This is a genomic window from Lentzea sp. NPDC020367 (assembly GCF_044387305.1).
Classification (GTDB): Bacteria; Actinomycetota; Actinomycetes; order Mycobacteriales; family Pseudonocardiaceae; genus Lentzea.
The window spans coordinates 170,317-225,927 of the sequence record NZ_JBIRVV010000013.1 but is presented as its reverse complement, the minus strand read 5'-3'; the positions used below and the strand labels follow the sequence as shown (position 1 = coordinate 225,927).

Below are 55,611 nucleotides of genomic sequence, written 5' to 3'. Positions count from 1 at the left end.
GTCGAGCGCGCCGGGCAGCCGCGGCGGCGGCTCCTTGACGTGCTTGTCGAACACCGCGTACGCCGTCGGCCCGGTGAAGAGTTGCTCGCCCGTCAGCATCTCGTGCAGTACGCACCCCAGCGCGTACAGGTCGCTGCGCGGCTCGGCGATCCCGCGCTGAATCTGCTCCGGCGCCATGTACGAGGGCGTGCCGAGGATCTGGCCGGCCCGGCTGAACGGCGCGACGTCGCTCTCCCGCAGCAGCGCGAGCCCGAAGTCCAGCACCTTCACCGCGCCGTCCGGGCACAGCATCAGGTTGGTGGGCTTGAGGTCGCGGTGGCAGATGCCGCGTTCGTGCGCGGCGGCGAGGACCGCGGCGGTCTGCGCGGCGATGTTCGCGGCCCACGCCTGGGGCAGCGGGCCGAACTCGCCGACCAGGTCGGCGACCGTGACGCCGTCGACGAACTGCATGACCTGGAACAGGCGCTGCTCGTACGTCCCGAAGTCGTACAGGACGGGCACTCCGGGGTGCTCCAGCTTGGCGACGATCCTCGCTTCGCGCGCGAACCGTTGCGCCACCTCGTCATCGCTGCCGGGCAGGCGCAGCAGCTTGACCGCGACCCGGCGATCCAGGCGCAGGTCCCGCCCCTTGTGCACGGCACCCATGCCACCCCGCCCCAGCGGCAGGTCGTCGATCTCGTAGCGGTCGGCGATCAGCACCCGGGAAGCCTAACTGCCGTCGCCTGTTCGCTGACCCCGCGCTTCCTCGTACGCGAGGCGACCGTAACAGCGTTTCAGGACGTTCCGAACGGGTGAATCTGCCGGAATCACGCCGGACCGACCTGTCCGCTCAGGAGTCCATTGTAGCCCAAACGGACCAGCGCGGCGGCCTCTTCCAGACCTGCTTCCAGTGCCTTGAGCTGCGCGAACGCCTGTCCGTACCGCCGTTGTCCGGCCAGCGGGAGCGACGGGACCTGGGTGCGGCGCACGTCGAGGCGGGTCGAGCCGGTCGGCGTCCTGGCGAACGCGGCACGCAGCACGCCCTCTAGGAAGTCGGGGTCGACCTTGCGCGGATCGATCTCGTACGTCGCGCCGGTCGGGGACGTGACGACGTGCTTGCCGGGGGCCGCGCGGACCAGCTCGCCGATCGTCGTCATCGGGGGAGAGGGCTGCTCCTGCAGTTCGGGCAACGAGGTCAGCACGAACGTCGGTTGCGCGGCGAGATAGGCGGACGCGTCGGTGTCGTTGCGGCGCGATGGACTGAGGTCGACGTCGTCGTCCAGCAGGTCGATGACCCGTGTGTTCGGGTCGAGCGGACCGGGCGCCTCCAGCAGTGCGATGTGTTCTGGCGCGCGGCCGATCGGGTTGCGCAGCAGCCACAGATCGCGTCCCGGCTGCACGGTCATCACGGCGCGCAGGGCGCCGGCGCGCAGCAGGTTGCCGCGAATCCGCTTGCCGGGCCTGCGGGACGCCGCCGCCGACGGCAGCAGCACCGCGACCAGCCCTCCGGGTTTCGTCAGCGACAGGCAGTGCTGCAACCACGCCAGCTCGGGTTCGCCGCGCGGTGGCAGCCCGTAGGTCCAGCGGGCGTCGCCCACCAGTTCCTCGTGGCCCCACGCCCGGTCGTGCCACGGCGGATCGCACACCACCGCGTCGGCCTTCTCCTGGACGCCGTTGTGCCGCAACGAGTCGCCGGTGTAGATCTGCGCGTGCGGCATTCGGCGGCGCGCGATCACCGCCGAGACGGGATCGAGCTCCTGCCCGATCTTGTTCCGGGCCCTGGAAGCCTTCAGCAAACTGCCCGTGCCGCACGCCGGATCGATCACCGTGTCACCGTCGGTCGTGGCCAGCACGACCTCGATGACCTCGGACGGAGTGGGATTCAGCAGCCGCGAGTGGGCTTCGAGGTAGCGCTCGTGCAGGAACTCGAACGTCTGCGCGTCGGCCTCGACCGCGGCCAGCGCCTCGCCGAGCTTCAGGTCGTCGGCGGTCCGCAGTTGGGTCCACAGCCGCTCGGCCGGTGAGACACGGAACGGTTTCCCGTTGCGCCGAAGCCATGACTCCACGTCGCGCAACAGGTACAACGGACTTGAGGCCGTCCCGCCGACCGGTGACGGGAAGTCCTCGAACCGCCGCCGCCAGTTCGACACCGCCGCCCGCCCCACATCAGCGAGGCGCGCGATGTCACCGGCGTTGACCGTCTCATCCATGTTCACAACCGTATTGCTTGTGAACTCACTTCACAACTGGTGTACTGGAGGCATGACACACGAGCTGCGCATCGCCGTGGCGACCGATCCTGGGCTCGTTCGCGAGCACAACGAGGACTCGGTCTACGTCCGCGCGGACCTGCAGGCCGTGGCGGACGGCATGGGCGGCCACGAGCACGGCGAAGTGGCCAGCGCGCTCGCGGTGAACGTCCTGGCGAGCTGGCAGGGCGACCTGGGCCCCGCGGTCTCCGAGATCGCGCGCAGACTCGACGCCGAGACGCCCCAGGGCGCCGGCACCACCCTCACCGCCATCCGCTGGGAGGGCCTCGCCTTCCAGTTGGCGCACATCGGCGACTCCCGCGCGTACCTGCTCCGGGAAGGCGAGCTCCGCCAGATCTCCCACGACCACACCATGGTGCAGGCCTTGGTGGACGCCGGTCGCATGACGCCAGAGGAGGCGCTCGTCCATCCGCGCCGCGCCTACGTGTTGCGCGCCTTGCAGTCCGGCAACTCGCACGACCCGGATCTGACGTGGCACCAGGCCAAGGTCGAGGACCGCTACCTGTTGTGCAGCGACGGCCTGACGGACTACACGGACATCGACGACGTCCACGAGATCCTACTGTCCACTGAGGACGGAACGGACGCGGCCTGGCAGCTGATCGCACTGGCGAACGGCAACGGCGGCCCGGACAACATCACCTGCGTGATCGTCGACGTGATCCGCAAGAAGTGGTGGCAGCGCTAGCGAATCCCGCTACCGTCGCGCTGTGACGAGTGGTGGGGACCTGGGGATCGCGGCCGCGCGTCGCCTGGCCGAGTTGGGCTGCTGTGACATCGAGCGGGGACTGACCGACGCGGAGTTCGCCCGCATCGAGGCCGAACACGGATTCGAGTTCGCTGACGACCATCGCGCGTTCCTCGCGGCGGGGTTGCCGGTGAACACGCCTTACATGTCGGAAGCGGGGGTCTTCCACACCTGGGATCAAGCGTGGCCCGAGTGGCGGGGCGACCCGGACGATCTCCACCGGCGACTCGACAGCCCGGTCAGGGGTGTCCTGCAGGAGGTCGAGGACGACGAGCACTGGAACCCGGCCTGGGGCGAGGAGCCGGAGACGACTGACGAAGCGATGGCGGTGGCGCGACTCATGATGGAGGACGTGCCCAGGCTGATCCCGGTCTACCGGCACAGGTTCCTGCCCGCGGGGCGAGGCACGTCCGGGCATCCGGTTCTGTCCGTGCACGGAACGGACATCATCTGCTACGGCAGTGACCTGATCGACTACGTCAGCCGGGAGTTCGGGCCGGGCAGGCCTGTGTTTCCGGACGACTGGGCTCTTCGGCCCACCGTGCCGTTCTGGAGCGACTACCGGAACAACCGTTGGTAGTCCCGCGCGTGGAAACGGCCCCCGGCACATCGCGCCGAGGGCCGCAGCTCTAAAAGGGTGTTACAGGTTGGCCGGCATGCCCGACTCGTCGGCCGCCGCCGTCGAGGAACCGCTCAGCAGGTCCTTGACGATCTTGTTGGCTTCCTTCACGGCCGGCGTGATCATCTTGATCTTCACCTTGCCGTTGGTGAGCTTGCCGCCGACGTCGAACGTCTTGTCCTCGCCCGGCAGCGGAAGCGCCTGGCAGCCCGTGAACTGCTTGCGCGGGGTGGCGCCGGTCTGGAAGTAGAAGACGATCGGGTCGTCGACGCAGTCCGTGTTGTACGGGAACAGGCCGTGCGAGCCCTCGTTGTCGACGCTGATCAGCTTGGCGTTCGGCAGCGCCTTCGCCGTGGCGAGACCACCCTCGTACGCGGTGGCGGCGTCCAGTTCGGACTGTGCGACCAGCAGACGCGGGAAGGTCTTCTTGTCCGGCTTCGGCATCGAGTTCTTGGTCTGCCAGTAGGCGCACAGCGGCGTGCTCATGAACGGCGCGATGAACGGCGCGTTCACGGTCAGGTCGGCCAGCCAGTAGTTCCAGTAGTGCAGGTTCTGGTTCCACTGACCGTCCTGGCAGCGGATCGCCTCGAACGTCGCGTCCCAGGTCTCGACCTCGGCGGCGGCGGTCGTGGCCTTCGCCGCGACGCGCTCCTTCTTGGCGATCGCGTTGAGCGCGTTGCTCTTGCCCTTGGCGATGAACGCCTTGTTCTCGGCCGAAAGGCCAGGCGTCGCCAGCATCTTCGCGACGAGCTGCTCGACCTTCGCCGAGTCGGTCGCGGCCGGAGCCGGGTCACCGATCACCGCGGCCACGGCCGAAGCGGCGGTCGGGTACTGGGTGGTGTCGTACATGGACGGGATCACGAACCACGCGACGAACAGCTGACCCAGGAACTCGCGGGTGCCGCCGGCCTTCTCCCAGTTGCGGCGGATCTCCATCGGGTCGGTGCCCTGGCCGTACGTGGCGTTGTTGCGCGCCATGTAGGGCAGCAGCGCCTCCTGGAACTGGCGGTCGCGGGTGCGCGGCTGCAGGTCCCAGGTGTTCTCCAGCGTCGACTGCGAGGCGTCGACGGCCGAGTCGAGCAGGAAGCGGTGCGCCTTGCTCGGGAACGTGGCGGCGTACCAGGTGCCGAGCCACGTGCCGTAGGAGTAGCCGATGTAGCTCATCTTCTTCTCGCCGAGCACGACGCGGATGAAGTCCATGTCGTAGGTGGTCTGCTCGGTGGTGATGAACTGGGTCAGCGGGTTCTCGAGGCAGCCGTCGACCTTGGCCTTGTTCAGCACGTTGACGTCAGTGCTGTTCGGGACGGTGTAGCTGCAGGTGAGCGGGGTGGAGAGGCCGACGCCGCGCGGGTCGAAGCCGATGAAGTCGTACTGGCCGGCGAGGACCGGGGTGCGCAGGGCCATCGCCGCGCCCCACGGCAGGCCGGAGCCGCCGGGGCCACCGGGGTTGACCAGCGCGATGCCCTGACGGCTGGTGCCCTTGTACGCGGTCTCGGTCTTGGAGACGCGGATGCCGATCGTGTTGCCGTCGGCCGGGTTGTGCCAGTCGCGCGGGACCTGGATGGTCGCGCAGGCGAGGCCCTTGACGGTCTTGAACTTCTCGACGGTCTCCGGAGCGACGCCGGGGAAGGTGCACTCCTCCCAGGTGACCTTCTGGGTGGCGAGCGCGCCCGCGAGCTTCTGCGTGTCCGGGTCCTGCTTGGCAGCCGCGCCGGCCGCCGGCGTGAGCACCATGCTCGTCGCGATCAGTGCCCCTGTCAGCGCGGCGATGCCGCCTCTGAAGTACTTCCTCACTGGTGGATCCCTTCCTGCCCCCGCACGGCCGGGTGAGGCCGCGCTTGCAACAGAGGAGAAAGGAAAAACGCTCGTTTAACACTCCTGGGTGATGGCAGAAAGTCGCCATGTCTGGAAACCGTCACCAATCGTGTTCACAGAGTGATGAAGATCAGTGTCTCAATTACGTTGAGTGACTAAAGCCAACCGCGCCGTGACGCCTGCACGCCGAGTTGGAACCGGGTCTGCGCACCCAGCAACTGCTGCAGCCGGCTCACCCGGCGGTGCACCGTGCGCTCGCTGATCCCGAGCTCGCGCGCGATCGACTCGTCCGTCAGACCCGCGCTGAGCAGTGCCATCAGCCTCCGGGTCGCGGTGGTCGGTTCCTCCCGGGTGACCTCGTGGCCGCCAGGCGTGATCGACACCGCCATCCGCCAGAACGCCTCGAACAACTCGATGAGCGCGCTCAGTAGCACGGACGGGTGAATGAGCAGTGCCACCACGTTCCCGCCGGTGACCGTCGGCACCGCGATCAACGCACGGTCCGAGTCGGCGATCACGAGCTTGAGCGGCACCCCGGGAAACGTCCGCGCCTGCTCGCCCACGGCGATGCTCTCCTGCACCGACGCGAACCCTCGCTCGGTCTGCAACAGCGCCGACTCGTACACGACCCGATAGCCGACGCCGCGGGCCAGCGCCGGAGGCTGTGCGGGACTCGCCTCCGGCTGCGGGCTCAGGTACGAACCGGGGTCGAGCGCCCGGATCTCCGACTTCGCCTGGCTCTGCATCTCCTCGAACGCGCTGATCACCTCGGCCGCGTCCTGGAGCACCTCGACGAAGTCGACCTCTTTCGCGCCACGCGCGGCGTAGGCGGCGGCCAGGAACTCAGCGGTCTCCCTGGCCCTGACGGCCGCGGCCTCGTGCCCGGACGCGATCGCGGCCAGTGCCGAGCGCGGCGGCCGCACGCCGTCGTTCCTGACCAGCCCGAGCCGTTCGAGTTCCGCGCGCGCCGCAGCGGACTCCGCGCTGTCGTCTCCGCGCAGCATCGCCAGGTAGAGCTTCTCGGCCTCCGGCGACAGCCCCTCGTGCACACGACTCCCCTCGGTGGTTCTGAACCGAAGGTACCTGCTCAGACGGGAGGAACACGGCTTAGGCGAACCGGCGCATCGCACCGAGGAACAGGGCGTCGAACGCCCGGTCGGACAACACCCTGCGCGCGAACAGGATCGGCCGCGCCCCGAACCCCGCCGCGTACCTGGTGCGCGGCCTGCGGGCCTGGGCGGCCTTCACGATGACGTCCGCGATGACCTTCGGCTCGCTGCCGCGATCCATCTGCGAGAAGAACCCGGACAACTGCTTGACCTGGCCCGCGTAGGCACCGCCGCCGGACGTCTTCTGCAGGTTCTCGACCGCGATCCCGCCCCACTCGGTCTTGATCCCGCCGGGCTGGATGACCACGACGTCGATCCCGAACGGCTTCAGCTCGAGCCGCAGCGAGTCGCTCAGTCCCTCCACCGCGAACTTCGTCGAGTGGTACCAGGCCCCGAGCGGCTCGTAGATCCGCCCGCCGATCGACGAGACGTTGACGATCCGCCCGCGCCCGGCCTCCCGCATGTGCGGCGACACCAGTTGGACCAGCCGCGCCAGCCCGAACACGTTGACCTCGAACTGGTACCGCGCCTCGTCCAGCGGCACGTCCTCGACCGCGCCGTACGACCCGTAGCCGGCGTTGTTCACGAGCACGTCGATCCGCCCGGACTCGGCGATGATCTTCTTGATCCCGTCGATCATCGACTCGTCGCTGGTGACGTCCATCTCCAGCACCCGGATGCCCTGTGCGGCGAGCCCCTCCATCCGCTGCACCCGACGGGCCGCCGCGTACACCGTGTAGCCGGCTTTGTGCAGCTCGACCGCAGTGGACTCGCCGATCCCCGACGAGGCACCCGTGACCAGTGCGACCTTCATGGCGTTCTCCTGACTGACCGGTTGGCTGGACTAACTAACTGTTTGGTTGCTAGAGCCAGGCAACCACGTCCGGGGCGAGCTGTCAACTAACTGGTTAGTTGCTACTACTAACCGGTTAGTTAAGATGGAGGTGTGGTGAGGGACAAGGAAGCGACCAAGGCCAAGTTGCTCGACGCGGCGCTCGAGGAGTTCTCCCAGTACGGGATCGCCGGGGCGCGAGTCGACCGCATCGCGGCGACGGCCGGCTGCAACAAGGCGATGATCTACGCCTACTTCGGCAGCAAGGAGGGCCTGTTCGACGAGCTGCTGAAGATCCAGGTCGACCGCATGATCCAGGAGGTCCCGATCACGCCGGAGGACCTGCCCGGCTACGCGGGCCGGCTGTTCGAGGCGTACCTGGAGCGGCCGCAGTTGCTCAGGCTCGTGGCCTACCACCGCTTGGAGAACGGCTTCAGCGAAGTTCCGAAGGCTGAAGCGGAGGCCTACAAGCACAAGATCGAGGCCGTCGCACAGGCTCAGATGGAGGGCAGGATCTCGGCGGCGTTCAACGCCACGAACCTGCTCGACCTGGTCGTGCACATGTCGATCCTCGCGTTCAGCACCCCGAACGCGACCCGTGAACTCGTCGAACGCTCCGTGCGGCGGCTGATCGCCGAGTAGGGTCGAGGTCAGGAACGCGGGAAACCACTACTGGGGGTGGGGAACGTGCGCAAGATTCTGATCGCGGGTTCGGTGATCGTCGCGACGGCCGTGACCGGCGGTGCCGCGCAGGCACAAGAAGCACCGGACGGCAACGACGTCCTGATCGCACCGCAGGGCAACGACGTTCTCATCGCGCCGGACGGCAACGACGTCCTGATGCTGCCGGACGGCAACGACACGCTCTGATGCTCACGCCGGGAGACCGGGCGCCGCTGTTCGCGATCAAGAACGCCGACGGCGGCTACTGGTTCAGCGAGGAGGCGGGGAAGCCGGTCGTCGTGTCCTTTGTGGACGAACTGGACGAGCACCTGCGAGAGCACAGGAACCTCGTCTGGGTCGTGCGGAAGCCGTGCGATCCGCCCGAAGGCGTCACGGTCGTCCTCGACGACGGCCAGATCGCGGCGAAGTACGGCATCGGCAACGCCTCGGCGCTGCTCGACGCCAACCTCAGGGTCGAGGCGATCGTCCGGCGGGGCGAGCCGATCCCGGCCGTGCCCGACACCGACCTCGCCGCGCCGGTCCTGAGGGTTCCGCGCGTGCTGGAACCGGAGTTCTGCGACGAACTGACCCGGCACTACGACCGGACAGGCGGCACCGACAGCGGCTTCATGCGCACGGACCAGGGGCGCACGGAGATCGTGCACGACCACGGCCACAAGCGCCGCCAGGACCTCAAGCTCGAAGACCCGTTCCGCGCGGCACTGAAAGCGCGCGTCGAACGAAGGCTGCTCCCGGAGATCCAGCGGGCGTTCCAGTTCACGGCCACACGCGTCGAACGCTGGATCATCGCCTGCTACGAAGCCGAGACCGGCGGCCACTTCCAGGCCCACCGCGACAACACCACGCAGGCCACCGCCCACCGCAGGTTCGCCGTAACGATCAACCTCGGCGACGACTTCGAGGGCGGCGAACTCAGGTTCCCGGAGTACGGCAGCAGGACCTACCGGGCGCACAAGGGCGAAGCACTGGTGTTCTCGTGCTCACTGCTGCACGAGGTCACCCGAGTGACCCGAGGCCGCCGGTACTGCACGTTGCCGTTCCTGCACTGATCAGGGCCGGCGCAGCAGGTAGGTGTCCATGATCCAGCCCTTGCGCTCGCGGGCCTCCGAGCGAACCCGGCGGATCTCCGCGGCCACGTCCCCGACCCGCCCCGACACCAGGATCTCGTCCGGCATCCCGAGGTAGGCGCCCCAGTAGATCCACGTGTCCGGGTCCACGCCCTCGAAGGAGTACGACGCGTCCAGCATCACGGCCACGTCGTCCACATCGGACGGCCACCCGGCGGCGAGGCGGCGGCCGGTCGTGATCTGCACCGGCTTGCCGACCTGGTTCAGCGACACGCGGTGCCCGGCCGTCAGCGCCGCCACCGACGTCACGCCGGGGATGACCTCCACCGCGAACGACTCGCCGCGGGCCAGCAGGTCGTCGAGGATCGCCAGCGTCGAGTCGTAGAGGGACGGGTCGCCCCACACCAGGAACGCCCCGACCTCGTCCTCGCTCAGGTCTGCGAGCAGCCCCAGGACGACGTCCGCGCGGTCCCGGCGCCAGGCGTCGATCGTCGCCTTGTAGTCGGCGGGGTTGCGGTCGCGTTCCGGATCCCGGCCCTCGACCCAGCGGTACGGCCGCGTCACGTGCGCCTCCAGGATCGACGCGCGCAGGTCGACGAGCTCCTGCTTCACGGACCCCTTGTCCAGCACGAAGTACACGTCGACCGTCTGCAACGCCTTGACGGCCTGCACCGTCAGGTGGTCGGGGTTGCCCGCGCCGATACCGATGACCAGGATCTTTCGCACCGCCACACCCTAGACGGGGCGTTCGTCGACGAGCCGGACGGTCTTCCCGCTGCGGGGGTTGACCTCCAGCGTCGCGACCCACTCGACGGCCAGCGGCGCCACGGTTCCGCGGCCGGCCTGCAGTTCGAACCGCGGGCTGATCACGTGCACCTCGTCCCGGACGGCCTCGAAGTCCTGCGGCTCTCCGGCGATCCGCAGCACCAGCTGGTCCCGCGCGTCCACGCGGCGGATCACGACCTGCACACCGTTGTGCACGACGCCAGCGCGGTCTACAGCGGCCCGCAGGTGGTCGAGGTGCAGCGTCACCGGGCCGACCCGCGCGCCCTCGTCGGCGCGGCCGAGCAGCCGGAAGATGCCGTCCTCCACGTCGACCCACTCGGCCAGGTCGCCGACCGGGTAGCGGATCATCGGCTGCAGCCGCCGGGTGAGGTCGGTCTGCAGCAACCGGCCGGCCTGGCCTGGCGACGTGATCAGCTTGCCCGTCTCGACGTCGACGATCTCCAGCACGGAGCTGTCCACGAAGGAGCGGAACACCCGCGGGTCGTCCGAGCCGAGCACCGCCGTGCCGATGATCCCGCCGTCCACGCTGCCGTAGACGAACGACCGGAACTCGGCCCCGGGAAAGGCGGAGGACAGCAACGCGCGCTGGTCGTCGTACAGGGCCTCGCCGCTGAACAGGATGAGTCGCACCAAAGGGAGTGAGCCGACCGAAGCCACGACGTGCGACGCCAGCCGGCACAACGTCGTCGGGAAGCCCGCGACGACGGTGGCGTCGAAGTCCTGCATGGTGGTCAGCGTGAACTCGACCGGCGCGCTGCCGGTGATCGGCAGCTGGACGAGGTCGATCGGCGATCGTTGCAGGGCGTTCAGCGCGAAGATGAAGCTGGAGTACAGCTCACCGGCCGCGAAGAGGTTCGCGATCCGGTCGCCGTGCCGCAGTCCCGCCGCGGGCAGCGTTTCCGCGTACGCGCGGCACATCGCGTCCCACTCCTCGTTGGTGTAGAAGGAGACGCGAGGTGCCTTGGTGGTGCCGCCGGTCTTGAAGATCAGGCCGTCGGTGTGCGCGCGGGTCAGCACCTGGTTGTGGCGGATGGTGTTCGCGGCCCAGAACGCGGCCTGGTCGATCACCGGCAGCTCGGACAGCGGCGTCGAGGAGTCGTAGCCGTCGTACATCTCCTTGTAGAAAGGGGAGTGCGTGCGGGCGTAGCAGATCAGGTCGAGCACGGACATCGTTCACACACTCCTGCTGCTGCGCTGGTCGACGACCGCGATCAACTTGCCGCTGCTCTTCGTCCGCAGGAAGTCCGCCAGCGGAACGTTCTCCACCCGCACGGTCAGCAACGAGTCCTGTTCCACGGCCTCGGCGACTTCGGAATAGCGCGACAGCAACGTGATGTGGGTGGCCGCGGGCTCGGGCGCGCGATCGCGTTCCATTCGCACGACGAGCTCCTCGCCTTGAGCGTCCTCGTTCAGCTCGATCTGCAACGCGCCGGCGTAGCTGTACTCGTCCTCCAGGATCGTGAGGAACCGCCGGTAGTTCAACGTCTGCGCGGCGGCCCGGAACACGTCACCGGTGCGCCCCAGCAGTTCGAACCGCGGCGTCTGGCGGCCGCACTCGCAGTCGCCTGGGACCCAGCGGCCGAGGTCGCCGATCTCGTAGCGCTCCAGCCGCTGGCCCCGCCGCGTGTGCGTGGTGAAGACCAGCCGGCCGGGCTCGCCGAACGAGACGGACCGGTCCGCCTCGGGATCGAGGATCTCCAGTGTGTGCAGGCCGGTGAACAGGTGGTGCACCTTGCCGGACGACGCCTGGCACTGGTAGCCGACCGGGCCCGCGTCGACGGTGGCGTAGGCCGCCGAGCGGATCACCTCGACGCCGAACTCGTCGCGCAGCCGGGCGATGGCCTGCGCGCCGAAGTGCTCGCCCGCGTAGAAGATCTTGCGGATCCCGCCGTACTGCTTCAGCTGGTCGCCGTGCTCGGCGAAGAGCCGCTGCACGAACGAAGGCGCGGTCAGCAGCGTGTCGACGCGGTTGTCCACAATGGCCTGGGCGATCGCGTCGAGTTGGCCCCACTCGCCGCCCATCGGGAACTGCACGGCGTTCATCCGCTCCAGCGCGGAGAAGAAGCTGACGAAGCTCGCGTACATGTGCCCGTTGAAGAACAGGTTCATGATCCGGTCGCGGCGCGGGTCGAGGCCGGTGGCGAGCAGCGCCTCGGCGCCGACCCACATCTGCTCGTCCCAGTCCGCCCAGGTGTACGCGGACAGCTTGGGCGCGCCGGAGCTGCCGCCGCTGCGGAAGTACACGTCCGCCGGACGGTCCTGCAGCGTCTCGAAGTCCGACTTCGGCGTCACCGGCACCGAAGGCACCGGGAGCTGCCGCGACTCGGCCAGGTCGTCCAGCGAGGCGTCCGCGGCGAACCTGTCGTCGAGCTGCACCGACACCCGGTTGCTGTAGCGCTGCAACGCGTAGACGCCGTCGTGGGGCTCGCCGCTGTAGCCGCCGAGCATCGACCCCGGTGTGGTGATCCGCTGCACGCCGACCGACACGAACGACCGGGCCAGCGCGGCGGTGTCGGGACGGTCCGCCGCGAGACCGACGGTCTGCAGGTAGCGGCGCATCGGCCGGAGCACGGAGGTGATCTGCTTGCGAGGCAGGGGCTTCACCCACACCGTCCGGTACAGCGGCGAGGTGCGCAGCGCGGAACGGACGTCCGCCAGCACGCGCCAGTGCTCGCCGGTGTGCACCTTGGTGAGCTTGAGGTGCTCTTCGAGCTGGGTGACGACAACGGTGTTCGTGATCTCCGCCCACTCGGCCTGCGACGGTTCACGGGTCGGCGGGCCGGTCAGCTCCAGCACGGACGCGAACCGCTCGGCGAACGCGAAGACCTCCGCCGGGTCCTCGGTGTCGAGGTAGATCACCTGCGGGCTGGAGCACGCCTGCTGCTCCAGCTGGCACACGTCCGCCGCCAGCGCGTGCAGGGTGTCCACATCGGACCACGAGTCGCCGGTCAGGTAGGCGAACGACAGCTTCGGGCCCCAGTCGATCACCCGCGTGCCGGGCCGGACCAGCTCGGTGACGCCGGTGATCGCCTCCTCGCCACCCCAGACCGCGACGGCGTCGGCGGCGCCGAGCACGCGCGACATCCAGTCGGTGCGCGAAGAGGAGAAGTGCAGCACGACGAGCCGCGCGGCGATCTGGCCGGTCTGGTCGTGCGCTGCCAGCGAGGCGAGCACCTCGGCGGTGAAGCCCGAGTCGTCCGACGCGACCTTGATGACGTTGAGGTTGCCGGAGAGCAGGCCCTCGACGGCGCTCAGCACGCCCGCGGCCGGTGCGTTGCCCGCCGTCACGTGGGCGAGCAGGCCGAGCGGAACCCAGGCCTCGTAGACGGGCGTGCGGAAGTCGAAGCGGACCATCCGCGCCGGGTCGAGGTTGCCGAGCTCGCGCTTGAGCTTGCGTTCCAGCGAGACACGGCTGAGCGCGTTCCGCAACGCGTCCAGCGTCTCGTCGATCTCCACCTCGTCGAGGCCCCACGAGACCAGCGACGCGCGGTGCTGTTCGAGGTCCAGCTTCTCGGCGGCGGCGAGCACGACGAGCGGGTTCAGGCGCGGCCCGGTGATGACCTGCTGGGTGAGGTCGTCCAACGTGTCGAGCCGCTGCGCGACGGCGTCGTCGTCGATCCACTCACCCTGCCAGAGATGCCGGTTCATGCCTTGCCCTTCAAGAGTTCTGCTGCGGCGATCGCGCAGGATCGGTTGCGGGAGACGCCGGCGCGGCCGAGGATCTCGAACCACGGGGTCTCGTTGCCGCAACCGCACTCCTCAGGTGCGTGCAGTGCGGCCAGGTCACCCATCAGCACGCTCTGCGCGGGCGCCGAGGTGATGTACGGGGACACGAACTGGATGTAGCCGGACTCGCCGTACGGCAACGGTTCCAGCGTCCGGACGTTCCGAACGATCGCACGTGACCACGTCGGCACGTGCAGGTTGTGGTGCGAACATTCGACGTACGGGACCGAGTGCTCGACGGAGCCGTAGCTGTCGCGGATCCGCTCGTCTGGGATTCCGAGCATCTCGGTGACCTTCGAACGCAGTTCGGACTTGGAGATCTGCTTGTCCGCGTTGCCCTTCCAGCCACCGCCGAACCACACCATCGAGCGTTCATCGAGCCGCAGCGGTTCCAGGCCCATCGCGCGCATGCGGTCGATGGTGAAGCTCAGGAACGCCGGGAACCCGAAGATCCGCACGGGTTTGCCGCTATCCGCGAACCGTTGCAGGGCGCGGATGCTGCCGAACGCGTCGAACTCGTGCCCGGTGCCGGTGTGCGCGAGGCCGTAGTCGACGGACTCCACGGGCGCGAAGTCGGTCATGAACTGGCCGGTGAACGAGCTGCCCAGCTTCACGTTCGGCGTCGGCTGGTTGAGGTTGATCAGGTAGTGCACCGGGTCGGCGTCGATGAACCCGTTGTGGTCGTAGATCCGCGCGACCATCCGCTGGCCCGCCCGGAGAGTCCACGCGTCCCAGAACATCTGCGACTTCTGCCCGGTGGTGCCGGACGAGGTGGCGTGCACGACGACCTGGTCGCGCGGCACCGACAGCACCTCGTGCATCTTGAAGAAGTTGGCGTGCACGAAAGGTTGTTCGGTGATGTCGCGCAGCGGCTTGCCGTTCCACAGGCTGCGGAAGAACTCGTTGCGCTGGGCGTGCCAGCGGTTCGACTCGTTCATGGCTTCCAGGAACAGGTCCGGGTCGCTGTGGTCGTACGGCGCCGCGATGTCGCACAGCGCCTGGACGGCGCCCAGCGAGGGATCCGGCACCGTTGCCGGTCCGAGGTGCGGGTTCATGCTCGAAAGACTCCGTTGGTGTTGAGGAACTTCTGCGTCCACAGCTCGATGTACTGCTCGGTGAAGGGCCGGAACGCCTCGTCGATCGCGAGGCCGCGGAAGTCCGGCGGTTGCGGCGTGTGCACCATGACCACGTAGTCGTGGTAGACCTCGCCGTCCTTGCGCATCGCCGGGTACAGCGCCACCGGCAGGAAACCGAAGGCCAGCAACGCGCTCAGCTCGTCGAACTCGTGCAACGGCACCAGCGTCTCGACGTGCGGCGCGCCCAGGCCGGCCAGCGTGTCGATCACGCCACCGAGGTGCGGGAGCAGTGCCTGGGGACTGGGGGTGGCGCCGAAGATCGTGCAGTACCCGTCGTGCCGGTTGAGGTGCCCGTAGATCTGGTACTCGCCGCGCTCGTCGGCCAGCAGCACGTTCGGCTTGTGCAACGGGTAGAACCGCCGCGCCGGGTCGTTGATCGTGAGCTCGAAGTGCCGCTGCACGAACTGCGGCGCCTCGACGACCTCCAGCCGCGACACCTCACCGGCGCCGAAAGCGGTGTCCTCGACGAACTCCGGCAGCGACGGCATCGTCGCGCGGGTGGCCATGACGAGCTTCCGCAGGCTTGCCGGCACCTTGTGCACCTCGGCCCGCTGCTCCAGCACCCCGTCGCGATGCCTGGCCAGCAACGTCATCGTCTCGCGCTTGGCGTGCTTGAACAGGTTCGGGACGAGCCCGAGTGGGTGGAACCCGTTGCGCAGACACACTCTCTGCGGTGCGAGGTGGACCGTCCGTGCGGTGCCGTACACCGAGTCAACCTCGCCGCTCGCGAGCATGCGGTCGGTGATCTGCCCGACGGCGTGGTTCGCGATGCCGCCGCCCTGCGCCTTCGGGTCCACGACCAGCCCGGCGATCTTGCCGAGACGGTCCGCGCTCTCGACGTGCCCGGTGATCGAGGCGACGACCTGGCCGTCGCGGCGCCACACCAGCCACGTGGTGTGCGGGGCCTCGATCTCGGCCGCCATGACGTCGGGGTCGGTGCCCATCGCGATGGGGTAGTTCGCGCCGTGAGCCCGCCGGTAGAGCCTGAGCAGATCGTCGACGTCGTCGAGTCGAGCCGGCTCGAACTCGGGTGCCACTCCTGTGCCTCCTCAAATAACCGAAAATCAGGCTACTGGCTGGTACAGCCGCCATTCAGGTGACGGAAGCGCGGGAGCTGCGGAATTGATTCCTGAGGGCGAGCGGGATCACATCAAGTATCAAATCGCCCTTAATTGTCGGTGGTTCATCCGGGTTAATATGCGCTGGTAGACGCTGTGACGGAGATCGCGTACCGGATTTTCGCCTTTCGGAAACATGTCAACACGAGACGCTCTCGTGGCGCTATTCCGGCGCCAAACGCAAAGTAGTCGCCGTTTCAACGAAACGGCGACTACCCGGAAAATCAGCAACTAGTGGGCGAGCACGTGCAGGATCCTCACCGGCTTCTTCGGCAGGCCGTCCAGCAGGCCGTCCGGCTGCGGCACGATCCCGGCCTTCACGATCCGGTCGAGCGTGTCCATGCCATAGGTGACGTGGCCCATCACCGTGTAGTTCGGCGCGATGTTGGCGAACGAGTGCACGATGAAGAACTCGCTGCCGTTCGTGCCCGGCCCCTGGTTGCCGTACGCGATCGTGCCGCGCGGGTAGGTCTCCTTGCCCGTCACCTCGTCGGCGAACCGGTAGCCGGGCCCGCCCTCCTCGGCGCGGTAGATGTCGCCGCATTGCAGCACGCCCAGGCGTGTGGTGTCGGTCAGCCGCCAGCACTGCGACATCGTGTAGAACCAGCTCCGTGCCAGGTGGGCGAAGTTCTCCACGCCGCACGGGGCGTTGGCGCGGTCGAGGTCCGCGACGACCACGCCGTAGTTCGTCAAGATGGTGACCTTCACCGTGCCGCGGGCGGGCACGACGGCGCTGGGCGGCTGGACCGGGCGTGCGGCCGGGTTGTCCGGCGTCGGGATGAACTCGCAGCGCGCCGTGGGCGTGGCCGGCGCGGCGGACGCGACCGGGGCGAGGACGACCATCATCAGGACAGCGAGCAGTAGCCTCATGAGTGCCGACCGTAGCCGCCAGAACGTCAGACGGGAACGGCTTCACGCTGCTCAACCGGGGCCTGGCGCCGGCGAGGCCTGCGTTCCAGCCACCACTGCGAGAGCAGCAGCGAGATGGTCCACCCGGCCCACGTCGAGATCCCGGCGATCGTGTGCGGCAGCTCCGACTCCGGCACCCGGTCGGCGAACACGAGGAACGCGGCCACGCCCCAGATCCGGTTCGTGATGATCGAGACGGTCAGGGCGAAGCTGCGGATCATCCACTTGCGGTGGTCGCGGAACCGGCGCTGCCGGGCCGCGCGCCACGCCAGCCACGTGAACGTCAGCCACATCACCGCCAGCAGCACGTTGCTGACCTGAGCCACCGGGCCGAACGGCGTCATGTAGCCGACGACCAGGCCGGACAGTCCGGCGGGCAGTACGCCGGCGAACACGTACACACGGCCGATGCGGCGGTGCCAGATGGGGAAGCGGCCGCGGAACCACGGCCAGATCTGCACCACGCACGTGAGGATGGCGATCGACGCGCAGACGACGTGCATGACGAGCAAGGGGTAATGCGGTCCCCAGTCCGACTGCACGCGTGCCTGCAACCGATCACCGGTCAGATACGGCGGCAGCGAGAACGCCACGAAGGCCACCACCACGAACGCCAACGGTCCCACCCAGGGCTTGCGCAACCACGTCATGGCGCCACCATGGCGATCTTCGCTGACCGATCGCGCACCGCTCGCTGACGTGCCCTTCTGACACCGCGCTGACATCTGACGGGGTGTAGCTGTCAGATCGCTGTGAGCGCTGCTCAGCAGTGTCAGCGCCATGAAGTCGACAGCCCTGATCGCCGCGGCCGCGTTCACGCTCCTCATGGCGCCGGACGCGCAGGCGGCGTCCTGCAGCGGGCGCGGATGCAACGACAAGGACCCGGTGTCCGCCGGTTGCGCAAGCGGTTCCACGACCGCTGACACCGCGCCCATGTACACGGGCGGCACCGCGGAGCTGCGCTGGTCACCTGGTTGCCAGACGAACTGGGTGCGGATCTCGAACTACTCGGGCGGCGACTCGGCTCTGCGCATCACCGTGTGGTCCGGCAGCGACCACGTCGGCTTCGTCGCGGCGGGAACGCCGGGAAACCACTGGGGAAACATGGTCCACGCGCCCGGCTGCGCCCGTGGCGAGGTGCTCTACGTCGACTCGAACGGCGTGCACCGCACCGCCCGTCTCGCGTCGAGCGCTTGCTGAGGGGGCGCGCCGTGACCGGCTACATCACCGACTGACCTTCCCGTGTCCAGCGAAGATCGAGGGAGAAGCATGTTCATCAGGATCGCCGGCACCGTGGGAACCGCGGCGCTCGTCATGGGTGCGTTGCTCGGGATCGCGTCGCCGGCGAACGCCGAGACGAACCCGAACTGCGGCCAGGTCACGCAGATCGGCAGCACCGCGTACATCAAGTCGGGCGGCACGACCGTCGCGTCGGTGAAGCAGTTCAAGGGCTGCAACAAGAACTGGGCCTACACCTACGTGTGGGAGGGCTTCCGCAACTCGCACAGCGGCAACTGGTGGGCCTGCTCGGGCATCTCCACCAGCTCCGGCCTCGCGGACTTCAAGTGCGGCGGGAACCACCAGAAGGAGGTCTGGTCCTCCGGTGCCAACACGCTGACCCAGTGCACCAAGGGCTACGGCGAGCTCAGCTGGTCCGGCGGTGAGGGTGCCGCCGCGACGGATCAGCGCTGCTGATCAGTCGCAGGACCGGTCTTAGGCCGATCTTAACTGCCGTGGCACATCGTGATTCAAGGTCCGTCGAATGTTCGAATGAACGAGGGGAAGTCATGAACGTCAAGAGGATCATCTCGGGGGTCGCAGGCCTCGCGATCGGGATGGGCGTGCTGGTGCTCGGTGGCCCGCAGGCCAGCGCCGCCACCAACTTCGAGCTGCCGTTCCCGTGTGGACAGACGTGGTCCGGACAGACCAGGACCAACCACAGCCCGCAGCTGGCGCTCGACCTGAACCGCAGCGCGGACGAGGGTGACGCGGTCGTGGCGTCCGCGTCCGGCACGGTCAGCAAGGTCCGCAACGAGGGCAGCACGAGCTACGGCCGCTGGATCGAGATCGACCACGGCAGTGGCTGGACCACGCGCTACGCCCACCTCTCCGCGCAGCGGGTGTCGGTCGGCCAGAACGTCTCGCAGGGCCAGACCATCGGCAACGTCGGCAACACCGGCGGCTCGACCGGCGCGCACCTGCACTTCGAGCAGCTGCTGAACGGCACGCCGCAGAAGATCAAGCTGTCCGGGACGACGGTTCTGTACTACGGCACCAAGAACTACAAGTCGAACAACAAGTGCGGCGGCGGTGGCACCACCAACCCGTACACCCCCGAAGAGGCCTGCGGCGACGGCTACAAGGTCATCGACGGCGCGAACGTGACCGGTGCCCGCGTGTCGCTGCTCTACAACGCGGCCAACGGTTACAACTGCGTGGTCACGATCAAGACCACCAAGATCGGCGCCGCGTCGGACGTCGGCGCGTTCCTCGAGGTCCAGGGCGATGCCCGGACGACCGACCGCGACGACTACGGCTACTACGCCGGCCCGGTCAAGAAGAAGGCTCCCGGCAAGTGCGTCAAGTGGGGCGGCATGGTCGGTTCTTCCACCTACACCAGTGGTTTCGAGCACTGCGGCTGATCTCTCCGGGTCCTTGATCAGATGGGTTCACCGTGTTCTTCAACAGCGGGTACGGCGGCACCAGCCAGGCCATCGGGGCCGGTGCCAAGGCGAACCTCAAGGCAGGGTTGAAGAACGAGAACGCCTCGCAGGAGGCGCAGGGCTGGAAGCTCGCGAACTGGCTGAAGCAGCACACGAACGCCGCGGGCAGCGGTGTGACCGGTGGTCACTACGACCACGTATCGATGCAGAACCCTTGCGGCGACTGATCAGCTGATCAGGCTGTCCAACAGGTTGTCCCGACGCAGACCGGGTGTGCCGAGCAGTTCGGCCGCCCGGTCCGCGTGCGTTTCCAGGCCTGCCTTGGCGAGCACGAGACGGGCGACGCCCTCGCCGTAACGGTCCCCGCGAGCGCTCGTGATCTCCAGGCAGCGTTCAGCGTCCTTTGTGGCCGGTTCAGGTCTCCCCGCGGCCAGGAGCACTTCCGCACGGCACAGCAGCGCCTGCCACTCGTCGTTGTGCTCGCCCGTCACCCGGCACAGTTCGATGCACTCGCTCAGCGCGGCCTCGGCCTCGGCCAGCCGCCCGAGCTTGAACAGCGCCTGCCCCTGCGACGCCAGCGCGTAGGCGGTGCCGGCCTCGTCCGCGTGCTCACGGGCGTGCCCGAGGCTCTGCACGGCGGCGTCGAGCGCCTGGTCGTACCGCCCGGCCACCTGGTGCACCTGGGCCAGCGCGGACAACGGAACCCGTTGCGCGCCAGCCGGTCCGTGCTCCTCGGTGAGCTTGATCGCCTGTGCCAAGGTCTCTGCGGCCTGCTCCAGCTCGCCCAGTTCGCGCTGGATCGTGCCGATGCCGGCGAGCGCGCGGCCCTGCCCGAACGGGTCGTCGGCGCGCGCCTCCAGCACCTCCTCCAGCTGCGCGCGGGCGGTCTCGAACGAGCCGATCCTGCGGTTCGCGGCCGACCGCACCAGAAGCGCCGTCTGCAACGCGGCCGAGCTTCCGACGGTGCGGGCGGCCTGGTCCGCGATCTGGCCCAGTTCGACCAGTTCCGCGACTCTGTCCTGTTTGAACAGATGCGGGTAGAGCATGTGCGCGATCGCCAGGGAGTGGTCGGCCAGCGCCGGTTCCGCCACCACCGAACGCGCTGCCGCTAGCAGGTTCTCGGCCTCGTCGGTCAGCCACCGCAACGGCTCGTCGAGGTCGCCGGCAGCGGAGTACCCCAGCGCGCCGTAAGCGTGCGGTCGCAGCTTCTTCAAGGCAGCGGCGAGGGTTTCGCGGTAATGCGTGAGCGCACGGGCGAGAGCGTCGTGCCTCTCGTCGTTCACCTGCTCGGCGCCGAACAACCGCAGCAGGTCGTGCACCCGGTACCGCTCCGGCCCGCAGGGCTCCACGAGTTTGGCGTCCACCAACGGATCCAGCGCGCGGTCCACGTCGTCCTGCCCGAGCAGCGCCTGGACCACCGACTCGCTGACGGAAGGCACGTTCAGGCAGCACAGCAGAGTGAACGCCCTGGTCGAGCCGGCGTTCAGGCCCTCGAAGCCCAGCTGGAAGCTCGACCGGACACCCAGGTCGTCGAAGTGCAGCTCGTCCAGCCGATGACGCTGGTCCGCGAGCCGTTTCGCCAGCGTCGCGGTCGTCCAGTCCGGACGTGACCGCAGCCGCGCGGCCGCGATCGTGAGGGCGAGCGGCAGGTAGTCGCAGGCCTTCGCGACCTGCTCCGCCGCCGGGCTGTCGTCTCCCAGCAACCGCAGCGCGTCGTCCCGCGGCAACGGGTCGAGCCGCACGTGCCGGGCGCTCAGCGTGGCCAGCATCCGGCGGCTGGTGATCAGCACGGCGGAACCCGGTTCGCCGGGCAGCAGCGGGCCCACTTGAGCCGCGTCCACCGCGTTGTCCAGCAGCACCAGCACTTTGCGCCGGGCCAGCGTCGACCGGTACAGCGCGGCCGCCTCGGACGGGTCCGTCGGCACGGCCAGCGGCGGGATGCCCAAAGCGCGCAGGAACCGCCTGATCACCTCGGCGGGGGAGAGCGGCGAACGACCCGGTGTGGCGCCGTGCAGATCGACGTACAACTGTCCGTCCGGGAAACGTTCGGCCATCGCGTGCGCGGCGGCGGTGGCGAGCGCGCTCTTTCCCTGACCGCCCGGTCCGTGCACGGCGATCACGGTGTCCAAGGCCTCGGTGATCAGTTCGATCTCCGCCCGGCGCCCCACGAACGGGTCGGGTTTGGCGGGCAGTTCGCGCGGCACGGCCGGGATGTCGCCCTGCAGGATCGCGGCGTGCAGGTCCTTGAGCTCCTGGCCGGGATCGAGCCCGAGCTCCTCGGCCAGGAGCCGGCGGCCCTCGTCGTACGTCCTGAGCGCGTCCGCCTGCCGTCCGCTGCGGTGCAGGGCCACCATGAGCGCTCCGCGCAGCCGTTCCCTGGTCGGGTGCTCGGCGACGTACCCGGTCAGCTCTCCGATGATCTCGTGGTGCCGGCCGTCCCTGATCGCGCGGTCGGCGCGGCGCTCGACCACCCCGAGCCGCTCTTCCTCCAGCTGGTTCGCGAGCTGGGTGTTCGTGGTCAGCTCGGCCAGCGCCGGTCCGCGCCAGTGCGCCAGCGCCTCGTCGGGGTCCTGGGCGTCGCGGAAGAGCTGCAGGTCGAGCGACCGGTCGGGCACGTCGAGCCGATAGCCCTGCCGCGACCACTCCAGCGACACGCCGGGAAGGTCCTTCAGGGCTCTCCTGAGCTGCGAGACGTGCACCTGCACGGCCTTGCGCGCGCTGGCGGGCGGATCGCCGTCCCAGAGGACCGACATGAGGTGGTCGACGCTGACAGTCTGACCGGTGTGCAGGAGCAGCAGCACCAGGACCTGTCTCGGCTGGCCAGCGGGAATGCGGACGTCCCGCCGCCCGTGTGTGACCAGCAGCGGTCCCAGCACCCCGAACCGAACGCCGTCCACGGCTCTCACGATAGTCCGTTGATCGCCGCTCTCACCTCGTGCAGAACGAGCAACGGTCAACGACGAAGGTCGCTTACCGACCAACGGGTCGGAAATATCGGTGGTACGAGGTGCGTGAATCACGGCCAAGCAGCGAAAAGTCGTGCGAAAATCGATCGGGGACCACCCGCGGGCACGGATCGTCGACACCCGAGATCAACGCGGAAAGCAGAACCGTGATTTGCGGTAGCGTCGTATTAGTGGGTCACCTCATTGGAGTAACGACGGTGCCGCGATCATCCCAAGTCGGGCATCATCACGTGGCTCGACCAAAGTCGTAGAACGAGGGGTCTCGTGTGACCATCTTCCGTACCGGCCACACCGGGGCGTGGTGGATGTACCTGGTGGCAGGTCACCTGCTGCTGGGTGTCTACTACCTGATTCCGGTCAGTCCCGCGGGGACAACGGGGCAAACGGTACGGGTGGTGCTCTACTGCACGATCAGCGCGTCGGCCGCGATCGCGACATTCGCCGGTGTCAAGCGCAACCGCCCCCAATGGCGGCGGCCATGGGTGTTCCTCGCACTCAGCCAGGTCGTTTACGCGATCGCCGACCTCACGTTCTACGCATCGCACTACATCTTCGAGTACACGGTTTACCCGTCGTACGCGGACATCTTCTACCTGGGCCATTACCCGTTGATGGTGGCGGGTGTGATCCTGCTGATCCGCCGCCGCACCCCGGGACTCGACCTGCCCAGCCTGCTCGACGCCGCCGTCCTCGCGGTCGTCGCGGGCATGGCGTCCTGGCTCTACGTGATCGGCCCGCAGGCCCGTCTCACCTCACCGGTCCTGGTGAAGATCGCCTCGCTCGGCTACCCGATGATGGACCTGGCGCTGTTCGTGGTGGCGCTGCGACTGATCTTCGGGGCAGGACCTCGGCCGCGCGCGTTCGTCCTGCTGACGGCCAACCTGCTGGGCATCCTGACCGCGGACACGATCTACGTGCTGCAGCGCCTCGACGGCAGCTACCACGCGGGCAACTTCCTCGACGCCATCTGGTTGTCGGCGAACCTGTGCATGGGCGCGGCGGCGTTGCACCCGACGATGGCGCGGCTCGTCGACCGGGCGCACGTCAAGGACGTCGGCCTGAGCCGCGGCCGGATCATCGCGCTGTGCTCGGCCGCCCTCGCCGCGCCGGTGCTGATGCTGGTGCACGACGTCGGCCAGTCGTCGCAGGACGTCCTGGTGATCGCCGCGGGCAGCGCGCTGCTGTCGCTGCTCATCATCGCGAGGCTCGCGGGGCTCGTCGCGGACCAGCGCAAACTCGCGATCACCGACAGCCTCACCGGCCTGCACACGCGCAGGTTCTTCGAAGCCCAGCTGCCGTTGGAGATCTCCCGCGCCCGGCGCAACGACGGGTCCGTCGCGGTGTTCATCATCGACGTCGACCGCTTCAAGTCCATCAACGACAACTACGGCCATCCCGCCGGCGACGACGTGCTGATGGAGGTCGCGGCCCGGCTGCGCGCGGCTTCCCGATCCGGTGAAGTCCTCGCTCGTTACGGTGGCGAGGAATTCGCGCTGCTCGTCCCGGAAGCAGGCCCCGGCCGGTTGTCCGTGATCGCGAACCGGTTGCGCGAACGCGTCGCGGAAAAGCCGATCCCGGTCAACTCGGGCAACGACGACATCCCGTTGTCCGTCACGGTGTCGGTCGGCTCGGCGAGCTTTCCGACGCACGGCGACGGTCCCGACGACATCGTCGTGATCGCGGACCGCGCTTTGTACGCGGCGAAAGCGGCGGGTCGCAACAGGATCGCGGTCGGGCCAGAGCCGTTGCCCGCGGTCGACCCGGACACCGACGGCGCGATGGCGGAGTTCCTCTGCCAGGTCGCGGACCGGGTGGACGGCTGGCTGCACCGCTACGACCACAGTCGTTCGGTGTCGCGCTGGGCCGGTGTGGCGGCGGGGGAGTTCGGACTGGACGCGCCGACCACGAGGGTCGCGCAGCTCGCCGGTCGCCTGCACGACATCGGCAAGGTCATCATTCCCGAGGTCGTGCTGACCAAGCCCGGCGCACTGTCCGAAGAGGAATGGCGGCTGCTGCGCCAGCACCCCGACTTCGGCTACCGGCTCGCCCGGATGGTGCCGGGGTTCGCGGGCGTGGCGCACGTGATCAGGCAACAGCACGAACGCTACGACGGCGCCGGCTATCCGGACGGGCTGCGCGGCGCGGACATCCGTGCGGAAGCAAGGATCCTGTCCGTCTGCGTGGCGTGGGCCGCGATGCGGTCGAATCGTCCACATCAGACCGCGCTGGACGAGAACCGGGCACGGCGGGAACTCTGGGCCGGTCGGGGCGAACAGTTCGATCCGGACGTAGTGGACATGTTCCTCGATCTGCACACCCAGGGCAGCATCGGAATGTTGCGTCCGTCCGGATTGTCCGTTCAGGAGGCGGGTTTTCCGGCGGAGTTCAGGCCTTGATCATCTGACCCTGGCATGCTCTGCGCCATGAGCACGGAGTTCGCCATCCCCGCCGAGGTCCCGAGCCCGGAACGGCCGGCACCGCCCGGCGGGCCGGTGGGCAGGTGGCTGCTCGCGGACCGCGTCGCGCCGTCCGGCCCGGAGAGCCACGAGTCGCACGCCAAGCCGCACCCGTGGTGGAAGGTCATGACGCTCACCGGCGTCGACTACTTCTCCACCCTGTCGTACCTGCCCGGCATCGCCGCTCTGGCCGCCGGCGCGTTGTCCCCGCTGGCGACGCTGCTCATCGTGGCGCTGACGCTGCTCGGCATGCTGCCGATGTACCGGCGGGTGGCGCGGGAGAGCCCGAACGGCCAGGGCTCCGTGGCGATGCTGGAGGACCTGCTGCCGTTCTGGCGCGGCAAGATCTTCGTGCTGGTGCTGCTGGGGTTCGTGGCGACGTCGTGGATCATCACGATCACGCTGTCCGCGGCCGATGCCTCGGTGCACGCGCTGGAGAACCCGTACGTGCCGGAGTCGCTGCACGGTGCCGAGCTCTGGCTGACGATCGTGCTGCTGCTGATCCTCGGCGGCGTGTTCCTGATGGGCTTCAGCGAGGCCGTGGGCGTCGCGATCCCGTTGGTCGCGGTGTTCCTCGTCCTGAACGCCGTTCTGGCCGTGGTGGGGCTCGTGGACGTCTTCGCGACGCCGGACGCCCTTGATCGCTGGATCTCGGCGCTGGGCTCGCACGGTGACGGGTTCTTCGGCGTCGTCGGGCCGGCGGTTCTGGCGTTCCCGTTGCTGGTGCTCGGTCTGTCCGGCTTCGAGACCGGCGTGAGCATGATGCCGCTGGTCGCCGCCTCCGGGAAGACGCCGGAGGAGCGCCTGGAGAGCCGGGTGCGCAACACCCGCAAGCTGCTGACGACCGCCGCGTTGATCATGTCGGTGTACCTGGTCGCGACGTCGTTCATCACCACCGTGCTGGTGCCGCAGGAGAAGTTCGCACCCGGTGGGCCCGCGAACGGCCGTGCGCTGGCGTATCTCGCGCACGAACTGCTCGGCGAGGCGTTCGGCACGGTCTACGACATCAGCAGCATCCTGATCCTGTGGTTCGCCGGTGCCTCGGCGATGGCCGGCCTGATCAACATCGTGCCGCGCTACCTGCCCTCCTACGGCATGGCGCCGGAATGGGGACGCGCCGTTCGTCCCGTCGTGATCGTCTACACGGTCATCTGCATCATCATCACGATCATCTTCAACGCCGACGTGAACGCGCAGGCCGGTGCCTACGCCACCGGGATCCTGGCGATGATGGTCTCCGGCTCGTTCGCGGTGACGGTGTCCGCGTGGCGCAAGGGGCAGCGGGGCGCGGGGATCGGCTTCACCGTGCTGACGCTGGTGCTGCTGTACGCGTTGGTGGAGAACGTGATCGAGAAGCCGGACGGCATCACGATCTCGTTCGGCTTCATCCTCGGCATCGTGGTGATCTCGCTGGTGTCGCGGATCTCCCGCACGACCGAACTGCGCGTCGACAAGATCAAGTTCGACGAGAACGCGCGGAAGTTCATCACCGACACCATCGAGAACGACGGCCGCATCACGTTGATCGCGAACCGCCGCCAGGCCGGTGACAAGGCCGAGTACGACGAGAAAGAGGCCGAGCAGCGCGGGATCAACCCGGTGCCGGGCACGGCGGACGTGATGTTCCTGGAGATCGACATCGTCGACCCGTCGGCGTTCAGCAACGTGCTGTGCGTGACCGGCGTCGAGGTGGACGGCCATCGCGTCCTGCGTGCCTCCGCTCCCGCCGCGCCGAACGCGATCGCGGCGATCCTGCTGGCGTTGCGCGACTCGACCGGCGTGATCCCGCACGCGCACTTCGAGTGGTCGGAGGGGAACCCGCTGGGGCACCTCTTCCGCTACCTGATCCTCGGCCGCGGCGATACTCCTCCGGTGGTACGGGAAATCATCCGCTCGGCTGAATCGGATCCGACTCGACGGCCACGCGTGCACGTCGGTTAGCTGGAACACTCCCTCTGTACGTCCGACTACAGGGGGAAGGACGCCATGTTCCGCAAGTTGTTGGTATCACTCGTTGTTCTGGGAACGGCGGTGGCGGGGATTGCTCCCGCCGCCGCCGATTCCGCTTTCCGGCCAGTGCGATCATGCGCTGACCTGGTCCGTTCGTTCGACGTTCCGGACGCTCGCACCCAGGTCACGTCGGCCGCTGTTGTCTCCGGTGCCACGGAGTTCTGCGACGTCCGCGGCACGATCTCACCGAACATCGGCTTCCAGCTGAAGCTGCCGACCCGTGGTTACCAGGGCCGCTACCTCCAGTACGGCTGTGGCGGATTCTGTGGAATCACCCGCGATCCGGCCTTTCCCGCCGGCTGCGGTCCCGCTTTCGGTGACGCCGCGGTGGCGGCCACGGACGACGGTCATCAGGTCTCGCTGGAGAACCCGTTCGACGCGACCTGGGCCGCCAGCGACCAGAAGGCCCGCGACGACTACTTCTTCCGCGCGCCCCACGCGTTGTCGAAGGTGTCCAAGCACATCATTTCGGTGTTCTACGGCAAGGCGCCGGTGAAGTCGTACTTCAACGGGTGCTCCAACGGCGGGCGCGAGGGCCTGCTGCTGGCCCAGCGCTACCCGCGCGACTTCGACGGCATCATCGCGGCCGCGCCCGCCGGGTACTACGGCGCGCTGATCGGCTACCAGGCGTGGATCGCGCGCAACGCCATCCCGAACGACAAGATCTTCGTGCTGCACAACGCGGTCATGGCGGCCTGCGACGGACTGGACGGCCTGGTGGACGGCCAGATCGACGACCCGCGCCTGTGCGAGTTCGATCCGGGAACGCTCGCGGGCCAGCTGACCGACGACGAGATCGCCCGCGTCCGCCGTCTCTACGCCGGACCGGCCGACCAGGGCGTGCGGCTCTACCCCGGCGGCCAGCCGTACGGCTCGGAGATCTCGTGGACGTTCTGGCTCAACCCGTCGCCCGGCCTGGGCAGGGGAGTCGCCGCGGAACTGGCGGACAACGGCCTGAAGCACCTCCTCTACCCGATCGGCAAGCCGCACTCGTCACTCGAGTCCTTCGAGTTCACCACGCGCGAGTTCCGGCGCCTGGTGCCCGAGACCGTGAAGGCGAACGCCCTGTCGCTGGACCTGCGCGCGTTCCAGCGCGCCGGCGGCAAGTTGCTCATCTGGCACGGCGCGGGGGACCAGGGCATCCCGTTCGAGAGCACGCTCGACTACTGGCAGCGGCTGACCGGCGGCAGGAACCCGTCCTGGGCAAGGCTCTTCGTCGTGCCGTCGATGTGGCACTGCGACGGCGGCGACACCCTCACCACCTTCGACCCGTTCCGCGCGCTCGTGTCGTGGGTCGAGGGCGGCCAGGCGCCGTCCCGGATCATCGCCGAAGGCCGTGACCAGGAGGGCAACGTCGTGCGCACCCGTCCGGTGTTCCCGTATCCGTTGCGCGCCAAGTACGACGGATCGGGCTCGGTGGACGACGCGGCGAACTTCGTCGCCGCGCCAGGGTTCAGGTTCGAGGACCGCATCCGCTGGGCCGGTGAGGACCTCTACCGGTCCGGGCCCGTCGCGCCCTAGCGGAACTTCTGGATGGCAGCGGTGATGGCACGGTCCATGCTGCTGCCATCCATGATCTCGTGGCCGGCGTCGTTCAGGATGACCAGTTCGGCGTCGGGCCACCTCTTCGCCACCTCCCACGCGGTGTGCAGCGGTCCGCCGAAGTCGTTGCGGCCGTGGATGAGCACACCGGGGATGCCCTTGAGCCTGTCCAGGTTGTCGAGGATGTGGTTCGGCTCGATGAACGCCTCGTTGCCCCAGTAGTGGCTCACGGTCCGTGCGAGCCGGTAGCGCGTAACGGGGTCGGCGTACCTCGTGCCCTCGAAGTCGTTGTCGCCGCCCGTGATCGTGGACAGGTCCCACTTGCTCCAGTCCCAGGCAGCCTTCTCCCTGACCGCCGGGTCGGGTGAGTTGAGGAGCCTGTTGTAGGCCAGGGCCAGGTTGCCGTCGCGGTCCTCTTCCGGGACGCCGTCGCGGAAGGCGTCGAAGTAGTCGGGGAAGAACATGCCGAGGCCGCGGGTGATCCACGCGTGCTCCTCGGGGCGGGAGGTCGTCACCGCCGGGATGATGATCTCGCTGACCCTGGTGGGGTGCTGGATGGCGTAGGCGAGGATCAGGGTGGAACCCCAGGAACCGCCGGCCAGCAACCACTTCTCGATGCCGAGGTGCTCACGGAGCTTCTCGGCGTCGTCGATCAGGTGCTGGGTGGTGTTGTGCTCCATGCTGGTCGCGGGGTCCGCGACGGACGGGGTGCTCCGGCCGCAGCCGCGCTGGTCCCAGAGGATCAGGTTCCAGTGGTCCGGGTCGAAGTCCTCGCGCCAGCGGGGATGTGAGCCGGATCCTGGGCCGCCGTGGAACACGCACGCCGGTTTGCCGTCCGGATTGCCGCTGGCCTCCCAGTGCACGAGCTGGCCGTCGCCGACGTCGAGCATGCCCTGGGCGTAGGGCTCCACCTGTGGGTACATGGCGGCGAGGCTAGTGAGGAGACGCCGACACGCCCACTGCGTTTCGCAGCGGACGTGTGATTGGCGTACCGGTCCTGGTGCGGTGTCAGGACTTCTGCTTGGCGCTGATCTGGTCCAGCACCTCGGACTGCGACACGATGATCTTGCCCGCCAGCGCCTTCGAGCCGATGTGCTCGCCCTTGGCCTGCGCGTTCTTCGCCATGTCCACGCCACTGCGGAGGTGGCGGGAGAGGGTGGCGAGGAAGAGGTCGTCGTACTGCTTGCCGGTGGCGGACTTCAGCGCCTCGACGTCCTTGACGGTCATCATGCCCGCCATCTTGTGCGTGGCGTTGGCGTCGTCGCCGGGCACCTGGATGTTCCAGCTGCGCAGGTAGGTGGCCATCTGCTCGATCTCGCCCGACTCGGCGTTGGCGATCTTGTCGGCCACGTTGATGACGAACTCGTCCTTGGACTTCGTCATGGCGACCTTGGCGATCTCGATCGTCTGTCGGTGGTGCGGGATCATCTGCAACGAGAACGTCGCGTCCGCCTCGTTGGCCGCCGGTTCGCCGGAGTTGCCGCCGCCGACCGATGAACAGCCCGTCAGCGCAAGCAGCCCTAGCACGATGATGAGCAGACGCGCTCGCATGAAGCCTCCCGTCTCGCGGTTCCCTGACGAGGGATACGGGTGGCCGAAGTGTCCGGTTCAGCGAAAGTTTCGGAACCTAAGTGGTTCGGTGCAGTTCGAGTGCGGCCAGCACGCCCTGGACCACGTCGGGATGGCCCAGCGGAAGCGGTGCCCGCGAGTCGCCGGCATGGGCGATGACGTGGGCGAACGGCGCGTTCACCGCTACCTCGGGGTCGACCAGAAGGACCGAGCGGACGAGGTCCGGATGGGCGGTGACCAGTTCGATGACGTCGGCCGCGATCGGTCCGCTGGCGACCACGTCGAGCACGGTCCTGGTGTCGTCCCTGTGCCTGGTCAGCACGGTGTCCACTGTGGACTTCCAGGTCGGTGCCGCGGGAACCCGCAGCCACACCACCCGCAGGTAGTCGGTCAGCGGTCGCCAGGTCGCGGGAATCTCGTTGTGGACCGCTTCGCCGGCTGGATCGATCACGAGGACCGTGGGGGCACCCGCGGGTCCGTCGGCGACAACGCCGGGGCCGGCCGCCCTGCTGGGCTCGTCGAATTCGCGCATGTCGTGGGGTTACCCAGTGGGCGGGAGTTCGTACCAGTGGACCGACTGGTCTGATCCAGTGACCCGAATGGTGGAGCGGTAGGACCACTCGCTTGCGTGGACTTGTTGGTGTGCGCCATTTTTCGTTCGCGTCCGGTGGTTGCTTGACCACTTTCTGAACACCGGTTTATGGTCTAGACCACAGACCGAAACTGGATCGGCGAGCGCATCTGAGGCGCTCCCGGTTCCCGCCCCCTGCCTACGGGTCCATCCCGTCTGGGAACGATCCAAGGAGTTCGGACGAATGAAAATCATGCGTAAAGCGGTGCTGCTCATGGCCGCTGTCCCTGCCATCGTCCTCATCACGCCGGTCGGTTCGGCGAGCGCACACGGTTACGTGTCGTCGCCGGCCAGCCGTTCGGCGCAGTGCGCCAGGGGCGACGTCTCCGTCGACCTGTGCGGTCAGGCGAAGTACGAGCCGCAGAGCGCCGAGGGCCCCAAGGGCCTGAAGAACTGCAGCGGCGCGAACGGCGCCTTCGCACCGCTCGACAACGACGGGCTGCCCTGGAAGGTCACCAACACCGGCCAGACCCTGTCTCTGACCTGGACCTTCACCGCCCGGCACGCCACGCGCGACTACGAGTACTTCATCGGCGGCACGCGCGTCGGTTACGTCGCCGGCAACAACCAGCAGCCGAACAACCCGACCACGCACACGATCAACCTCGGCGGGTTCTCCGGTCGCCAGAAGCTGTACGCCATCTGGAACATCGGCGACACGGTGAACGCGTTCTACTCGTGCATCGACCTCAACATCAACGGTGGCGGCACGACCCCGCCGCCCACCACCACGACCACCACGCCTCCTCCCACCACCACGACCAGCAGCACCACGACGCCCCCGCCCGCCGGTGGCACGTGGGCGCCGAACACGTCGTACGCGACCGGGCAGACCGTCACCTACGGCGGCTCGACCTACCGCTGCCGTCAGGCGCACACCTCGCTGACCGGCTGGGAACCGCCGAACGTGGCGGCGCTGTGGGAGAAGATCTGATCCGATGAAGCGCCTGGTGATCGCGGTCGCGGTCCTGGCGCTGGCGGGGTGCGGCGGAGAGGCGATCGTGCCGGAGGGCCAAGGGGCTCACGGGCACGGCGCGTCTTCCGCCGCACCACCCGTTCCGGGTGCCAGCGCGAGGTTCAACGACGCGGACGTGATGTTCGTGCAGATGATGGTGGACCACCTGCAGCTCGGCATCAGCCTTTCGCAGGTGGGCCTGGCGAAGGCGACCAAACCGGAGGCGAAGGACCTCGCGAGCGCGATCGACGTGACCCAGCGCGAGGAACTCACGATGCTCAAGTCGTGGCTGAAGCTCTGGGACAAGCCGGAAGGCGACGGTGCCAACCTGCACGCCGCCCACGGTGGTCAGCCGCTGCTCGACGACAAGGTCATCAACGAGACCAAGGACAAGAGCGGAGCGGAGTTCGACCTCAACTTCCTCAACCTGATGGCCGGGCATCAAGGTGCCGCGGTGGAGATGGCCCTCACCGAGAAGAAGGACGGCATGAACCCGGAGACCACGGCCTACGCGGAACGGGTGATGACCACTCGGCAGGGCCAGGTCGCGCAGATGCTGAAGGTCCTCGGCGGGTAGCAGGACTCAACGGCCGCGCGTCAGCTCGCTGAGCGCGGCCTCGACCTGTTCCTTCGCCGCCTTGTGCATCCACCCGAACCCGAGTTCCCGCTGCGCTGTCAGCAGCAACTCCTCGGCCAGCGCCGGATCGCCCCGGCGCTGGGCGATCTTGGCGAGCCCGGCGTTCGCGAGCGCCCGCGTGGCGGACAGGCCCGCCTGCGTCGCCATCGCCAGCGCCTGGTGGTAGTCGCGTTCGGCCTGGGCCTCGTCGATGTCGAGCAACCGGTCGGCCCGGCGTCCCCGCAGCTCGGCGAGTTCCTCCTGCGCGCCCAGTTCGGCGACGGCGCGCAGTGCCTGGTCCGTCAGCGCGAGAGCCTCGGCAGGGTCCTCGGTCAACGTGGCCAGCACGTCCAGGACCTGGGCCGAGCCCCAGCGTTCGCCCAGTTCCTGGAACAGCCGCAACGCCTCGCGGGACTGCCGGATCGCCAGCGGGCGGTCGCCGCGCACGGTCCAGCCGGTGTAGGAGTTGCTGAAGCCGATCAGGCCCTTGATCCAGGGGTCTTCGCTGCTCTCGATCTCGTCCTGCAACGCGGTGCGCGGCGCGGACGGGTCGGGCGGGCCGGCGAGCATCGCCCACGCGATGAGCACGAACGGCTGCCTGATCGGGCCGCGCAACTCGACGAACTTCTCCTGCACGCGTTCCGGATCGGCCAGTGCCAGCAGGATCGCGTATTCCTCTGTGGACTGTTCGGGCACCCGCGCCAGCAACTTCTTGGCCGCGCCTCGGACCTCGGTGCGACTGCCCTTCACGTACCAGTACCAGGCCAGGTCGGTGACGAGCCGCAACGCCTGCTCCGGCGCGAACGAGGTGGTCCATTCCAGGGCCTGCATCAGGTTCGCGTGCTCGGCCGTGAGCCGGGTGAACCACCGCACCTGATCCCGTTGGCGCAGCTCGGGATCCGCGCGGCGGGCCAGTTCCTGGAAGTACGCGGCGTGCTCGGCGTCGACGCGCCTGTGCTGCGAGCAGAACTCGCGGATGGTCTCCAGCATCCGGTACCGGCCGTCGGTCGCCTCCACCAACGACTTGTCCACCAACGCGTCCAGCACCTCGATGTCGTGCCGGCAGACCTCCTCGACTGCCTCGAGGGTCGCCCCGCCGCTGAACGTGGCCAGGCACGCGGCCAGGTCGCGTTCGTGCTGCGACAGCAGGTCCCAGGACCACTCGACGACCGCGCGCAGGGTCTGGTGGCGGGGTGCGGCGGCGCGGTTTCCCTTGGTGAGCAGGCGGAAGCGGTCGTTCAGACGGTCGGAGATCTCCTCGGTGGTCAGCGTGCGGGTGCGTGCCGCCGCCAGTTCGATCGCCAGCGGCAGGCCGTCCAGTTCCCGGCAGATGTCGATGGTGTGCTGATCGCGCACGAACGCGGGGTTGACCAGGCGGGCGCGGTCGGCGAACAGCGCCACGCTCTGCTCGGGGTCCAGCGGCGGCACCGGGCACAGCGTCTCGCCGGTGATGCCGAGCGCCTCCCTGCTGGTGGCGAGGATGCGCAACGACGGGCACGTGCTGAGCAGGTGCCCGGCCAGCTGGGCGGCCTGCACGATCACGTGCTCGCAGTTGTCCAGGATCAGCAACGTGTCGCGTTCGCGCAGGGCCAGCGTCAGGCGCTCTTCGGGCTCCAGCACGGTCTCCTTGAGTCCCAACGCCTGCAGGGCCGCCGCCGCGACGTCCTTGACCGGCGCCAGGTCCACGAAGATCGCGCCGGGACCGGCGGCCTGCAGCGCGAGCCTGGTCTTGCCAGCGCCGCCGGGACCGGTGAGGGTGATGAGACGGGACGAGAGCGCGGCGATCCGCGCGAGTTCCTCCTGCCTGCCAACGAAGTTGGTGAGCTGGGCCGGCAGTTCGCGGTGGGTCTGGCCGCGCAGGACCTGCAGGTGCACTGCGCGCAGTTCGGGGGACGGGTCGGTGCCCAGTTCGTCGGCCAGCACGGCGCGCGCGTCCTCGAACGCCTGCAACGCCTCGGCCTGGCGGCCCTGCTGGTTCAGCGCCTGCATCAGGTAGCCGCGCAGGCGTTCGTCCAACGGGTTCTGCCGCACCAGGTCCTGGATCTCCTGAACGTCCGCCTTGCCGAGCCGGATCCGTGCGGCGATCAGCGAACCCGAGGCGGCGGAGCGTTGCTCTTCCAGGCGGGTCGCGTGGTCCGCCAACGGAACGTCGGCGAGCGCCGGACCCCGCCAGAGCTGAAGTGCTTCGGACAAAAGGGATTCCGCCACCGGCGAGTCGCCCTGCTCCAACGCCTGCCGGCCCTCTGCCGCCAGCGCGACGAATCGGTGCGCGTCGACCTGGGAGGCGGGCAGCGCCAGGCGATATCCGGCCGGGTGGAACTCGATCAGCGCCGTGTCCCCGAGAGCCCGGCGCAGGCGCGAGACCTGGCCCTGCAAGGCATTCGCGGCGTCGGATGGCGGTTCGGAGCCGTAGAGCTCGTCCACCAACCGGTCGAGCGGGACGATTTCCCCCACCCGGATCGCGAGCAGCGCCAGCAGGGTGCGCGGCCGTGGGCCACCCACCGCGATCTTGCCGTCGGGAGAGTGCGCTTCAACTGGCCCGAGGATGCCGATGTGCACGGTGTCAGCGTACGAAGCGTCCGGGACTCGTACCCAGCACACGGCGAAAGTGGCGTGTGAGGTGCGACTGGTCGTGGAACCCGGCCAGCACCGCCACCTCCGCCGCCGGCCTTCCCTCGACCAGAAAACCGCGGGCGAGATCCACCCGGCGCCCGGTCAGGTAGCGGTGCGGCGGCAGCCCGAACCGGCGGCTGAACGCCCGCACCAGGTGGGTCGGGCTCGTCTGCAACTCCCGCGCGGCCTCGTTCAGGGTCATCCCGTCCGGCAGCGAGGCGTCCAGCAGTTGCCGCAACCGGTCGGCGAGCGTCGGATCCGCGTGCACGACGGGCGCGGTGCCGGCGAAGTGGTGCGTGAGGCGTTCGGTGATCAACGCGAGCCTGCTCGCCGCCTCGAACGGCTCGTCCAGCGTGAGGTGCAGCTGGTGGATGCGTTGCCGCAGCAGCGGATCGGGCAGCATCGGTGTGTCGACGGCCTTGCCGATCAGATCGGACGGCAGCACCGAGTCGTCCAGGTACAGCACGCGCTTGTGGAACCCGGTCGGGTGCGCGGAGCGGCCGTCGTGCGGCACGTGCGGCGGCAACAGTGTGACGCCGTCCACGAGCGCGCCGTGCTCGTGACGGTCCAGTTCGTACCGCACGGCGCCGGTGTCGAGCACCATCAGCGTCCACGCGTCGTGCGTGTGCGCGGGGTAGACGTGCGTTGTGAAGGAGGCGTGGAAGACCTCCTTGATGCCTTCCACGTCCGGCTTCCAAGCCGTGACGCTCATGTCAGAAACGTACAAGACCGCACACGCGGGTGCCCGCGATCGTGGAGTCCATGTTCGACACCAAGATCGCTGTGCTGCTGCGGGACGACCTGGCCGGCTGGCAGGCGCTGAACGTCACCGCGTTCCTCGTCAGCGCGCTGCCTGCGGAACTCAGGGGCGAGCCCTACGTCGATGCCGACGACGTGCACTACCTGCCGATGTTCGGCCAGCCCGTCGTGGTCCTCCAGGGGGACCAGGACCTGCTGAAGAGGGCCCACGAACGCGCACTCAACCGCAGTCAGCCGATGAGCATCTTCACCGTGGACCTCTTCTCCACCGGCAACGACGAGGACAACCGCGCGGCCGTGCGCAAGGTGCACACCCAGGACCTCGACCTGGTCGGCATCGCGGTGCACGGCCAGAAGAACGCCGTGGACAAGATCTTCAAGGGCGCCCGGATGCACCCCTGAGGAAACCGCGTTCTAATTCTGAGCGTGATCAAGCTGCTCCGGATGGCCGTGTTCCTGCTGGTGCTTTCGGCAGAGGTGTACCTCGTCGTGACGCTGGGGGAGAAGTTCCAGGTGGCCGACCACCTCAGCTACTTCACCGTGCTGTCGAACGTCATCGCGGCCGTGGTGGCGTTGCTGGGTGTGTTCCAGCCGGTGTCGGCGCAGCTCAGGGGTGCCGCCGTGCTCTACATGGCCACCACGGGCATCGTGTACTGGTTGCTGCTGCAAGGCATTGACGTGCAGACACCCGCCTACGCGAACTGGGTGCTGCACACCGTCGTGCCGATCCTCGTGGTCGTGGAGTGGCTGCTCGCGCCCGAGAAGACCAGGCGCTGGTGGATCTGGCTGTCGTTCCCGCTCGCCTACCTGGTGTACACGCTGGTCAGGGGCCCGATCGTCGGCTGGTACCCCTACCCGTTCATGGATCCGCGGCGGAACGGTTACGGCGAAGTGCTCCTGACCTGCGTGTTCGTCGCGGTGGTCTTCGGGGTGCTGGCCTTCGCGGTCTCCTGGGCCGGGAACAAATTGGCCCAGAAACGTGGCCTCTCGTTGGCCCGCGACTAGGGCCAATAGCCGCCCTACCGTCTAGGACATGACCAAGCGGCTCGCCTACGCACAGCTCACGAACTCCATCGGGGACGGCGGCTTCCTCGTCGTCTCGGCGCTCTACTTCACGCAGATCGTCGGCCTGAGCGCGGCGAGGGTCGGCCTCGCGCTGACCCTCGCGTGGGGCGTCGGAGCCGTCGCCGGCGTCGCGCTGGGACATGTCGCCGACCGCCTGGGCCCGCGCACCACCGCCGTCGTGCTGGCGTCCGCCACCGCCGCCAGCATCGCGATCCTGCTCCTCACCCGAAACTTCGCCGCGTTCGTGCTGGTCATGTGCCTGTACGCGAGCTTCCAGAGCGGCCTGCAGGCGTCCAGGCAGGCACTCCTCGCTGGCCTCACCACCCCGGAGGAACGCACCCGAGCACGTGCGCGGATCCAGTCGACGGCCAACGCGGGCATCGCGATCGGTGCGGCGGCGGGCGGGTTCGCGCTGCACCTGGGCACCGAGGCCGCGTACACGGCCGTGTTCGTGCTCGACGTGGTCGCGTTCCTCATCGCGGCCATCGTCCTGAGCACGCTGCCGGAGACCGTGATGACCAGGGCGAAGGGCAAGTTCGACGTCCTCAAGGACCGTCCGTACGCGCTGATCACGCTGATCAACGCCGTGATGCTGCTCTACATGCCGCTGCTGAGCCTGATCATCCCGCTGTGGATCGTGCAGCGGACCGAGGCGCCGACCTGGCTCGCGGCCGGGTTGCTGATCCTCAACACCGCGGCGGTCGTGCTGTTCCAGGTCCGGATCGCCCGGCGCGCCACCGGCCTCACCGAGGCCTCGAATCTCGTGAAGCACTCCGGGCTGATCATGTTCGCGTCCTGCGCGGTCTTCGCCACCACGGCGTTCAGCGTCGGCGCCTGGCCGGTGGCGGCACTGCTGATCGCGGCCGCCGCACTGCAGGTGCTCGGCGAGATGATGCTCGCCTCCGGCGCGTGGGAGATCAGCTTCGCCCTCGCGCCCGCCGACCGGCAGGGCCAGTACCAGGGCTTCTTCGCGACCGGAACGGCTGTCGCGCGCATGGTCGGCCCCGCCCTGCTCACCACCGTCGTGCTCGGCTGGGGAGCACTCGGGTGGCTCGCGGTCGGCGGGCTGTTCGTCGTGGCGGGTTACGCGATGGGACCGGCGGTGCGCTGGGCCCGGGAGAAGAACTCCACGAGTTCCGGCGCCATGACCGACGACTTGTACATGTGCGTCTGACCGGGCAGCGTCCGGTACTCCGTGTCCGCCCCGAGCACTTCCGAGACGTTCTTCATGGCGTTGCGGAGGTACTCGGGGCTCTTGCCGCCGTCCATCGCGAGGGTCGGCACCTTCACCGTCCAGCGGTCGGTCGGCAGTTTTGAGCCGCGGCCGTCGTCGCCGAGGATCGTCAGGTCCCACGGCAGCGTGTGCGCGACGAGCTTGAGCTTCTTCCACACCGGGGTGAGCTTCATGATCGCGACACCGAAGCCGGGCGTGCCGACCATCTTCATGAACGCCGAGAGCATGCCGGAGCGGTCGTCGCGGGCCAGCATGTCGTTCATCTGCCGCACGATGTCCGCGGGCCGCGGCTTGTACGTGTCGTCCACGACGAACGGCGCCTCGTAGATCGCGAGCCGCGAGATGCCCGGCAGCCGTGACGCCGCTTCGAGGGCCAGCACCGCGCCAGACGAGACGCCGAAGACGAACGCGCTGCCGCCGGCCTCCCTGATCACGGCGTCGATGTCCTCGACCTCGCGCTCCACCGACCACGGCGTCGCGCCGTCACCGGTCTCGCCGCGGCCGCGCCGGTCGTAGGTGTAGACCGTGAAGTTCTTGTCCAGCACCGACGCGAGCTCGGTGGTCGGGCCGAACATGCGGTGGCACATCGCGCCGTCCACGATGATCAGCGCGGGTCCGGAGCCGGTGATCGAGTAGGCGACCTCGGTGCCGTCGGCGGAAGTCGTGAAGCGCGTCATTTCTGCTCTCCCAAGGTGGTGTCGAGGAAGTCCTGCCAGTCCTGTTCGGACTCGTCGCCCTCGAAGACGTTGTGTGCGGCGATGACCGGGCCGAAGAACCCGCGCATGAACCGGTACATGCCCTTGTCGGTGCGCAGCGCGAGAGTGTGGGCGTTGCGGTGGAACTCGACGGCGTCCGGGAGCTTCTCGGCCAGAGCCTCGTCGAGCTTCTTCCAGGCCCCGTCCCAGTCCGTGATCATCGGCCCGAAGACCGTGAGCGGACGGGCCGTGCGGCCGGGGAAGTGCGTCAGGTACTCGAGCAGCGTGCGCCGGAACAGTGCTCCGCCCAGCGTCATCGCCTCGAACTCGTCGGCCCAGTCGTCGCCGGGCAGGAAGCCGCTCGTCACCATCCGCAGCACGGTGCTGCCGTGCTCGCGGCCTTCGACGAGGAACTCGTAGGCGACGAACCGGCCGTCGGGCGCCTTGCCGCTGTCGTACGCGAAGTGCCGCCCCGGTTCGGCCGCGGTGACCGCGCTCGTCGGCTCGTACCCGCCGAAGGCCATCTTGACCTGGCCGTTCGCGACCTCGTTGCGACCCATGAACCACGAGTCGATGCCCGGCCCCGTCGCGATGGCCGTCCAGACGTCCTCGACTGACGCCGGCACCTCTAGATCGTCGGTGCTCGTGAACTCGTGGCCCATCGGTTCTCCCTGTCCTGGTTCGTGGATGGTCTCATCCTGCTCCCGACGATTCTCTTCGTCAAGACAGTGAGACTCGTCTTGACAAAAAATATTGTCGGTGGTTCCGTTCTCGCCACACCGAACCTCTGGAGGAACCCATGTCCCGCATCGCCTGTGGCGTCGTCGCCGGTCCGCTCTACCTCGTCGCCGGGTACGCCCAGGCGTTCACCCGCGAGGGCTTCGACCTCTCGCGGCACCCGTTCAGCATGCTCAGCCTCGGCTCGCTGGGCTGGATCCAGATCGCGAACTTCATCGTCAGCGGCGCGTTGTTCCTGGTCGCGGCCACGGGCATGGCGAAGCACACGAAATGGGGAGCGCGGCTGATCGGCCTGATGGGGGCGGGGATGATCCTCGGCGGGGTGTTCGTCGCCGATCCGGCCATGGGCTTCCCCGCCGGAGCGCCGGACGGGCCACCGGCCTCGTTGTCCTGGCACGGCGCCCTGCACGCGGTCGCGTTCGGGCTCGCGATGATCGGTTGGATCGGGGCGTGCCTCGTGTTCGCGCGTAGGCTCGGTGGATGGCTGGCGGTGATGAGCGGCCTGACGGGCGTGCTCCTGGTGGTGCCGATGGCGTTCCTGGGCAACCCCGGCGGGACGGTGCTGCTCTACGTGGTCGCGACGATCGGCTGGGTCTGGACCTCGCTCGTGTCCCTGAGGCTGAACCGGCCTGCCTTCTCGAGCTGATCTGCCCGGAGTGCGGGCGCGTCACCACCGACGAGTACGCGCCCGGCTGCGCCGCCTGTCAGACCAGCTGATGGGCGTGCATCTTGCTGATGTCGTAGGAGACTCCGCAGAACGTGCACTGCAACCCGTACCTGCTGCTGATGGTGAACAGCGGGATGAAGAAGATCGTCGGCTTCGTGTAGCGCCGGAACAGGTTGTGCGCCGACTGCTGGTGGCAGTGCCCGCACACCAGCGACAGCATGCGCAGCTGCTCGATCGTCGTGCGCCAGCCGAAAATGACCATCTGCTCTCCTCGTCCCGGATGTCCTTTTGACGTGTGAGAGCCCCTCTGAGTTGCAGTGGGCCCGCGGAATTCAGAAGGTGGACAGGTGGACACCCTGCTGCGGCCCTGGACCCCAGAAGACGCGCCGATCATCCTGGCCGCGTCCGGCGAACCGATGATGGACCGTCAGTTCACCGCCCTGATCGACTCGTTGCCCGCCGCCGAGGAGTGGATCGCGCTGCTCACCTCCCGCCGGACCGACGACACCGCGTACTCGTTCGCCGTGCTGCACGAGGGCGTGCCGGTGGGCAACGTCGCCGTGTCGAGCGTCGAGCGCCGTCACCTGACCGGGTGGGTCTCCTACTGGATGCGGGAGGAGGCGCGGGGCAAGGGACTGGCGACCAGGGCGTGCCGCGCGGTCAGCGAGTTCGCCTTCTCCGAACTCGGTCTGTTCCGGCTGGAGATCGCGCACCGCCTGGACAACCCCGCTTCCTGCCGCGTCGCGACGGGCGCCGGCTACGCGGTGGAAGGCGTCGAACGGGCCCGGCTGCTCTACGACGGCATTCGCTACGACACCGAGACGCACGCACGGCTCGCCACGGACTGAGGTTCACGCCGCGCCCCGGCGGGGTAGCCGGGAGTGCATGAGCGGACTGCAGGACGAACTGCTGCGGACGTTGGTCAAGGTCGCCAACGCCTTGCGCAGCGCGGAGATCCCCTTTGCGCTGACAGGCGGTTGCGCGGGATACGCGCGCGGAGGGCCGGCGAGCGAACACGACGTCGATCTCCTCGTGCGCCCGGAGGACGCCGCGGAAGCCGTGCGCGTGCTGGTGAAGCGCGGGCTGCGCGCCGCGGAGCCGCCGGAGGACTGGCTGCTCAAGGTCTACGACGGTGATTCGTTGGTGGACCTGCTCTTCCGGCCGAACGAACGCCTGGTCACCGACGAGATCCTCGCGATGGCCGAGGAGATGCCGGTCGGGTCGGTGATGCTGCCGGTCATGCCGGCGACGTTCGTGCTGAGCAGCAAGCTGCTCGTGCTGGACGGGCATCGCTGCGACTTCAGCGAGCTGCTGCCGTTCGCCCGCGCGCTGCGGGAGCAGATCGACTGGGAGCAGGTTCGCGAGGAGACCGAGGAATCTCCTTACGCCGAAGCGTTCCTCATGCTCATCGAACGCCTGGACATCATCGGGAGAGACCATGAGTTCCGAGCAGTACCTGGCAGCAAATCTGCGTAGGGCGGTGGCCGAGGACCCGCGCACCGCCGAACTCGGCGTGCGCGTCACCGTGCGCGGTGATCACGTGATGCTCTCCGGAGACGTGGCGTGCGCGGACCGCCGTGCGGCGCTGGAGGAGGTCCTGCACGAGGCCGCCCCCGAACTGACGATCTTCAACGACGTGCGCGTGACACCTGCGGGCGAACCGGAGGGTGAGGAGGACCTGCGATGATCCGAGTCGCCGCCGTCGGGGACATCCACCTCGGCGAGGACATGCGCGGGCATCTCAGGCCGGCGCTCGAGAAGGTCGGCGAGCACGCCGACGTCCTGCTGCTGGCCGGTGACCTGACCCGGCACGGCACGGTCGTCGAGGCCGCCGTCGTCGCGGACGAGTTCGCGGACCTGCCGGTGCCCGTCGTCGCGGTGCTGGGCAACCACGACCACCACGACGACAAGCCGCTCGAAGTCACCAAGACGTTGCAGGACAAGGGCATCCACGTGCTGGAGGGCACGACGTTCACCCACCGGGCGAACGGCTGCTCGATCGGCATCGCGGGTGTGAAGGGGTTCGGCGGCGGGTTCGCCGGCAAGTGCGGCAGCGCGTTCGGCGAGCGCGAGATGAAGGCCTTCATCCAGCACACCTGCGAGATCGCGGAGAACCTGGAGGGCGCACTGTCCGAACTGGACACCGACATCAAGGTCGCGTTGACGCACTACGCGCCGGTGCCGGACACGTTGCGCGGCGAACCGCCGGAGATCTACCCGTTCCTCGGCTCGTACCTGCTCGGCGAGGCCATCGACGCCACCGGCACGGATCTCGCCGTGCACGGCCATGCGCACTTCGGCACCGAGCAGGGCATGACGCCGGGCGGCGTGCGGGTGCGCAACGTCGCGCAGCCGATCATCCGCTCCGCCTACACGGTGTACGTGCTGGAAGGGACTTCTTCATGACCGTCGGGGACTTCATCGTCCAACGCCTGCGCGACTGGGGTGTCAAACAGGTGTTCGCCTATCCCGGCGACGGCATCAACGGGATCGTGGCCGCGTTCGGCAAGGCGGACAACGATCCGAAGTTCATCCAGACCCGGCACGAGGAGATGGCCGCGTTCGCTGCCGTGGGCTTCGCGAAGTTCAGCGGTGACGTGGGTGTCTGCCTCGCGACTTCCGGACCCGGCGCGATCCACCTGCTCAACGGCCTGTACGACGCGAAGCTCGACCACGTGCCGGTCGTCGCGATCGTCGGCCAGACCGCCCGCACCGCGCAGGGCGGCAGCTACCAGCAGGAAGTCGACCTGCACTCGTTGTTCCGCGACGTCGCCTCGTTCCTGGTCGACGTGACGGTGCCCGAGCAACTGCCCAACGCGCTGGACCGGGCGATGCGCACGGCCGCCGCCGATCGCGCGCCCGCCGTGCTGATCATCCCGAACGACGTGCAGGAGCAGGACTACGCCGCGCCCAAGCACGAGTTCAAGTACATCCCGTCGAGCCCGCCGTCCCGTCCCGCGTCGACCGTCGTGCCCGCCGAGGACGAGGTGCGACGCGCTGCCGACGTGCTTAACAGCGGCGAGAAGGTCGCGATCCTGATCGGGCAAGGTGCTCGCGGAGCGTCCGACGAGGTGCGCGCGACCGCCGAGGTGCTGGGTGCGGGCATCGCGAAGGCGTTGCTGGGCAAGGACGTGCTGCCCGACGACCTGCCGTACGTGACCGGATCGATCGGGCTGCTCGGCACCCGGCCGTCGTACGAGATGATGCGCGACTGCGACCGGTTGCTGATCATCGGATCGAACTTCCCGTACTCCCAGTTCCTGCCGAAGTTCGGTGCCGCCAGGGGCGTGCAGATCGACGTCGACGGCCGCGTGATCGGCATGCGCTACCCGACCGAGGTCAACCTCGTCGGCGACGCGGGAGCGACGTTGCGCGCGCTGATCCCGTTGCTGGAGCGCAAGGACGACCGCTCGTGGCGGGAGACGATCGAGGCGAACGTCGAGCGCTGGTGGGAGGTCGTGGAACGGCAGGCGCAGGTGCCGGCCGATCCCGTCAACCCGATGCGGATCGTCTCCGAGCTCTCGAAACGCCTGCCGCACAACGCGGTCGTCACCGCGGACTCCGGTTCGGCGACGAACTGGTACGCGCGGCTGCTCAAGATCCGGGGCAACGTGCGGTCGTCGCTGTCCGGCACGCTGGCCACGATGGGTTGCGCCGTCCCGTACGCGATCGGTGCCTCCTTCGCCCAGCCGAACCGGCCGTTGATCGCGTTGGTCGGCGACGGCGCGATGCAGATGAACGGCATGGCGGAGTTGCTGACGCTGAAGCGGTACGGCATCCGTTGCGTCGTCTGCGTGTTCCACAACAACGACCTCAACCAGGTCACGTGGGAGCTGCGCGCGATGGGCGGCGCGCCGAAGTTCGAGGAGTCGCAGACACTTCCGGACATCTCGTACGCCGCCTTCGCGCGGTCGATCGGCCTGCAGGGCATCGAGGTCAACGACCCGGCGCAGCTCAGCACGGCGTGGGAGACGGCGCTGGCGTTCGACGGCTCGACCGTGCTCGACGTGCGCTGCGACCCGAACGTGCCGCCGATCCCGCCGCACGCGACGTTCGAACAGCTCAAGGACATGACCGAGGCCGTGCTGCGCGGCGACCCCGACGCGTGGGACCTGATGACGCGCGGGCTCAAGACCAAGATCCAGGAGTTGCTGCCGTGATCACGGGCTATTTCCTTTCCTCGGAAGAACACGGACCGCGTGAGCTGGTCCGGAACGCTCGAATGGCGCAGGAGCACGGCTTCGAGTCGTTGTGGATCTCGGACCACTTCCACCCGTGGAACGACGAACAGGGCCAGTCGCCGTTCGTCTGGGGCACGATCGGCGCGTTGTCCGAGGCCGTCACCCTGCCGATCACCACGGCCGTGACCTGCCCGATCGTCCGCATCCACCCGGCCGTCATCGCGCAGGCCGCCGCCACCGCGGCGGTGCAGACCGAGGGCAGGTTCGTGCTCGGCGTCGGCAGCGGCGAGGCGCTGAACGAACACGTGCTGGGCGACCGCTGGCCGTCCGCCGACGTGCGGCTCGAGATGCTGGAGGAGGCGATCGGCCTCATCCGCACGCTGCACCAGGGCGACGAGGTCACCCACCACGGCAAGCACTACACCGTCGAGAACGCCCGCCTCTACACCGTGCCCGAACGGCCGGTGCCGATCTACGTCTCCGCGTTCGGCCCCAAGGCGGTCCGGCTCGCGGCGCGCTGCGGCGACGGCTACGTGTGCGTCGGCCCGGCCGGTGACCTGGTGCAGGAGTACCGCGTCGAGGGCGGGCGCGGACCGGCGCAGAGCGGGATGAAGGTCTGCTACGCCGAGTCCGAGGAGGACGCGGTCGCCACCGCGCACCGGTTGTGGCCCAACGACGGCCTGCCCGGCGAACTGGCCCAGGTGCTGCCGACGCCGCGGCACTTCGAGCAGGCTTCCCAGCTGGTGACGCCCGAGATGATCGCGAAGGCGATCCCGTGCGGCCCGGACCCCGAGAAGTACGCGGAGAAGGTCAGGGAATTCGCCGAGGCCGGGTTCGACGAGGTCTACGTGCAGCAGATCGGGCCGAACCAGCAGGAGTTCTTCGAGTTCTGGGCGAAGGAAGTCGTGCCGCTGCTCGACGTGTGACCGGCTAGGCTGGCGGCATGACCGACCGAAAGGGCCATGCCGCCTAGGCGCCCCGTCCGCGAGCAGCGGACCAGTCAGATCTCCCGGTTGTCTCCCGCCGCCCTGCGCGCGATCGCGGTGATCGAGCGCACGCACCTGAGACCTGGCCAGACCGCCGAAGCCCTAACCGGCTGGGCGCGGTTCGTGCACGGACCGGCCCGTGCCATCACCGGCTACGAGCCCGACGACTGCCCCTGCCCTGGTTGCGAGTGGGACGATCCCGTCGCCCGACGTACGGCGCTGGCGACGGTCCTGCGCGCATTGCCGGCCAAACCGGCTCGTGAGTTGCGCGCACTCGTCCGGCCGCTCGACGAGCTCTACCTGGCCCGTTCGCTCCCCGTCCCCGAACACGCCCACATCCGTGCGTTGCTCAACACGTGAAAGCGCGGCGGGACAAGGATGTCCCGCCGCGCTCCAAGGCAGCGCGACCACCTTCTCGGGCCGTCGCCGCCGCCTTATACGAGGATCTCGCCGACCGTGCCGGCACCCACGGTCTTGCCGCCCTCGCGAATCGCGAAGCCCAGCCCGGTGTCCATCGCCACCGCCTTGCCCAGCTCCACCGTGACCTCGACGGTGTCACCTGGCAGGGCCAGCGTCCTGTCGAGCTCCACCACGCCGACGACGTCGCCGGTGCGGAAGTGGAACTGCGGGCGGTAGTTCGACGCGATGCCCGTGTGCCTGCCGCCCTCGGCGTGCGAGAGCAGGTACACGGTCGCGCGGAACCGGGTGTGCGGCGCGACGCTGCCCGGCAGGGCCAGGACCTGGCCGCGCCGGACGTCGCCGCGCTTCACCCCGCGCAGCAGGATCGCGGCGTTGTCTCCCGCCTGGGCCTGCTGCATGGGCTTGCCGAACGTCTCGATGCCGGTGGCCACGGACGACACGGCGTCGCCGAGACCGAGCACCTCGACCTGGTCGCCGAGGCCGAGCACGCCCCGCTCCACCGCGCCGGTCACGACGGTGCCGCGACCGGTGATGGTCAGGACGTTCTCGATCGGCATCAGGAACGGACCGGAGATGTCGCGCTCCGGCACCGGCACGTGCGAGTCCACGGCGTCGAGCAACGACACCACCGACTGCACCCACTCCGGGTCGCCCTGCAACGCGCGCAGGCCCGACACCCGCACGACCGGGGTGGCGTCGCCGTCAAAGCCGTACTGGGAGAGCAGGTCGCGGATCTCCAGCTCCACCAGGTCGAGCAGCTCCGGGTCGCTCACCGCGTCGGCCTTGTTCAACGCCACCACCACGTACGGCACGCCCACGCGGTGCGCCAGCACCACGTGCTCGCGCGTCTGCGGCATCGTGCCGTCCTCCGCGGACACCACGAGGATCGCGCCGTCCAGCTGCGCCGCCCCCGTGATCATGTTCTTCACGTAGTCGGCGTGGCCGGGCATGTCGACGTGCGCGTAGTGACGCGTCGGCGTCTCGTACTCGACGTGCGCGATGTTGATCGTGATGCCGCGGGCCAGCTCCTCCGGCGCCCGGTCGATCCGGTCGAACGCCGTGAAGGTCGTGCCCGAAGGGTCCTTTTCGGACAGAACCTTGGTGATGGCCGCGGTCAGCGTGGTCTTGCCGTGGTCAACGTGCCCCATGGTGCCGATGTTGAGGTGCGGCTTGGCGCGCACGAACTCTTGCTTCATTGCCCTATGTCCTCGGGAGTCACAGCTGGAGGTTCAGAACCGATGGACCGCTACAACCCTCCTCCAGTGGTCCTGAAGGATGGACTGGAGAAGGGTCAGAGTCGGGCGCCGGCCAGCTGTGCCAGGACAACGGCGAGCGCGTCCGCAGGAACACCTGCGTGCGTGTTGTGCTCAGCCGTCAGGAACATGCGTTGATCGTGACAGGCGGGCTAATTCGTTGTCACCTGGTTTTTCGCGACCCCGATCAACGCCCGCGCGGCCGGGCTGTGCGGACTCTCCGCGCGCCAGGCGAAGGCGAGCCGGCTGTGCGGCACGGGATTGGTGATCCGCACGGCGTGAAGGTCACCCACCATCGACTCCGCCAGGATCGCCGGACCGAGCCCGCGCTGCGCCAGCGTGATCACCATCGGCGGTGCGGAGGCCTCGAACGCGATCCGCGGCCGTCGTGAGCCGCACGCCGCGTCCAGCGCGCCGCGCAACCCCGTGCCCGGCGGCAGGCTGATCAGCCCGCGTTCCAGCAACTCGTCCATCGGCACGGACTCCCTGCCGTACCAGGGATCCGAGGTCGAGACCGCGGCGACGAGCGGTTCGTCGGCCAGCACCTGGACCGACAGCCCCTCCGGCTCCGGCCCCGCGTACCCGACGAGGGCGAAGTCCAGCTGACCGTCCACAAGGGACGCGATCAGCGCGTCGGAGTTGGCCTCCGACAACGTGATCTCGACAGCGGGGAACGACGAGTGGAACGCCGAGAGCAGTTCGGGCAGGTCCATGATCCCGCAGGACACGACCATCCCGACGCGCACGGCACCGCGCACCAGCCCGGCCATCTCCTCCACGGTCCGCCGCGCCGCCTCCACCGAGCCCAGCGCCGCCCGTGCCAACGGCAGCACGGCCGCACCGACGTCGGTCAGCGTGACGGAGCGCCCCGACCGGTCCAGCAGGTCGTGCCCGAGCTCCCGCTCCAGCCGCCGGATCTGCGCGCTGACGCCGGGCTGCGCGACGTGCACCCGTTCCGCGGCCCGCGTGAACGAGCCCGACTCCGCGACCGCGACGAAGTACTCCAGCTGCCGAAGCTCCATAACCAACGATTATAGACACCAGCACAACTAGATCTTGGACTTATAGCACCAGGTCAACGAAGCTGAAGACATGCAGATCTTCCATCCCGGAGACACCGGCTACGACGAGGAACGCAGCGGCTTCCAGACCGGGCTTCGCCACGAACCACAGGTGATCTTCGCCGTGGAGAACGAGCAGGACGTCGAGGAAGCCGTCGGCCACGCCGAGACCCACGGCCTCGAGTACGCGATCCAGACCACCGGTCACGGCCTGACCACGGCCACGACCGGCGTCCTGATCTCCACCAGGCGCATGAACGACGTCGAGATCGACGTCGGGACCCGCACCGCCAGGGCCGAAGCCGGCGCGGTGTGGCAGCAGGTGATCGAGAAGGCCGCGCCGCACGGTCTCGCCCCGCTCAGTGGCGACGCGAGCGACGTCGGTGTCGTCGGCTACACCCTCGGCGGCGGATTCAGCGTGCTGGCCAGGGAGTTCGGCTTCGCGAGCGACCGCGTCCGCAGGACCGGGAAGGTCGGCGACGTCGTCACCGCCCTGGAGTTCGAGCTACTGCCGATCGACCAGGTCCACGCGGGCGAGATGTTCTTCGAGGCACGGCACGCGCCCGAGGTGTTCGAGGCGTTCCACGGCTGGGACCTGCCGGACCACGTCACCCCCGCGCTCACCACCCTCGGCGACGTCGTGCGCGTCACCTTCGCGAGCACGAAACCGTTCGACGTCGGCCACCTGCGCGTCGCCCCCACGCTGAAGGAGGAGTTCAGCGCGAAGCCGTTCGCGCAGGCAGCCGGCAAACCGCTGCCGCCGCACACCTATCAGGGCGACAACGTCCTGCTGAGCGACCTGCCGTTGGAGGCACTGAACAACGCCAGGGAGGCCGCCGCGCGTTCCAGTGCCGAGATCTTCCTCGGCGTACTGCCGCTCGGGGGAGCCCTCAGGACCGAAGCCACCCACCTCGTCAAGCTCATCTCGCCCGAACTCGGCGTCGAGAAGCAGCACGAAGAGGTGTTCGACCAGCTGCGACCGTTCGTGGTCGGACGGTCGCGGAATTTCCGTTACGCCGTAGGCTGACCGGTATGACCAGTGTGGTTCTCGTGGAGGACCACGACATGGTGGCCGAGGCGATCGGACAGGCGCTGGAACGGGCCGGGTTCACCGTGATCGCCCGTGCGTCCAGCGTCGCCACGGCCCTCGCGGAAACCGTCCGCAGGAGGCCCGACGTCGTCCTCCTCGACCGCCGGCTGCCCGACGGCGACGGCACCGCGCTGATCCCGGACCTCGTCGGGGCCGGCGCCAAGGTGCTGGTGCTGACCGGCGAGGCGACGGCGTCGGTCGCCGCCCGCGTCGCCGAGGCCGGTGGGGCGGGGCTGATCCTCAAGTCGGCACGGCTGGAGGACCTGGTCGAGGCCGTCCGCAGGGTCGCGGCGGGCGAGGTCGTGTTCGACTCGCGGCTGCTCGCGGGGGTGCTCGACCGGCTGACCGGCCGGGTCAAGGCCGCCGGTGCCACGCTCACCGCACGCGAGCAGGAGACGTTGTTGCTGCTCGCGGACGGTGCGGGCACCGACCAGATCTCGACCAGGCTCGGCGTCGCCCGCAACACCGCGCGCAACCACGTGCAGCGCGTGCTCGACAAGCTCGGCGCGCGGTCGAAGCTCGAAGCGGTGTCGATCGCCCGCCGCGAGGGCCTGCTCGACTGATGCACCTGCACCAGAGCGCCTGATCCACCTGCGTCTGCCGAGATCAGCGCCGTTGGTGCACCGTGGTGGAGTGGCCATGAGTCCGCTCACCGAAGCCGTCTTCTCCCTCCCGGAGAACGACCGGCGCGGCGGCGTGGCACTGGCCAGGGACTTCGCCCGCCGCACCGCGCTCGTCTGCGGCTATCGCGGCAACCACGAGGACGTCGTGCTCGTCGTCAACGAACTCGCCACCAACGCCGTCCGCCACGGCAGCGGCCACCCCGTCGTGCGCCTGTTCGCCGGCGAGGACCAGGTGCTGGTCGAGGTCGCGGACGACGCTGCCGGCCTTGGACCGCGAGCCGGCGGCTGGGGCCTGCAACTCGTCGCGACACTCGGCGAGAGCTGGGGCGTCACCGAACGGGCAGGTCAGAAGGTCGTCTGGTGTGAGCTGACGGCGTAGGCCCCAGGATGAGGCCGTGCAACCGGACGCCTGGCGCGACAGCGATCTGTTCCGCCTGCTCGTGCAGGGGGTCCGCGACTACGCGATCTTCGCGCTCGACCCCGGCGGGCACATCGTGAGCTGGAACGCCGGCGCCGAGCGCATCAAGGGCTACACCGCCGAGGAGATCATCGGACGGCACTTCTCGGCGTTCTACCCGCCGGAGGACGTCAGCTCCGGCAAGCCGGAGTGGGAGCTGCGGGTCGCGAAGGCCGACGGCGCGATCGAGGACGAGGGCTGGCGGGTGCGCAAGGACGGCACCCGCTTCTGGGCGAACGTGATCATCACGGCGCTCCACGACGACGCCGGTGAGCTGCGCGGGTTCGGCAAGGTCACCCGCGACATGACCGAACGGCGGCGCTCCGAGCAGCAGCTCACCGACCGGCGCCGGTTGCTCACCCACCTCGTGGAGGCGCAGGAGCAGGAACGGCAGCGCATCGCGTGGGACGTCCACGACGACACCATCCAGGCCATGGTCGCCGTCGACATGCGGCTGCAACTGCTGGCCCGCAAGCTGCCGGCGGAGCACCGCGAGATGGTCGGGCAACTCGACGGGGCGGTCCGCGCCACCATCAGCAGGCTGCGCAACCTGGTGTTCCGCGTTCGCCCGCCCGGTATCGAGCGCCAGGGGCTGCGCGACTCGCTGGCCGCGTACCTCGCCGACACCTCCATGGCGGGGGAGATCCGGTACGGGCTCGACCGCGAGCCGGGTGACGACGCGGCCATCACGATCTTCCGCATCTGCCAGGAGGCGTTGACCAACGTCCGCAAGCACGCGCGTGCGTCGTCGACCGTCCTCGATCTGTCCACTGTGGACCGGGGATTCCTGGTCCGGGTTGCGGACGATGGCGTCGGGATCGCGGGCCTCGACCTGAACACGAGCCACTTCGGCCTGATCGAGATGCGGGAGCGGGCGGTGGCGGCCGGAGGCTGGTGCACCGTGACGGCACGCGAGAGCGGGGGCACCGTCGTCGAGTTCTGGCTGCCGGACGTGCGGCCGTGATCGTCCGCGTGCTGATCGCCGACGACGATCCCCTGATCAGGGACGTCCTGCGCGACGTGCTCGACGACGAGCCGGACCTGGAGGTGGTGGCGGTCGCCGCCGACGCCCGCGAGGCCGTCGAACTGGCCGAACGGCACGCGCCGGCGGTCGTCGTGCTCGACGTGCGGATGCCGTTCGGCGGTGGCTCGCACGCGGCGTCCGAGATCCTGCAGCGTGCGCCTGGCACGCGGATCCTGGCGTTCTCCGCCTACACCGACGTGGGCGCTGTCGATGAGATGCGCCGTGCGGGCGTCACGGACTACTTGGCCAAGGGTGTGCGCAACACCGAACTGGTCGCCGCCGTCCGGCGGTTGGGAGGACGATAGGTTGTGATGGGGAAGCAACGGCCGTAACGTCGGGGCGGTAGCCGGGTTCAGCAGCGTGCTCGGAGTCCGAGTCTCGTGCGCCTTCGGCCACCGGGGAGTGCTGGTGAACGAAGAAGAGTTCAAGGAATCGCCGCTGCTCACGGTCCGTGCCGCGACTGTCGCAGGGATCGTGGTCATCGCCGTGGAAGGTGAGATCGACGTCGACACGGCCGACGAGGTGCTGGACGCGGTGCGGCGCGCCTTCGTGACCGCCGGGCCCGCGCTGATCGCCGATTTCACGCAGGTCAGCTTCTTCGGCTCGACCGGCATCTCGACGTTGATCACGGCCCACGAGCTCGCCGACGAGCTGGGCAAGAAGCTGCACGTCGTCGCGCCGCAGCGGGCCGTGAGACGACCGTTGCAGGTCACGGGCGTCGCGGACGTCCTCGCGCTGCACGACTCCGTCGAGGACGCGTTGTCGGCGTTGAAACCGGTGCCCAGCGAGTAGGCACCGGTTCGCAGATCGTCAGCCGGCCAGTTCGACCAGCTTCGGCACCACGTCGTCGGGGTGCGGCATGGCGGCGATCTCTGCGGCGATGACGGCGTTCGCTGCCCGAACTTCGTTGTCCTTCAACAACTTCTGTGCGGTCTCCTGCACGGCGTCCGCCGTGAAGTCCTCGCCGACGAGGCGGCCGCCCAGGCGGGTGTCCTCGACGATCTCGGCGTTGCGGAACTGGTCGGCCCCCTGCGGCAGGATCAGCTGCGGCAGCCCGTTCGTCATCGCGGCGACCGTGGTGCCGGCGCCGCCGTGGTGCACGACGAGATCTGCGTGCGCGAGCAGATCCGCCTGAGGCACCCACGGCAGCACGTGCACGTTGGCCGGCACGTCGGTCAGCACGGACGGGTCGACCTGCGGCCCGGTCGCGACCAGCACCTCGGCGTCCACCCCCGCCACCCCGGCGATCGCGGTCTTCAGCACGTCCGGGTTCGAGAACGCGGTGCCGAACGTCAGGTAGACGAGCGGCCTTTCGTGCGCCACGACCCAATCGGGCAATTCGCCCGGCTCGGCGAAGGGAACCGGACGCATCGGAATTCGATCCACGTCCGAGAGGTGGTCGAGGTCCTGCAAAGACGGCGGGAAGACGTCCAGATAAGTCGATCCGAGTCCGTAATGATGCCCATCGGGCAACGTGATGCCGAGTTCGGCGACGTACTCCAAAAGGAGGTCGCTCATTGCCTCCGGAACGAGGTTCTCGTCCATCTTGCCGAAACCGTGGCACACCGTCGGAATCCCGGCGCGCATGGCGGCGAGGCCGGCGCCCGGGTTGATGAGCTCGAAGACGACCAGGTCGGGCTTGTCCCGTTCGAGCACCGGCTCCAGATCGTTCACGAAGGCCCTGGGCAGCAACGACCCGAACGCGTCGACGGCCGTCTGGCGCAGCATGTCGCGCCGGAACTCGCCCGTGCCGTGCAGCTCGTTGGCCTGGCGGAACGCGTCCCAGATGCTGATGCCCGCGTCGACCACCGTCAGCCCCAGCTTTTCCACGGTCGCGTGGAATCCCGAGTCGACGGCGTAGAGAACGTCATGTCCTTGCGCTCGCGCGGCGATCGCGAGCGGGAGTATCGGATAAACGTGTCCGTGTGAGCCGAGGCTCGAGAAGAGAATGCGCACCCGGCCAGATTAGGTGCTCTTCTTTTCCTCCGGGAGTCAATCCCGCGAATCTTGACCCCGATGCCGGATACTTTCCCACTGCCGAGCCAGGTCGGAGGGTGAGGTCATCGCGGCGATCTCCGCGCGCACCTCACCCGCCGCTCGCTGCAGCTTCGAGTCCTCGACGAGCCGGGTGAGCAGCTCCGGCGTGACCTCCCGCGGCTCGGCCCGCAGCCCCGCTCCACGCCCGGTGATCGCGGTCGCGTGCACGGTCCGGTCGCCGGGCCCCGGCTCGACGAGCTGCGGCACCCCGGCCGCGAGCGCGCCGAGCAACGTCCCCGCGCCGCCGTGGTGCACGATCCCGTCGCAGAACGGCAGCACGCGCGGAATCGGCACCCACCCGACCGTCCGGACGTTGCCGGGCAGCCCCTCGGTGCGTTCCGGCCGCACCAGCACGAACTCGGCGTCCACCTGCTCGGCCACCTTGACCACGGCCGCCATCATCCGGCCCGCGCCAGGACCGGGCGCGGTGCTCCGGCTGACGAGGATGCGCGGCTTGCCGGAGGGTTCGGCGAGCCACTGCGGCACCTCACCGTCACCGCTGTACGGGACGAACCGCATCCGTTCGCCACCGGGGAACTCCGCGAGCGACGGCGGTGCCGTGCGCAGAACCGTTGCGGGAGAACGCACTCCGGCCTTCATCCGCGCACCGACCGCGGCCGTCAGCTCCAGTCCGTCGAACAACGACACGTCGTGCACGATCGAGGGCACGCCCAGCGCGGACCCGGCGGCGGCGAGCGGCTCGTGCACCACGACGTCCGGCTTCCACGTCCGGGCAAAGGCCTGCAACGGCGCTGTCATCGCGTCGCCGACGGTGCCGAACAGCCGTGACACGAAGTCGAGCCGGCCGCTGCCGCGCAGCTCCCTCTTGGCCACCAACGGATGCGTCAGCATGATGCGCAGTGCGATCGGTCCGAAGCGGACGTTCGCGGGGACCACGTCCTCGACGTGCAGGCCGGAGTCGCGCACCCGCAGCGCCTCACCACCCGTGGCGACCACGACCTCGTGTCCCGCGTCGCGCAACGCCAGGGCCAGCGGCATCAACGGGAAGACGTGACCCAGGAGGGGAGCGGCGACGACGAGAACACGCATGGATCCAGGCTACGTCTCCACCAGCCGGCGCACGGCGTCCTCGACGGTCCGCCGCCGCTCCCCGTGATCGGCGCATCCCGCGGTGGTCGACCACGTCGACGCGATCGCCAGCACCAGCTGCAACAGGTGCTCGGCGCTGAACCGCGACGACACCAGTCCGGCCTCTTGCGCGCAACGGATCGCCTCGACCTCGGCGACCCGGCTGACACGGCCGCGCCGTTCCAGTCGCTGCCAGGTCGCGAGCCGGGCGAACTCCGGGTGCCGGTGCTGCAGGTCGTACAGGCGAGCGGCGTATCCGGGCAGGTCACGCGCGTCGAACTCCACGGCGGCCGCGCTCACCACCTCGGACTGCACGGCGTCGAACAGCTCGTCCTTGCCGCCGTAGTAGGTGTAGGCGAGTCCCGCGGAACACCGCGCGATGCGGGCGATGCGTTCCATCCGCGCCCCGGCGATCCCGTAGGCGGCGAACTCGACGAACGCGGCGTCCAGCAACCGGCGGCGGGTGCGTTCCCGATCGCGGCTGGGCATGGAACCCAGGCTATGGCGAAGGGCCGCACCCCTGAAGGGATGCGGCCCCGAAACCGGGCGCTACCGGAACTCCGAGAGCTACTTGGCCATGTCGAACCAGTTGAAGGCCTCGACCATCTGACGGGTGGTGTCGCTGACGTAGCGCTGGCCGGTGAGCTCCCAGCGCGTCACGGTGCGGTAGGTGCCCGGCTCCAGCGACTCGTCCTCGCGGGTGTTCTCGTCGTCCTTGACCGGCACGTACTCCTTGATGGACCGCTTGGTCAGGGTGACGTCGAGCGACTCGTACGCGGACTGCGTGTAGAGGTAGTTGCCCTCACCGCTGTCCTGCGCGCGGCCCGGGTCGGCCAGCTTCAGCTGGATCGTGCTGCCGTTGAACGAGCCGGTCGCGGACACGACCGTGACGATGTGGCCGCCGCTGCGCTGCAACGAACCGGCGGTGGGGCCGGCCTTGTAGCGGCCGTAGACGAGCTGCAGCGGGCCCTCGTTGAGCTTCTTCGCGAGCTCACCGGCGAAGTCCGGGTTCTCGTGGGTGCTCACGGCGCCCGCGGAGGTGGTCCACCCGGCGTCACGGGCGGGCTTGGTGGCGATGTCCCACGCCTTGCGCAGGTTGGTGAGGTTGGTGCCGCCGTTGTACTTCGCGTCGACGCCGATGCGTCCGATCGAGTTCGTGATGACGCTGTAGTCGGCGGGGTCCTTCGGGTTGAGATTGCCGACCTTGGTGGTCAGCCAGCCGACGGGGGCGTCCTTCTCGTGGCCCCAGTAGTGCAGGACGTTGTAGAGGGAGGTCGGGCCGCAGTACGCGTTGCCGTTGTTCTCCAGGCCGGCGCGGAACTGGTCCACATCGCTGACGCCGCACTTCTTGACGTTGAACTCGCTGCCGGCCAGGTCGGAGGCGCCGACGCACGGCGGCGGCGTGCCGATGAT

Annotated in this window: 58 protein-coding genes (2 of these 58 cut by a window edge); 31 read left to right on the top strand and 27 right to left on the bottom strand. The window is 68.7% G+C overall.

Going from position 1 to position 55,611, the window contains the following annotated elements; all coding sequences use genetic code 11:
• Both ACH413_RS38540 and ACH413_RS38535 read right to left on the bottom strand, forming a co-directional pair.
• On the bottom strand, positions 1-699 hold the 5' portion of the coding sequence (locus tag ACH413_RS38540) for a serine/threonine-protein kinase (protein WP_360043725.1). It extends 249 nt beyond the left edge of the window; 699 of the gene's 948 nt are visible here — the first part of the coding sequence; it begins with the start codon at positions 697-699; its stop codon lies beyond the left edge, outside the window.
• 107 nt (positions 700-806) lie between these two features.
• Positions 807-2,189 (bottom strand): N-6 DNA methylase, encoded by a 1,383-nt coding sequence (locus ACH413_RS38535; RefSeq protein WP_360043728.1) that lies wholly within the window; start codon positions 2,187-2,189, stop codon positions 807-809.
• A gap of 52 nt (positions 2,190-2,241) precedes the next feature.
• On the opposite strand from ACH413_RS38535, the gene ACH413_RS38530 reads away from it, so the two are divergent.
• Both ACH413_RS38530 and ACH413_RS38525 read left to right on the top strand, forming a co-directional pair.
• Positions 2,242-2,937, top strand: coding sequence for a protein phosphatase 2C domain-containing protein (locus tag ACH413_RS38530; protein ID WP_360043731.1), 696 nt, complete (start codon positions 2,242-2,244; stop codon positions 2,935-2,937).
• 22 nt (positions 2,938-2,959) lie between these two features.
• A complete protein-coding gene (locus tag ACH413_RS38525; protein WP_360043733.1) occupies positions 2,960-3,577 on the top strand; it encodes a hypothetical protein in 618 nt (205 codons plus the stop codon).
• 60 nt (positions 3,578-3,637) lie between these two features.
• Here the strand turns inward: ACH413_RS38525 and ACH413_RS38520 are convergent, their stop codons facing one another.
• The 3 genes from ACH413_RS38520 to ACH413_RS38510 all read right to left on the bottom strand — a co-directional run bounded on the left by ACH413_RS38520 (position 3,638) and on the right by ACH413_RS38510 (position 7,354).
• Positions 3,638-5,410 carry an alpha/beta hydrolase gene (locus tag ACH413_RS38520; RefSeq protein ID WP_360043735.1) on the bottom strand — a complete coding sequence of 591 codons (1,773 nt, stop codon included), beginning with the start codon at positions 5,408-5,410 and terminating at the stop codon, positions 3,638-3,640.
• Positions 5,411-5,586: 176 nt separating this feature from the next.
• Entirely contained in the window at positions 5,587-6,480 is an 894-nt protein-coding gene (locus ACH413_RS38515) for a helix-turn-helix transcriptional regulator (protein WP_360043737.1), read from the bottom strand.
• Positions 6,481-6,538: 58 nt separating this feature from the next.
• Complete coding sequence (locus ACH413_RS38510; RefSeq protein ID WP_360043740.1) at positions 6,539-7,354, bottom strand: oxidoreductase; 816 nt, start codon at positions 7,352-7,354, stop codon at positions 6,539-6,541.
• A gap of 135 nt (positions 7,355-7,489) precedes the next feature.
• Between ACH413_RS38510 and ACH413_RS38505 the strand changes: the two genes are divergently transcribed.
• From ACH413_RS38505 to ACH413_RS38495, 3 genes are read left to right on the top strand one after another with little or no spacing between them, the layout of a single operon-like run.
• Positions 7,490-8,014 carry a TetR family transcriptional regulator gene (locus ACH413_RS38505; RefSeq protein WP_360043743.1) on the top strand — a complete coding sequence of 175 codons (525 nt, stop codon included), beginning with the start codon at positions 7,490-7,492 and terminating at the stop codon, positions 8,012-8,014.
• A 45-nt stretch (positions 8,015-8,059) separates the two neighbouring features.
• Positions 8,060-8,242 carry a hypothetical protein gene (locus tag ACH413_RS38500; RefSeq protein WP_360043746.1) on the top strand — a complete coding sequence of 61 codons (183 nt, stop codon included), beginning with the start codon at positions 8,060-8,062 and terminating at the stop codon, positions 8,240-8,242.
• Entirely contained in the window at positions 8,242-9,105 is an 864-nt protein-coding gene (locus ACH413_RS38495) for a 2OG-Fe(II) oxygenase (protein WP_360043749.1), read from the top strand. The genes ACH413_RS38500 and ACH413_RS38495 overlap by 1 nt, the downstream gene beginning before the upstream one ends.
• On the opposite strand, the gene cobF is transcribed toward ACH413_RS38495, so the two are convergent.
• The 7 genes from cobF to ACH413_RS38460 all read right to left on the bottom strand — a co-directional run bounded on the left by cobF (position 9,106) and on the right by ACH413_RS38460 (position 17,448).
• Positions 9,106-9,849, bottom strand: coding sequence for a precorrin-6A synthase (deacetylating) (gene cobF, locus ACH413_RS38490; RefSeq protein ID WP_360043752.1), 744 nt, complete (start codon positions 9,847-9,849; stop codon positions 9,106-9,108).
• A gap of 9 nt (positions 9,850-9,858) precedes the next feature.
• Positions 9,859-11,079 carry a phenylacetate--CoA ligase family protein gene (locus ACH413_RS38485; protein WP_360043755.1) on the bottom strand — a complete coding sequence of 407 codons (1,221 nt, stop codon included), beginning with the start codon at positions 11,077-11,079 and terminating at the stop codon, positions 9,859-9,861.
• A 3-nt stretch (positions 11,080-11,082) separates the two neighbouring features.
• Positions 11,083-13,557, bottom strand: coding sequence for an acyl-CoA reductase (locus ACH413_RS38480; protein WP_360043758.1), 2,475 nt, complete (start codon positions 13,555-13,557; stop codon positions 11,083-11,085).
• Positions 13,554-14,690: a hypothetical protein gene (locus tag ACH413_RS38475; RefSeq protein WP_360043761.1), complete on the bottom strand. Its 1,137-nt coding sequence runs from the start codon at positions 14,688-14,690 to the stop codon at positions 13,554-13,556. The genes ACH413_RS38480 and ACH413_RS38475 overlap by 4 nt, the downstream gene beginning before the upstream one ends.
• Positions 14,687-15,808 (bottom strand): GNAT family N-acetyltransferase, encoded by a 1,122-nt coding sequence (locus ACH413_RS38470; protein WP_360043763.1) that lies wholly within the window; start codon positions 15,806-15,808, stop codon positions 14,687-14,689. The genes ACH413_RS38475 and ACH413_RS38470 overlap by 4 nt, the downstream gene beginning before the upstream one ends.
• A gap of 312 nt (positions 15,809-16,120) precedes the next feature.
• Complete coding sequence (locus tag ACH413_RS38465; RefSeq protein WP_360043766.1) at positions 16,121-16,759, bottom strand: peptidylprolyl isomerase; 639 nt, start codon at positions 16,757-16,759, stop codon at positions 16,121-16,123.
• A 26-nt stretch (positions 16,760-16,785) separates the two neighbouring features.
• Positions 16,786-17,448, bottom strand: coding sequence for a DUF2306 domain-containing protein (locus tag ACH413_RS38460; RefSeq protein ID WP_360043769.1), 663 nt, complete (start codon positions 17,446-17,448; stop codon positions 16,786-16,788).
• A 130-nt stretch (positions 17,449-17,578) separates the two neighbouring features.
• Here ACH413_RS38460 and ACH413_RS38455 point away from each other — a divergent pair, with 130 nt between their 5' ends.
• The 4 genes from ACH413_RS38455 (at position 17,579) to ACH413_RS38440 (ending at position 19,688) form a co-directional block, all read left to right on the top strand.
• On the top strand, positions 17,579-17,998 hold the full coding sequence (locus ACH413_RS38455; protein ID WP_360043772.1) for a DUF2690 domain-containing protein: 420 nt from the start codon (positions 17,579-17,581) through the stop codon (positions 17,996-17,998).
• Between the two features lie 69 nt (positions 17,999-18,067).
• A complete protein-coding gene (locus ACH413_RS38450) occupies positions 18,068-18,493 on the top strand; it encodes a hypothetical protein (RefSeq protein ID WP_360043775.1) in 426 nt (141 codons plus the stop codon).
• Positions 18,494-18,585: 92 nt separating this feature from the next.
• Positions 18,586-19,440, top strand: a complete 855-nt coding sequence (locus ACH413_RS38445; RefSeq protein ID WP_360043778.1) for a M23 family metallopeptidase — start codon at positions 18,586-18,588, stop codon at positions 19,438-19,440.
• A 32-nt stretch (positions 19,441-19,472) separates the two neighbouring features.
• On the top strand, positions 19,473-19,688 hold the full coding sequence (locus ACH413_RS38440; RefSeq protein WP_360043781.1) for a hypothetical protein: 216 nt from the start codon (positions 19,473-19,475) through the stop codon (positions 19,686-19,688).
• Here ACH413_RS38440 and ACH413_RS38435 read toward each other — a convergent pair whose 3' ends face one another.
• Positions 19,689-22,358, bottom strand: coding sequence for a BTAD domain-containing putative transcriptional regulator (locus ACH413_RS38435; protein ID WP_360043784.1), 2,670 nt, complete (start codon positions 22,356-22,358; stop codon positions 19,689-19,691). It lies immediately after the preceding gene.
• Between the two features lie 335 nt (positions 22,359-22,693).
• On the opposite strand from ACH413_RS38435, the gene ACH413_RS38430 reads away from it, so the two are divergent.
• From ACH413_RS38430 to ACH413_RS38420, 3 genes are all read left to right on the top strand, one after another.
• Positions 22,694-24,823 carry a diguanylate cyclase gene (locus ACH413_RS38430; protein WP_360043787.1) on the top strand — a complete coding sequence of 710 codons (2,130 nt, stop codon included), beginning with the start codon at positions 22,694-22,696 and terminating at the stop codon, positions 24,821-24,823.
• Between the two features lie 27 nt (positions 24,824-24,850).
• Positions 24,851-26,824 (top strand): amino acid transporter, encoded by a 1,974-nt coding sequence (locus ACH413_RS38425; protein WP_360043790.1) that lies wholly within the window; start codon positions 24,851-24,853, stop codon positions 26,822-26,824.
• 135 nt (positions 26,825-26,959) lie between these two features.
• Positions 26,960-28,414 carry a tannase/feruloyl esterase family alpha/beta hydrolase gene (locus ACH413_RS38420; RefSeq protein ID WP_360043793.1) on the top strand — a complete coding sequence of 485 codons (1,455 nt, stop codon included), beginning with the start codon at positions 26,960-26,962 and terminating at the stop codon, positions 28,412-28,414.
• Here ACH413_RS38420 and pip read toward each other — a convergent pair.
• The 3 genes from pip to ACH413_RS38405 all read right to left on the bottom strand — a co-directional run bounded on the left by pip (position 28,411) and on the right by ACH413_RS38405 (position 30,536).
• A complete protein-coding gene (gene pip, locus ACH413_RS38415) occupies positions 28,411-29,358 on the bottom strand; it encodes a prolyl aminopeptidase (protein ID WP_360043796.1) in 948 nt (315 codons plus the stop codon). The two genes, ACH413_RS38420 and pip, sit on opposite strands and share 4 nt — an antisense overlap.
• Positions 29,359-29,443: 85 nt before the next feature.
• Positions 29,444-29,986 (bottom strand): DUF305 domain-containing protein, encoded by a 543-nt coding sequence (locus ACH413_RS38410; RefSeq protein WP_360043799.1) that lies wholly within the window; start codon positions 29,984-29,986, stop codon positions 29,444-29,446.
• A 76-nt stretch (positions 29,987-30,062) separates the two neighbouring features.
• A complete protein-coding gene (locus tag ACH413_RS38405; RefSeq protein WP_360043802.1) occupies positions 30,063-30,536 on the bottom strand; it encodes a hypothetical protein in 474 nt (157 codons plus the stop codon).
• A gap of 292 nt (positions 30,537-30,828) precedes the next feature.
• Here ACH413_RS38405 and ACH413_RS38400 point away from each other — a divergent pair, with 292 nt between their 5' ends.
• Together ACH413_RS38400 and ACH413_RS38395 are read left to right on the top strand one after the other, a co-directional pair.
• The gene (locus tag ACH413_RS38400; RefSeq protein ID WP_396425561.1) at positions 30,829-31,569 is read left to right on the top strand and encodes a lytic polysaccharide monooxygenase; all 741 of its coding nucleotides are present in this window, start codon (positions 30,829-30,831) and stop codon (positions 31,567-31,569) included.
• A 4-nt stretch (positions 31,570-31,573) separates the two neighbouring features.
• Positions 31,574-32,167: a DUF305 domain-containing protein gene (locus tag ACH413_RS38395; RefSeq protein ID WP_360043808.1), complete on the top strand. Its 594-nt coding sequence runs from the start codon at positions 31,574-31,576 to the stop codon at positions 32,165-32,167.
• A gap of 6 nt (positions 32,168-32,173) precedes the next feature.
• On the opposite strand, the gene ACH413_RS38390 is transcribed toward ACH413_RS38395, so the two are convergent.
• Both ACH413_RS38390 and ACH413_RS38385 read right to left on the bottom strand, forming a co-directional pair.
• Positions 32,174-34,765 (bottom strand): BTAD domain-containing putative transcriptional regulator, encoded by a 2,592-nt coding sequence (locus ACH413_RS38390; RefSeq protein WP_360043811.1) that lies wholly within the window; start codon positions 34,763-34,765, stop codon positions 32,174-32,176.
• Positions 34,766-34,769: 4 nt separating this feature from the next.
• The gene (locus ACH413_RS38385; protein WP_360043814.1) at positions 34,770-35,531 is read right to left on the bottom strand and encodes an AraC family transcriptional regulator; all 762 of its coding nucleotides are present in this window, start codon (positions 35,529-35,531) and stop codon (positions 34,770-34,772) included.
• A 50-nt stretch (positions 35,532-35,581) separates the two neighbouring features.
• On the opposite strand from ACH413_RS38385, the gene ACH413_RS38380 reads away from it, so the two are divergent.
• The 3 genes from ACH413_RS38380 to ACH413_RS38370 are packed head-to-tail and all read left to right on the top strand — an operon-like array spanning position 35,582 to position 37,817.
• A complete protein-coding gene (locus tag ACH413_RS38380; RefSeq protein WP_360043817.1) occupies positions 35,582-35,980 on the top strand; it encodes a DUF2000 domain-containing protein in 399 nt (132 codons plus the stop codon).
• A 24-nt stretch (positions 35,981-36,004) separates the two neighbouring features.
• On the top strand, positions 36,005-36,583 hold the full coding sequence (locus ACH413_RS38375) for a Pr6Pr family membrane protein (protein ID WP_360043820.1): 579 nt from the start codon (positions 36,005-36,007) through the stop codon (positions 36,581-36,583).
• Positions 36,584-36,611: 28 nt separating this feature from the next.
• Entirely contained in the window at positions 36,612-37,817 is a 1,206-nt protein-coding gene (locus ACH413_RS38370; RefSeq protein ID WP_360043823.1) for an MFS transporter, read from the top strand.
• Here ACH413_RS38370 and ACH413_RS38365 read toward each other — a convergent pair.
• Positions 37,727-38,554, bottom strand: coding sequence for an alpha/beta hydrolase (locus ACH413_RS38365; protein ID WP_360043826.1), 828 nt, complete (start codon positions 38,552-38,554; stop codon positions 37,727-37,729). The genes ACH413_RS38370 and ACH413_RS38365 overlap by 91 nt on opposite strands.
• A complete protein-coding gene (locus tag ACH413_RS38360) occupies positions 38,551-39,234 on the bottom strand; it encodes an SRPBCC domain-containing protein (RefSeq protein WP_360043829.1) in 684 nt (227 codons plus the stop codon). Before ACH413_RS38360 ends, ACH413_RS38365 begins: the two co-directional genes overlap by 4 nt.
• A 137-nt stretch (positions 39,235-39,371) precedes the next feature.
• Here ACH413_RS38360 and ACH413_RS38355 point away from each other — a divergent pair, with 137 nt between their 5' ends.
• Entirely contained in the window at positions 39,372-39,956 is a 585-nt protein-coding gene (locus ACH413_RS38355; protein WP_360043832.1) for a DUF998 domain-containing protein, read from the top strand.
• 58 nt (positions 39,957-40,014) lie between these two features.
• On the opposite strand, the gene ACH413_RS38350 is transcribed toward ACH413_RS38355, so the two are convergent.
• A complete protein-coding gene (locus ACH413_RS38350) occupies positions 40,015-40,239 on the bottom strand; it encodes a zinc-ribbon domain-containing protein (RefSeq protein WP_360043835.1) in 225 nt (74 codons plus the stop codon).
• A gap of 85 nt (positions 40,240-40,324) precedes the next feature.
• Between ACH413_RS38350 and ACH413_RS38345 the strand changes: the two genes are divergently transcribed.
• Genes ACH413_RS38345 through ACH413_RS38315 form a run of 7 tightly spaced genes read left to right on the top strand, consistent with a single transcriptional unit; the run spans position 40,325 to position 45,504 of the window.
• Entirely contained in the window at positions 40,325-40,825 is a 501-nt protein-coding gene (locus ACH413_RS38345; RefSeq protein WP_360043838.1) for a GNAT family N-acetyltransferase, read from the top strand.
• 37 nt (positions 40,826-40,862) lie between these two features.
• Positions 40,863-41,453, top strand: coding sequence for a nucleotidyltransferase family protein (locus tag ACH413_RS38340; RefSeq protein WP_360043840.1), 591 nt, complete (start codon positions 40,863-40,865; stop codon positions 41,451-41,453).
• Positions 41,416-41,664, top strand: coding sequence for a BON domain-containing protein (locus tag ACH413_RS38335; RefSeq protein ID WP_093592439.1), 249 nt, complete (start codon positions 41,416-41,418; stop codon positions 41,662-41,664). The genes ACH413_RS38340 and ACH413_RS38335 overlap by 38 nt, the downstream gene beginning before the upstream one ends.
• Positions 41,661-42,383 carry a metallophosphoesterase gene (locus tag ACH413_RS38330; RefSeq protein WP_360043843.1) on the top strand — a complete coding sequence of 241 codons (723 nt, stop codon included), beginning with the start codon at positions 41,661-41,663 and terminating at the stop codon, positions 42,381-42,383. Before ACH413_RS38335 ends, ACH413_RS38330 begins: the two co-directional genes overlap by 4 nt.
• Complete coding sequence (locus tag ACH413_RS38325; RefSeq protein ID WP_360043846.1) at positions 42,380-44,137, top strand: thiamine pyrophosphate-requiring protein; 1,758 nt, start codon at positions 42,380-42,382, stop codon at positions 44,135-44,137. Before ACH413_RS38330 ends, ACH413_RS38325 begins: the two co-directional genes overlap by 4 nt.
• Positions 44,134-45,084, top strand: coding sequence for a TIGR03557 family F420-dependent LLM class oxidoreductase (locus ACH413_RS38320; RefSeq protein ID WP_360043849.1), 951 nt, complete (start codon positions 44,134-44,136; stop codon positions 45,082-45,084). The genes ACH413_RS38325 and ACH413_RS38320 overlap by 4 nt, the downstream gene beginning before the upstream one ends.
• 36 nt (positions 45,085-45,120) lie before the next feature.
• Positions 45,121-45,504 (top strand): hypothetical protein, encoded by a 384-nt coding sequence (locus tag ACH413_RS38315; protein WP_360043852.1) that lies wholly within the window; start codon positions 45,121-45,123, stop codon positions 45,502-45,504.
• A gap of 74 nt (positions 45,505-45,578) precedes the next feature.
• Here ACH413_RS38315 and tuf read toward each other — a convergent pair whose 3' ends face one another.
• Complete coding sequence (gene tuf / locus ACH413_RS38310) at positions 45,579-46,760, bottom strand: elongation factor Tu (protein ID WP_360043855.1); 1,182 nt, start codon at positions 46,758-46,760, stop codon at positions 45,579-45,581.
• A gap of 209 nt (positions 46,761-46,969) precedes the next feature.
• Positions 46,970-47,839, bottom strand: coding sequence for a LysR substrate-binding domain-containing protein (locus ACH413_RS38305; protein ID WP_360043858.1), 870 nt, complete (start codon positions 47,837-47,839; stop codon positions 46,970-46,972).
• A 70-nt stretch (positions 47,840-47,909) separates the two neighbouring features.
• Between ACH413_RS38305 and ACH413_RS38300 the strand changes: the two genes are divergently transcribed.
• The 6 genes from ACH413_RS38300 (at position 47,910) to ACH413_RS38275 (ending at position 51,864) form a co-directional block, all read left to right on the top strand.
• A complete protein-coding gene (locus ACH413_RS38300) occupies positions 47,910-48,905 on the top strand; it encodes an FAD-dependent oxidoreductase (RefSeq protein ID WP_360043861.1) in 996 nt (331 codons plus the stop codon).
• A gap of 5 nt (positions 48,906-48,910) precedes the next feature.
• Positions 48,911-49,531, top strand: a complete 621-nt coding sequence (locus ACH413_RS38295) for a response regulator transcription factor (RefSeq protein WP_360043863.1) — start codon at positions 48,911-48,913, stop codon at positions 49,529-49,531.
• Between the two features lie 76 nt (positions 49,532-49,607).
• Positions 49,608-49,970 carry an ATP-binding protein gene (locus ACH413_RS38290; RefSeq protein ID WP_360043866.1) on the top strand — a complete coding sequence of 121 codons (363 nt, stop codon included), beginning with the start codon at positions 49,608-49,610 and terminating at the stop codon, positions 49,968-49,970.
• A gap of 16 nt (positions 49,971-49,986) precedes the next feature.
• A complete protein-coding gene (locus tag ACH413_RS38285; RefSeq protein ID WP_360043869.1) occupies positions 49,987-51,012 on the top strand; it encodes a PAS domain-containing sensor histidine kinase in 1,026 nt (341 codons plus the stop codon).
• A complete protein-coding gene (locus ACH413_RS38280; RefSeq protein ID WP_360043872.1) occupies positions 51,009-51,377 on the top strand; it encodes a response regulator transcription factor in 369 nt (122 codons plus the stop codon). Before ACH413_RS38285 ends, ACH413_RS38280 begins: the two co-directional genes overlap by 4 nt.
• Positions 51,378-51,480: 103 nt before the next feature.
• On the top strand, positions 51,481-51,864 hold the full coding sequence (locus tag ACH413_RS38275; RefSeq protein WP_360043875.1) for an STAS domain-containing protein: 384 nt from the start codon (positions 51,481-51,483) through the stop codon (positions 51,862-51,864).
• Positions 51,865-51,882: 18 nt separating this feature from the next.
• Here the strand turns inward: ACH413_RS38275 and ACH413_RS38270 are convergent, their stop codons facing one another.
• The 4 genes from ACH413_RS38270 to ACH413_RS38255 all read right to left on the bottom strand — a co-directional run.
• Entirely contained in the window at positions 51,883-53,028 is a 1,146-nt protein-coding gene (locus tag ACH413_RS38270; protein WP_360043878.1) for a glycosyltransferase, read from the bottom strand.
• A 36-nt stretch (positions 53,029-53,064) separates the two neighbouring features.
• Positions 53,065-54,159 (bottom strand): nucleotide disphospho-sugar-binding domain-containing protein, encoded by a 1,095-nt coding sequence (locus ACH413_RS38265; protein ID WP_360043880.1) that lies wholly within the window; start codon positions 54,157-54,159, stop codon positions 53,065-53,067.
• A gap of 9 nt (positions 54,160-54,168) precedes the next feature.
• Positions 54,169-54,687 carry a TetR family transcriptional regulator gene (locus ACH413_RS38260; protein WP_360043883.1) on the bottom strand — a complete coding sequence of 173 codons (519 nt, stop codon included), beginning with the start codon at positions 54,685-54,687 and terminating at the stop codon, positions 54,169-54,171.
• A gap of 78 nt (positions 54,688-54,765) precedes the next feature.
• Positions 54,766-55,611: the 3' portion of a hypothetical protein gene (locus ACH413_RS38255; protein WP_360043886.1), read on the bottom strand. 75 nt of this gene lie beyond the right edge of the window; only the last 846 of its 921 coding nucleotides appear in the window; its start codon lies off the right edge, out of view — the gene reads right to left on this strand; its stop codon occupies positions 54,766-54,768.

Excerpts from the sequence above, each read along its gene's own strand:
- ACH413_RS38350 (WP_360043835.1), bottom strand. The coding sequence starts at position 40,239 with ATGGTCATTTTCGGCTGGCGCACGACGATCGAGCAGCTGCGCATGCTG.
- ACH413_RS38400 (WP_396425561.1), top strand. The coding sequence starts at position 30,829 with ATGCGTAAAGCGGTGCTGCTCATGGCCGCTGTCCCTGCCATCGTCCTC.
- ACH413_RS38480 (WP_360043758.1), bottom strand. The coding sequence starts at position 13,557 with ATGAACCGGCATCTCTGGCAGGGTGAGTGGATCGACGACGACGCCGTC.
- ACH413_RS38300 (WP_360043861.1), top strand. The coding sequence starts at position 47,910 with ATGCAGATCTTCCATCCCGGAGACACCGGCTACGACGAGGAACGCAGC.
- ACH413_RS38370 (WP_360043823.1), top strand. The coding sequence starts at position 36,612 with ATGACCAAGCGGCTCGCCTACGCACAGCTCACGAACTCCATCGGGGAC.
- ACH413_RS38510 (WP_360043740.1), bottom strand. The coding sequence starts at position 7,354 with ATGAAGGTCGCACTGGTCACGGGTGCCTCGTCGGGGATCGGCGAGTCC.
- ACH413_RS38335 (WP_093592439.1), top strand. The coding sequence starts at position 41,416 with ATGAGTTCCGAGCAGTACCTGGCAGCAAATCTGCGTAGGGCGGTGGCC.
- ACH413_RS38330 (WP_360043843.1), top strand. The coding sequence starts at position 41,661 with ATGATCCGAGTCGCCGCCGTCGGGGACATCCACCTCGGCGAGGACATG.
- ACH413_RS38315 (WP_360043852.1), top strand. The coding sequence starts at position 45,121 with ATGCCGCCTAGGCGCCCCGTCCGCGAGCAGCGGACCAGTCAGATCTCC.
- ACH413_RS38455 (WP_360043772.1), top strand. The coding sequence starts at position 17,579 with ATGAAGTCGACAGCCCTGATCGCCGCGGCCGCGTTCACGCTCCTCATG.
- ACH413_RS38395 (WP_360043808.1), top strand. The coding sequence starts at position 31,574 with ATGAAGCGCCTGGTGATCGCGGTCGCGGTCCTGGCGCTGGCGGGGTGC.
- ACH413_RS38485 (WP_360043755.1), bottom strand. The coding sequence starts at position 11,079 with ATGTCCGTGCTCGACCTGATCTGCTACGCCCGCACGCACTCCCCTTTC.
- ACH413_RS38325 (WP_360043846.1), top strand. The coding sequence starts at position 42,380 with ATGACCGTCGGGGACTTCATCGTCCAACGCCTGCGCGACTGGGGTGTC.
- ACH413_RS38405 (WP_360043802.1), bottom strand. The coding sequence starts at position 30,536 with ATGCGCGAATTCGACGAGCCCAGCAGGGCGGCCGGCCCCGGCGTTGTC.
- ACH413_RS38445 (WP_360043778.1), top strand. The coding sequence starts at position 18,586 with ATGAACGTCAAGAGGATCATCTCGGGGGTCGCAGGCCTCGCGATCGGG.
- tuf (WP_360043855.1), bottom strand. The coding sequence starts at position 46,760 with ATGAAGCAAGAGTTCGTGCGCGCCAAGCCGCACCTCAACATCGGCACC.
- ACH413_RS38365 (WP_360043826.1), bottom strand. The coding sequence starts at position 38,554 with ATGACGCGCTTCACGACTTCCGCCGACGGCACCGAGGTCGCCTACTCG.
- ACH413_RS38305 (WP_360043858.1), bottom strand. The coding sequence starts at position 47,839 with ATGGAGCTTCGGCAGCTGGAGTACTTCGTCGCGGTCGCGGAGTCGGGC.
- ACH413_RS38410 (WP_360043799.1), bottom strand. The coding sequence starts at position 29,986 with ATGCGAGCGCGTCTGCTCATCATCGTGCTAGGGCTGCTTGCGCTGACG.
- ACH413_RS38355 (WP_360043832.1), top strand. The coding sequence starts at position 39,372 with ATGTCCCGCATCGCCTGTGGCGTCGTCGCCGGTCCGCTCTACCTCGTC.
- pip (WP_360043796.1), bottom strand. The coding sequence starts at position 29,358 with ATGTACCCACAGGTGGAGCCCTACGCCCAGGGCATGCTCGACGTCGGC.
- ACH413_RS38475 (WP_360043761.1), bottom strand. The coding sequence starts at position 14,690 with ATGAACCCGCACCTCGGACCGGCAACGGTGCCGGATCCCTCGCTGGGC.
- ACH413_RS38340 (WP_360043840.1), top strand. The coding sequence starts at position 40,863 with ATGAGCGGACTGCAGGACGAACTGCTGCGGACGTTGGTCAAGGTCGCC.
- ACH413_RS38465 (WP_360043766.1), bottom strand. The coding sequence starts at position 16,759 with ATGAGGCTACTGCTCGCTGTCCTGATGATGGTCGTCCTCGCCCCGGTC.
- ACH413_RS38360 (WP_360043829.1), bottom strand. The coding sequence starts at position 39,234 with ATGGGCCACGAGTTCACGAGCACCGACGATCTAGAGGTGCCGGCGTCA.
- ACH413_RS38380 (WP_360043817.1), top strand. The coding sequence starts at position 35,582 with ATGTTCGACACCAAGATCGCTGTGCTGCTGCGGGACGACCTGGCCGGC.
- ACH413_RS38450 (WP_360043775.1), top strand. The coding sequence starts at position 18,068 with ATGTTCATCAGGATCGCCGGCACCGTGGGAACCGCGGCGCTCGTCATG.
- ACH413_RS38260 (WP_360043883.1), bottom strand. The coding sequence starts at position 54,687 with ATGCCCAGCCGCGATCGGGAACGCACCCGCCGCCGGTTGCTGGACGCC.
- ACH413_RS38530 (WP_360043731.1), top strand. The coding sequence starts at position 2,242 with ATGACACACGAGCTGCGCATCGCCGTGGCGACCGATCCTGGGCTCGTT.
- ACH413_RS38265 (WP_360043880.1), bottom strand. The coding sequence starts at position 54,159 with ATGCGTGTTCTCGTCGTCGCCGCTCCCCTCCTGGGTCACGTCTTCCCG.
- ACH413_RS38460 (WP_360043769.1), bottom strand. The coding sequence starts at position 17,448 with ATGACGTGGTTGCGCAAGCCCTGGGTGGGACCGTTGGCGTTCGTGGTG.
- ACH413_RS38425 (WP_360043790.1), top strand. The coding sequence starts at position 24,851 with ATGAGCACGGAGTTCGCCATCCCCGCCGAGGTCCCGAGCCCGGAACGG.
- ACH413_RS38290 (WP_360043866.1), top strand. The coding sequence starts at position 49,608 with ATGAGTCCGCTCACCGAAGCCGTCTTCTCCCTCCCGGAGAACGACCGG.
- ACH413_RS38385 (WP_360043814.1), bottom strand. The coding sequence starts at position 35,531 with ATGAGCGTCACGGCTTGGAAGCCGGACGTGGAAGGCATCAAGGAGGTC.
- ACH413_RS38295 (WP_360043863.1), top strand. The coding sequence starts at position 48,911 with ATGACCAGTGTGGTTCTCGTGGAGGACCACGACATGGTGGCCGAGGCG.
- ACH413_RS38535 (WP_360043728.1), bottom strand. The coding sequence starts at position 2,189 with ATGGATGAGACGGTCAACGCCGGTGACATCGCGCGCCTCGCTGATGTG.
- ACH413_RS38495 (WP_360043749.1), top strand. The coding sequence starts at position 8,242 with ATGCTCACGCCGGGAGACCGGGCGCCGCTGTTCGCGATCAAGAACGCC.